This window comes from Paenibacillus sp. JT22N7 (assembly GCF_059383875.1).
In genome coordinates, this window is record NZ_JBXENY010000003.1 from 401,938 (window position 1) to 459,608 (window position 57,671).

Consider the following 57,671-nt stretch of genomic DNA (forward strand, 5'->3'; position numbering starts at 1 on the left):
GATGTTACGGACAGGTTGACAGCTGGCGACAATGAGCTGCGTATTTTGTTCCGCTCGCCGATTAAAGAAGATTTGCCGAAGCTGGCTCAGCTTGGTTATGCGCTGCCGGCACCAAATGATCAATCCGAAGTAGGCGGACTTGACGATAAGAAGATTAGCGTATTTGCCCGTAAAGCCCCCTACCACTACGGCTGGGACTGGGGCCCGCGTTTCGTAACGAGCGGTATTTGGCGTCCCGTATATTTGGAGGGCTGGTCCTATGTCCGGATTACCGATGTATACATCCGTCAGGATGAGGTGCGGGCAGAGCTAGCGAAGCTTACAGCCGTCATTGAACTGGAGGCTGAGCGCGAATGCGATGTCCTGCTGAAGCTGGCAGCATCCGATAATGGCATGTTCAGCGGGCATTCTGCTTCTTTAGCCGCAGGCAAACAGACGATTGAAATTCCGTTTGAAGTTGAAAATCCGCGCCTATGGTGGTGCAGAGGTCTGGGCGAGCCGGAACTGTACACGTTCCAGATCGAATGCTGGCATAGCAATAACGAAGTTCGATATGATTCGCAAAAGGTAACGACGGGACTTCGCACAATCCGGCTCGTTAGGCAGCAGGGCGATGTCGGCACTTCCTTTTATATGGAGCTGAATGGGGTTCAGGTTTTCGCCAAAGGCGCGAATCATATTCCAAATGACAGCTTTACGACGAGAGTCGGCTACGACCGTTATAAACATGAAATCGTAAGCGCCGTACAATCAAATATGAACATGCTTCGTGTCTGGGGCGGGGGCTTTTACGAGGAAAAAGCCTTCTATGAGTTGTGTGATCAATATGGCCTCCTCGTGTGGCAGGATTTCATGTTTGCATGCAGCATGTATCCGGGTGACGAAGCGTTTCTGCGCAGCGTGCAGCTGGAAGCTGAAGATAACATTAGGCGTCTGCGCAATCATCCGTCGATCGCCCTATGGTGCGGCAATAATGAAATCGATACCGCATGGTCGCATTATATTCCAGATGGCGGCTGGGGCTGGAAAAAATCGTACACGCAGGAGCAGCAAACGAAACTATGGGCAGACTATGAGGCGATTTTCCATCGCATTTTGCCAGAAGCTGTAGCGTCCTTGACGGTAGGAATCGATTATTGGCCTTCCTCGCCAATGGTTGATTTGACCGGCGACCTTACGCAGCACTCGGATTCTTCCTCGATTAGCGGAGATATTCATTATTGGGGCGTCTGGCATAATGTAGAGCCATTCGAAAACTATAATCGCTACGTCGGGCGCTTCATGAGCGAATATGGCTTCCAGTCGTTCCCGGAATACAAATCGGTGCGCAGCTATGCGGAAGAGGCGGATATGGAGCTGGAATCCACAGTCATGCTCGCCCATCAGAAAAATGGCGCCGGCAACCGACTCATTAAGCAATATATGGAGATGTATATGTCCGAGCCGAAGGATTTCCCTTCGTTTTTGTATATGAGCCAAATATTGCAGGCAGAGGCGATGAAAACGGCTATTGAAGCACATCGCCGCCGCAAGCCGTATTGCATGGGCTCCTTGTATTGGCAGATGAATGATTGCTGGCCTGTAGCCTCCTGGGCGGGCATGGATTATTACGGTCGCTGGAAGGCGCTGCAATATTATGCAGCACGAAGCTTCGCAGACTGCCTGCTGTCGGTAGACGATCGCAAGGAAGCAGGGGAAATCAGCTTCCACATCGTATCAGATCAGCTTGTTCCCGTACGAGGCCAGCTGCGCCTGCGCCTGTACAGCTTTAGCGGTGAGCTGCTGGGCGAGCAAAGTACTCCTGTCCGCGTAACAGCAAATACTGCGGCTAATGTGCTGACGCTTCAGCGCTCCGAGCTGCTTGGAGCTGCCGACACCGCGGCAAGCGTATTGCTGGCAGAGCTGCTGGATGAAGCAGATGGCCACACTCTGGCAAGCGAGCTGCATTATTTTGAGGCAATGAAGGACATTACGCTGGCACAGGCCGAGCTCAAAATAACAGAGTCCGAGCACAACGGCGTTGCACAGTGGACGCTGGAGACGAATACGCTGGCCAAAGGCGTCTGGCTGACATGTGAGCGTGAAGGCCGCTTCAGTGATAATTTCTTTGATTTGCTGCCAGGCACGGTGAAAACGGTCACGTTTATACCGCATGAACTGGGCGATTTCAACGCAGGTGCAAGCACGGGCGGAACAGAGCAGGATAGCCGCGTGACGGCCCGTTCAATGGTCGATTTTATTGTTCAAGCGAATGAATAAATAGCCTGAGCAAAAAATAGCGGCGTTTTTTTTAAAAAAAGAGATGACAGAATGAAGCGCTTTCAGCTATAATGGCTGCATAAGGTTTAAATTTCAATACCGCGTCATGTAAATTGCCCGTTCATTGGCGATTGCAAGCGCGGTTCATTTTCACCAAGTTAAGCGCTATACCTAATCGCTTTTTCATAAAATAGATTAACGGATAGCAAGCTACGCCATGGAAAGGATTTGTGATCATTCGATGTCGATTTATTTTCAAGCAGAGGAAAGTGCACAGCATCGTTTTGGCGACAAAGATACCGCTATTTTGAAGCTGCTGGCCGACCGTTATGTGGGTGCGAATCCGCAGGCAGGATTTATTTTCCGCGCTTTCAACAAAAATGGCGTTTTGCAAAATGCAGAGGGACTGTATGAGCTGGATCTTGCTTCACGGTTTCCTGAGGCAAAACCTGGGCAGCTGAGCTATGGAGCAGGGCTCGTATGGAGCGATGAGGAGCGCAGCTTGGATATTAATGTACGCTGCCTTGGTCCTGTGAGACTGTATTTCAATGGCGAGCTAGTTTTTCGTTCGAATGTAATAGAGGAAATTAGCCCGGATGCAACGGTTAAGCTGAGTCTAGTATTTGCAAAGGGCTGGAACAGCTTATGGCTGTCGATGACTTGCACGCCAGCGGGCTTCGGCTGTCAAATCGGCTCCGACGAGGCCAAAGTAAGGATCATGAATGTTCGTGCACCATTCGAGGAGCGTTATGGGCAGTCGGGATGGATTTTCTCGCAGCCGGTTGATTCAGCCCTTGAGGCCGGCAAGCGGGTAGAAGTGGCGCAGCCGGATTTAATGGGATCACAGCAGCAGGAGCCGGGTCTGGACTGGCTGCCGGTTATCGATTGGACAGAGGAGGAGCGCAGCCTTGGCCAGCTGGAGCGGATTTTCGGAGAGCAGCATGGCAAAGCTGCCTATGCGTGGACGACATTGTATCAGCCGCAGCCTGGGAAACAAGCAGTCGTGCTTGAAGGCGAGTCCTCTGGCGAGCTTACCTTGTGGCTTGAAGGAAAACAGGTAGGTGAAAGCACAGCGGCAGGATCGTTTCGCATTGAGCTTTTGCTGGAAGCTGGCAAGCATCATTTCGTAGCTCGCAGCGTGTGCGGCCAGCAGTCTTGGGGCTTTGAGCTGACGGCGGCTAACGCCAATGATGGCAGCGCTGTCACAATGAGCCTGCCGCAGCAAGTGCATGGTTCGGGAGCAGGACAATGGCTATATGTCGGGCCGTTTGAAGCTGGGGCGGCTAACCCTACATGGGAGCAGCTTGTTCGCACGGATTGCCTATATGCTCTAAACAAGGCATCGCAGCCTGTTCAGCAGGGACAGATGTTGCACACCTACTGGCAGCTCGACCAACCGAACACTTGGGTACGTCCTTATTACGAAAATGCCATGCTAAGCAATAAATGGACAGTCGGTACGGTATCCAATTATGCGCGGTGGGATTATCCGCTTGGCGTCACGATATACGGCTTGCTGCAAACCGGTCGTTTTCTGGATCGTCCAGATATCGTCAGCTATGCGACTCAGCATGTTGAGGCATGTACGGAAATGTACGACTATTCCTTCTGGGATCGTGAGCAATATGGGTTCCCAGCCATTAATCAGCAGCTCGTCATGATGAAAATGCTCGATAATTGCGGCTCATTCGGCTCGGCTATGCTGGAGTCTAGACAAGGGCTCGCTACTGCAAGCGTAGAGCCAATTGCCGAGCGCATCGCTGATTTTATGCTAAATAAGCTGGAGCGCAAGCCCGATGGCGCATTTTATCGCACCTGCGAGGGCGAGTATGCTGCCAATACGATGTGGGCCGATGATTTGTACATGAGTACGCCATTTCTGTGCCGCTATGCTCGCTTAACGGGCAATCGGGAGGCGCTGGATGAAGCGGCGAAGCAATTTTTGCGCTTCAAAAACTATTTGTTTATGCCCGGTGAGAAGCTAATGTCCCATGTGTATGATTTTAAATATGACAGGGCGACAGGCATCCCTTGGGGGCGGGGCAATGGCTGGACGATTTTTTCACTGACAGAAGTGCTGGAAGCTTTGCCTGCGGCTCATGAGCTGCGCGATGAACTGCTGGACTTCTTTAATGAGCTATGCGAAGGCTATGCCGCTCGTCAATCAGATCGCGGCTTATGGCATCAGGTAGTCAATCGTCCAGATACTTATTTGGAGGCGTCCTGCACGGCAATGTTTGCTTATGGCTTCGCTCGGGGCGTTCGCTTCGGCTGGGTGAAGCAGCCAGCCGCTATCACGAATGCTGCGTTCCGTGCATGGGATGGCTTGACGCGTTACGCCATTGACCGGCAGGGCAATGTGCATGGCGTATGCAGCGGCTCGCGCTACGCTTTCACAGCGGATTATTATGATCAGGATTTGCGGACGGTTGTCAACGACAATCACGGCATTGGCATTATGATGCTTGCCGGCACAGAAGTCGCTAAGCTAAAGCGGCATTTGCAAACGCAAACAAACGACGATAACGCAAAATAAGATGTGGTAAAAGCAAGGTCAAAAGAAAAAACTTGTCAGCGGCTCTATGTTGTAGTAGCCTATGGGTGAAGCGCTTAATTTAAAACATTAGGCGCCATTCTTCTGGTGAGTTAAGCGCTTAATCCAAAGCATAAAACGAGCAGAAGGCAACTTATTATAACTGTGGTGAAAAGGATAAAATCATACATTTGCGATAGGAGGAAATGGGCATGACGACGATTCGACTGACGATGGCGCAAGCGCTGCTGCGGTTTCTGGATCAGCAATACATTTCGGTAGATGGCGAGGAAACGAAGTTCGTTGAAGGGGTATTCGGCATCTTCGGTCATGGCAATGTGACCGGCATGGGAGAGGCATTGGAAAGAAGCGCAGGCAGCCTGACCTTTATTCAAGGCAAAAACGAGCAGGGCATGGTGCATACAGCAGCAGCCTTCGCCAAACAGCGTAACCGCAAGCAGATTTATGCCTGCACGACCTCGATTGGCCCAGGTGCCCTGAACATGGTAACGGCTGCGGCAACAGCGACCGTTAATCGCATTCCGGTGCTGCTGCTGCCCGGCGATAACTTCGCTTCGCGCCAGCCGGACCCGGTGCTGCAACAGCTTGAGGTAAGCAGCGACTATACCCTTTCGGCTACGGATTCCTTCAAGGCTGTCAGCCGCTACTGGGACCGCATCGTTCGTCCAGAGCAGCTGATTACGGCAGCGCTGCAAGCGATGCGCGTGCTCACAGATCCGGCAGAGACTGGAGCGGTCACGCTCGCGCTGCCGCAGGATGTGCAGGCGGAAGCTTATGACTATCCAGAAAGCTTCTTTGCAAAACGCGTGCATTATGTTGACCGCCGCGAACCGACGAAAGATGCGGTAGCCCGTGCAGCAGAGCGCATTGCAGCGAGCAAGCATCCGCTTATCGTAGCAGGAGGCGGCGTCTTGTATGCGTCTGCGACCTCCGAGCTGCAAGCCTTCGCCGAAGCTTTCGGCATTCCGGTTACGGAAACGCAGGCCGGAAAAAGCGCATTCGATTGGCGCCATCCGCTGTATGCAGGAGCCATTGGCGTCACCGGCGCGCTGGCAGCGAATGAATGGGCCAAACAGGCTGATCTGGTTATTGGCGTCGGCACGCGCTACTCGGATTTTACAACCGCCTCCAAGTCCGCATACGCGAACCCGGATGTGCAGTTTATCAACATTAACTTAAATGGCGCTGACGCAGCGAAGCTGGGCGGTGAAGCGGTAATTGCCGATGCCCGCACTGGTTTGCAAGCGCTGCAAAGAGCGCTGCAAGCAGCGAATTACAAGAGCAGCTACACCGATGCGGAAGTGGCGCAGCGCAAAGCAGCTTGGGATGCAGAGGTTGATCGTCTTTACAAGCAAGAGCTTGAAGGCGGCTTCTCCCAAACCCGGGCACTCGGCGTTATTAATGAAACGATTGATTCTTCTTCCGTCGTTGTTGGCGCTGCCGGAAGCCTGCCTGGCGATTTGCACCGCTTATGGCGTTCGACCGAGCCGAAAACGTATCATATGGAATATGGTTTTTCCTGCATGGGCTACGAAGTTAGCGGCGCTTTCGGAGCAGCACTCGCCGAGCCGCAGCGCGAGGTGTATGCGATGGTCGGCGATGGCAGCTATTTGATGCTGCATTCCGAGCTGGTGACGAGCTTGCAGGAACAGCGCAAGTTTACGATATTGCTTTTTGACAATCATGGGTTCCAGTGTATTCATAACTTGCAGCGCGAGCATGGCAGTGATGGCTTCGGCAATGAGTTCCGCTACCGCGAAGCGAGCACAGGTAGATATACCGGACAGCCGCTGCCGATTGATTTTGCTGCCCATGCCCGCAGTCTTGGGGCCAGTGCATACAAAGCAACCAATACGGAGGAGCTGCGTGAGGCTTTGCTTCAGGCGAAACAGGAAGAGCGCACGACGCTGATCGAAATTAGCGTATTGCCGGGCACGAACTCCGGCGGCTATGAATCCTGGTGGCATGTTGGCGTTCCTGCTGTATCAGAGAGCGACAAAGTTCTCAAGGCGCATGAAGCGATGCAGGCAAAGCTCAGCAAGGCAAAGCAGCTGTAACAGGTTGATCCTATTTTTGAATAAGGAGCTGGGGTAAGCGATGAAGCCATTTACATTTTCACTCGGCATTCACCCGATTAACTGGGTTGGCGAGGATGTACGGGAGCATGGGGCGGATACGACCTATGAGCAGATTTTGGATGATATTCAGCGGCTGGGGCTGACCGGAACGGAAATGGGGCGCAAATATCCGGCCGACACTGCCGTATTGCGCGAGGAATTGGGCAAGCGAGGCATTCAGCTCGTGTCCCAGTGGAAATCGGTGCTGTTCTCTGATCCCGCTTACCGCGAGGCTGAGCTTGAGGGCTACCGAAAGCATGCCGAGTTTTTGCAAAGCATGGGGAGCAAGGTCATTAGCACGGCTGAGGTTGGCGGCTCGCTGCATTTTGATCCGCGGCGTACGCCGAATGAGACGGAAGTGCTGCGGCTGGATGAAGCGGGCTGGCAGTCGCTGGCGACAGGCCTTAACGCTGCCGGAAAAATAGCTGCTGAATACGGCTTAAAGCTGGCTTACCATCATCATGGCGGAACCGTAGTTGAGCAGCCGGAGGAAATCGACAAGCTGATGGAGCTGACGGACCCGGCCTATGTGCACCTGTTGTTTGATACAGGTCATGCTTATTATGGCGGAGCGAAGCCGCTGGATGTGCTGAATAAACATTATGACCGCATCGCATATATTCATTTGAAAGATATTCGCCAGTCAGTACTCGATGAAGCCCGCTCAGAGCAGGCCGATTTCGTCACTTGTATTCGCAAAGGCGTATTTACGGTGCCGGGTGACGGCTGCCTTGATTTTGCGCCAGTTATTCAGGAGCTCACGGCTCGCGGCTATAACGGCTGGGCGATGCTTGAAGGCGAACAGGACCCTGCGACTCATAATCCATATGAATATGCGAAGAAAGCGATTGGTTACTTAACTTCGTTAAGGTGAAACGGCTGTCACCGTCCTTTGGCGGCTAAGCTACCGTTTCGAAGGTGAAATATAAGCAGATGATACGTGTGAAACTTATACATGCTTATATTTTAAATAAATCTAATTAAGTATTTCATAACATTAAATAACTTTAGGAGGTGGGCCCTCGAATGGCTTATATCACTTATGACGCAGCGAAGCCGCTGGATTTTACGGCCATTGGCCGCTTGTGCATCGATCTGAACGCGAATGAAATTAATCGCCCGATGGAAGAGACCATGACGTTTACCAAATACGTTGGAGGCTCTCCGGCGAATATTGCGATTGGCATGTCCCGTCTCGGGATGAAAACATCGTTTATCGGCAAGGTTGCCGATGACCAAATGGGCCGTTTTATTACGACGTATTTGGAAAATAATCAAATTGCCACCTCGGGCGTCGTTACGGATGACAGCGGTGCAGTGACAGGGCTTGCTTTTACCGAAATTAAAAGCCCGTCGGAATGCAGCATCTTAATGTACCGCGACAACGTCGCTGACCTGTTGCTTAAGCCGCAGGAGGTTAGCGAAGAGCTGATTGCCCAGTCTAAAATGCTCCTTATCTCGGGGACGGCGCTGGCGCAAAACCCTTCACGCGAAGCGGTGTTCCTGGCCATCGATTATGCCCGCAAGCATGGCGTCGTTATTGCCTTTGATCTTGACTACCGTCCATATACGTGGAACTCGCCGGAGGAAACGGCGATCTATTACAACCTGGCTGCTGAAAAATGCGATATTATTATGGGTACTAGAGAAGAATTTGACAATATGGAAACATTCGAGCCTAATCCGGAGCGTGATGACCATGTGACCGCAGCGAAATGGTTTAATTATGCCGCACAAATTGTCATTATCAAGCATGGCAAGGACGGCTCCATTGCTTACACGAAGGATGGCGCTTCGCACCGGGCCAAAAGCTTCCCTGCCAAAGTCATTAAAACGTTCGGAGCAGGCGATTCGTATGCGGCAGGCTTTTTGTACGGCAGCATGCAGGGCTGGTCGATTGAGAAAAGCATGGAGTTCGGCAGCGCCGCTGCTTGTATCGTCATTTCCAGCCACAGCTGCTCTGACGCTATGCCGTCCGCCGAGCAGGTTCAAGACTATATTGACCGCTGCAACCGCGGCGAAATCATCATTTAATTTTAAAACAGAGAGGATTGAGTGGATATGACAGCAACATTAAGCAATTGGATTGGTGGAAAATGGGTAGCCTCCGTATCACAGCAGACAGAAGCCGTTTACAATCCGGCAACGGAAGAGGTGCTGGCTTATGTGCCGCTATCTTCGAAGGAAGATGTGGAGCAGGCTGTAGCCAATTCGAAGGAAGCATTCACTTCATGGAGCCGCACACCTGTACCGAAACGGGCACGCGTATTGTTCAAATACCAGCAGCTGCTCGTTGATCACTGGGAAGAGCTGGCACAGCTTGTAACGAAAGAAAACGGCAAAAGCTACGCCGAAGCTTATGGCGAAGTGCTGCGCGGCATTGAATGCGTCGAATTTGCGGCGGGTGCGCCTAATTTGATGATGGGCAAGCAGCTTTCTGACATTGCGACTGGACTAGAATCTGGCATGTACCGCTATCCGATTGGCGTAATCGGCGGTATTACACCGTTTAACTTCCCTATGATGGTGCCATGCTGGATGTTCCCGCTTGCGATCGCCTGCGGCAATACGTTCGTGCTCAAGCCATCGGAGCGGACGCCGCTGCTTGCGAATCGTCTTGCTGAGCTTTTTCAGGAAGCGGGTCTTCCGGCTGGCGTGCTGAACATCGTTCATGGTGCGCATGATGTCGTTAACGGCTTGCTGAAGCATCCCGATGTAAAAGGCATTTCCTTCGTTGGCTCGCAGCCGGTAGCGGAGTATGTCTATCGCACAGGAACGGCGGAAGGCAAACGCGTTCAAGCGCTCGCTGGCGCGAAAAACCATTCCATCGTTATGCCGGATGCCGACCTTGATCTGACGGTTAAAGAAATTACGAACGCTGCCTTCGGCTCGGCAGGCGAGCGCTGCATGGCTTGTGCGGTTGTCGTCGCTGTCGGTGACGTGGCTGACAAACTCGTAGCCAAGCTTCTGCAAACAGCGGATTCGCTAACGATTGGCAACGGTTTGGAGGAAGGTATTTTCCTCGGTCCGGTCATTCGTGGACCACATAAAGAGCGGACGCTTCGCTATATTGAAATCGGCGAGCAGGAAGGCGCACAGCTGCTGCGCGACGGACGCAAAGATGCTGCGGCTGCGGCAGATGCGAAGGGCTATTTTGTCGGCCCGACCTTGTTTGACGGCGTACAGAAGGAAATGACGATCTGGAAAGATGAGATTTTCGCTCCGGTACTGGCGATTGCACGGGTTGCGACGCTGGAAGAAGCGATTGAGCTTGCCAATGCGTCGGAGTTTGCAAATGGCGCCTGCCTATTCACGAAGGATGGCAGCAACGTCCGTACATTCCGCGAAACGATTGAAGCGGGCATGCTCGGCGTCAACCTTGGCGTACCAGCGCCAATGGCGTTCTTCCCTTTCTCTGGCTGGAAAAAATCATTCTACGGCGATCTGCATGCCAACGGCACAGATGGCGTCGAATTTTATACGCGCAAAAAAATGGTGACCGCTCGTTGGTAGCCTGATAGGTAGCTTATTGAAAAACGGATAATCGCATAAAGGAGACCAATCAAAATGGTACAAAAAATTAAAATCGGCATTATCGGTGCAGGCCGCATCGGAAAAATCCATGCCGACAACTTGCTGCGGCTCCCGCAGGTGGAAATTGCCGCAATCAGCGATTTGTTCGCAAACGTGGAGCTGGAAGCATGGGCTGCTGAACGCGGCATCGCTACCGTTACGAAAGACAGCGCTGCGCTTATCGCAGACCCAGCAATTGACGCCATTTTCATTTGCTCTTCAACAGATACACATGTGCCGCTTATTAAACAAGCTGCGGAAGCAGGCAAGCATATTTTTTGCGAGAAACCGGTCAGCATGACGCTTTCACAAACAGAGGAAGCAGTCGAAGCGGTACAGAAAGCGGGCGTAAAGCTGCAAATCGGCTTTAACCGCCGCTTTGACCACAACTTTAAACGGATTCGCGAGCATGTGGAACAGGGAACGATTGGCGAGACGCATATTATAAAAATTACGTCGCGCGATCCGAACCCGCCTCATAAAGATTACATCAAGGTGTCCGGCGGTATTTTCATGGATATGATGATTCATGATTTCGATATGGCCAGATTTTTGGCAGGCAGCGAGGTTGAGGAAGTTTTTGCGCAAGGCAATATTCTCATTGATCCTGTATTCGCGGAATGCGATGATCTCGATACTGCGATTGTGACGCTGCGCTTTCAAAACGGGGCGCTTGGCGTAATCGACAACAGCCGTCAAGCCGTATATGGCTACGATCAGCGTGTCGAGGTATTCGGCTCCAAGGGCAGTGCCGCCGCAACGAATGATCACCCGAATACAGCGGAAATTAGCACAGCCGAGGGCATTGTGCGGGATAAGCCGCTGCACTTCTTCCTTGAACGTTACAATGCTGCTTATGTAGAGGAAACCCAGTTGTTTATCGAAGCGCTGCTGCTGGATAAGAAGGTAAAGGTCGATGGTCACGATGCGCTGCAAGCCGAGCGGATTGCAAGAGCGGCGAAGCTGTCAGTAAAGCTTAGACGGCCAGTGAAGCTAAGCGAGCTGCACGAGCTTACGTAAGTAGACGGATACAAGAAAGGTTGTGTGCGCAAGTGTCTGATTTAATCGTAAAACCAAGCGCTGCTCCGGGCGAGCAGGGCGAGCTCATGAACATAACGCCGCAAAGCGCAGGATGGGAGTATGTTGGTTTTCGCATCGTCCATCTGGAGCCGGGCGAGCAGCTTAAGCAGAATACGGCTGAAAATGAAGTATGCCTCGTGCTGCTGAGCGGACGCGCGGATGTGCGCACTCAGAAAGAAGAGTGGAGCAATATCGGCCAGCGGATGAGCGTATTTGAGAAAATTCCGCCATATTCGGTTTACGTGCCCAATGATGATTTTTATCAAATTGAAGCCGTAACTGCGCTGGATATCGCCATTTGCTCTGCTCCTGGCCAAGGCCAGCATCAAGCGAGACTGATTGCCCCGGATGCTGTAGGTGTAGAGCAGCGCGGATATGGCAATTTGGAGCGGCAAATCCATAATATTTTGCCAGAAACAGCGCCGGCGGACAGCCTGCTCGTCGTTGAAGTGTTTACGCCAAGCGGACACTGGTCCAGCTACCCGCCGCATAAGCATGACCGGAATGCGCTGCCGGAAGAATCGCTGCTGGAGGAAACGTATTATTTTCGCGTAGAGCCTGAGCAGGGCTTCGCCATTCAACGTGTGTATACGGACGACCGCTCGCTTGACGAGACGCTTGTCATTCGCAATGGGGAAGCGGTTCTCGTGCCGCGCGGCTACCACCCTGTAAGTGCGCCTCCTGGCTATGAGGTGTATTATTTAAACGTGATGGCTGGACCTACCCGCATTTGGAAATTTCATAATGATCCGGACCATGCCTGGATTATGACGAAGCCTGCTGAAGATACGGCTAAAGCCTAGAAAGCAGCGCCGTTTTACAAGGGCAACAACTAATAGTAGAAACCAGCTTTCGTTTTGCGGAGGCTGGTTTCTATCATTTTAAGCCAATTACACCAATTTCATTGCAAGATAACATGCTGTGATACATAATAAGTCTACCAGTTCAAAAGTAACGGAGGTCGTTTATGAAAGCTACTATTTATGATATCGCCAGAGAAGCGGGCGTCTCCATTGCGACGGTCTCCCAAGTCATTAACGGCAAAGGGAAAATCAGCGAAGAGCGGCGAAATGAAGTGATGCGCATTATGGAGCGGCTTAACTACCAGCCTAGTGTAATCGCTTCCGCGCTGACCGGGAAGCGGACGTATACACTTGGCCTGCTCGTTCCAGACATATCCAACCCCTTTTTCGCTGAAATTGCCCGCGCCGTTGAGGATCAGAGCCGCCGATTAGGCTACAGCCTCGTCATATGCAGCACGGACAATAAAGACGAGCGGGTAGAGCGTTATTTGTCGCTGCTGCGGCAAAAAAGCGTGGACGGCATCATTATCGGTACCGGAATCGATAACGAAGATATTATTAAGCCGCTGCTGACACAGTCCATCGCTGTAGCGCTCATTGCGCGGGACATGCCTGCCCTGGCCGTGCATACGGTCATCGTGGAGGATTATAAAGGCGGAGCGCTTGGCGCTAAGCATTTGCTGAAGGAAGGGCATCACCGGGTCGCGGTGCTTGCCGAGCATATGAAGGTCAGCAGCAGCCGCGAGCGGGTTAGCGGATTTAGAAGCATCGTCGAAGCAGCGGGTCTGCCCTGGTCCGATGCTTCCGTCAAGTTTTGCGACTATACGCTGGAGGACGGCAAGCGCAAAGCGCTGGAACTGCTGAAGCTCACGGAGCGGCCAACCGCATTGTTCTGTTGTAATGAGCTGCTCGCCATCGGCGCGCTGCAAGCAGCGAAGGAGCTTAAGCTTCGTATTCCACGTGATGTATCGGTTATCGGCTTTGATAATACGATTTTAGCCTCGGTCAGTGACCCGCCGCTAACGACGATTGCCCAGCCTATTGAAGCGATGGGGAAAAAGGTTGTTGATTTGCTGGTAGAAACGTTGCAGGACAAATCAGCTGCCGCAAAAGCAGAGCGCATTGTTTTGGAGCCCGAGCTGATCATTAGGCACTCTACAAGCTCCATTCATGTATAACATTGGATCATGTTTGACTTAAGGGTGAATCGCTCAAGAAGAGGAGCGGCTCGCCCTATTTTTAATCATAGCCCAAATAAAAATGAACGTCATTAAGCCTCCTTCAATAATGAGCGATACGAGCGGAAACCAATAGCTTAAATAACGATCAACCATGCTGCCTTCATTGCTGTACGGAAACATAGGGCTCAACACAAGTACGGCACCGAATACATATACCCATGGTTTATGTGACTTCAACCCAAGCCACTGCGCAGTTCCTTCCGTAATCGCGTAATACAAGGTTGAGATGGTAATGAACGATCCGGAAATGAAGATGAGCAGCAGCAGCACCTCGATCCTCTCGAAAATAATAAACTGAGTAATTCTCGACAGGATATAGATTGGATTTTCAAAATGCGCTGCCATCACGGGTCCCATCACCACTATGCTGTACAATAAATAAATTGTCATGATCGAAGTGCCAAGCACAACGGCGTAAACCTTCATTTTTAAAATGCTCTTTTGTTGTTTGATATGCGGCATCAGCATCCCCATCATTATGCAAATGCCAAACCAGCTGCCGGGATAGATGGCACCTTTTATGGCGGGAAAAATGCCGTACTCAAAGGGCGGGAGCAGATAGTGCAGCTGGATATAAGGAATGGAGCTGGTAAATAAAACAATGGAGGTTAACAAAATAATGACGCCAATAATTTGGCTCAGTCTTGCAATCGCCTCCACACCTTTTATGGCAGCCAGCCCGGCACATATCGTCATCGAGATCGAGAAGACCAGGCGAGGCGTCTCAGGCATAAGCGTCCGAGACAAAAAATCACAATAAATCCACATCGCCGTAACCATCACTCCGAGAAAAAACAGCAGGAAAATGAGGCCGACAACCTTGCCCGCTTTTCCTAAAATGGAGCGTGTATATTGAATTAACGATTGGCCAGCGTACAATCTACCCAGCCGATAAAGCAGAATAGCAACATAAATATCGATTAAAGCGCCCAAAGCCATCGACAGCCACAAATCCTGCTTAACCTTAGCGATCAGCAGGCTCGGAACCGAGAAAAATGTGAGCGAGGTAATCGATACAAAAATGATGAAAAAGAATTCACCCGATGAAATTAGACTCTTTTTCACTGTGCATCATCCTTTTTTATATTGCTGTCAATTAGCAAGCCGGATTTTACAATCTCAATCGAAATGCTGCTCTGTACCTTAATATTAGCAAGCTCCTCGTTCCAGCCATCTTTCAGCGTTTCCCAGCTTTTTGGGGCTTTGCGATGGATCGTTTCTCCAAAACCGACAGCGTCGCTCTTGTAGGAGCGAAAGAGCTTATACAGGGTTTTCTCTATGGATGCCGTAATCGCGTTGCTCAGCTCTGATTTGATTAAGTCTGTCGTCTTCTTATCCGTCAAATCCAGCGTATCGGTGGACGTCTTAATGGAAGCATTGGACTTCATACGTACGTTCATTTGCAACTGTCCGTTTTCAAATGTTGGCTTCATAGCAATATGGATGTTCTTCAAATCAAAAATGATTGATTTCTTATCCTCGGTAGTCATTTGGAATAAGCCCTGCGCGGATAGCTGGGTCAACCAGCTTACAACCTGCGTTTCCTCGCTGTTCAGCCAGCCTACCATCAGATTATTGCGAAAGACAGCAAGGTCCGTAATTTCCATCACGATATCCTTAGAGCCTGAATTGTCAACCTGAAGCAATCCAGGCACTGCTACTTGAAAGCTTGACTGCTCCAGTCTAGGCAAAAATTGATAAAGCTGGATGCCGCCGCTTGTCGGCTTGTAGGTTTTATTTTTAAAATAAGCTTTCCATTCGTCGGCGGCTACAGCTTGCAGCTCTTTGGAATCAGTCAGCACTTCCTTGACAGGACGCCGTGAAACCATCACCCAGCAGTTGAAATTCTGATTCGGCTCCCGCCAGAAGAAATCCATCTTATGATCCAGGCCTTGTCTGGCTAAACGTTCTCCAATGAGAAGAACCTTCGTCTGGGAGAAAAAGAGGCTTTTCTTCGCCTGCTTGCGAATCGTCTCAAGTGCATCTTCAACTGTTAACCCGCTTGCCGAATATGTGGCAATCGCTCTGCGCTGCTGTCCGCCTCCACCAGCGGCAACGGGAAGTGTCGGATTCACGAGCTGGACGGTAACCTGGAGCTGCCCCTGTTTATTTACATCCAAACCAATGGCTGAAACAACGGTCAATTGATCAAAATTGATTTGGCTCCAGCAGCCGCTAAGCAGCAGCAGCATACTAAGGAAACAGGCATATTTACTAAGGTGGAGAAACACATAGTAGTCCCCCTTTTTTAAAATATAAGAAAGGATATGATTTTTCCATCCTTTCTCTCTATTTCTCGGATTGAAACGCGCGGCGCCGCCAAAGGACGGAGGGCAGCCGTTTCACCTTGGACTTCAATTTTAACGTTTATTGCGAAGTGTAAACCAAGGAACACGAAATATAGCTTTCTCGGCTTCTTTTTTCTTAAACGGAGCGAATGGCGATAAATAGGGCAAACCCACCGATTGAATGGAGGCAAGCTGAACTCCCAGCATAAATAGCCCAATAATAATGCCGTAAAGCCCTAATAGCGAAGCGAGCAGCAGCATGAAAAACCGCAGCATGCGAATCGTTCCCGACAGAGAAATCGAAGGTATCGTGAACGAGGCAATCGCTGTGCCGGCAACAATCATGACCGATGGGGAAGAGATTATACCTGCTTGTACTGCGGATTCGCCAATAACGAGCGCTCCAACAATACTGATGGCAGATCCGATAGACCGCGGCATTCGAATGCTGGCCTCGCGCAGCCCCTCAAAAATGACTTCCATAATCAGCGCCTCCATCAAGACGGGGAAAGGAACACCATCTCGTGCAGACAATATGCTGCTTAGCAGCTGTGGGGGAACCATTTCCGGGTGGTAAGTCAAAATGCCGACATAGGTAGAGGGCAGCAGCAGCGTAATGAAAAAACCGGCATAACGAATCCACCGAATGAAAGTAGCCACAGGGTAAGCCAAATATAAATCCTCGGTCGTCTTGAGCAAATGAAACAGCGTACAAGGCAGGGCGAGCACAAATGGAGTGCCGTCGACCACAATAGCTACACGCCCATCCAATATAATGCCAGCCACATCATCAGGCCGCTCGGTACTGTATACCGTCGGGAAAAAGGAGGTCGGGCTGTCTTTAATAATTTCTTCAATATAGTGGGACTCCAATACCGCATCGATATCGATCGACTGCAGCCGTTTGCGTATTTCGTCAACGGTTTCCTTGTCTGCCCGGTCATGGATATAGACCATTGCTATTTTGGTATGCGACAGATTGCCAACCGTCAGCGTCTCCACACGAAAAGCCTTGTCGCGAATACGCCTGCGAATGAGCGAAATGTTAACGCTTAAAGATTCCACGAAGCCATCTCGCGGCCCGCGGATGACACTGGACGAAGCTGGTTCATCAATGCTGCGGGTTTCAAGGCCTTGCGTATTGACAGCAATGGCTCCTTCGCTGTCCTCTACTAAAATAATCGTCCAGCCGCTAACAAGCAAAGGCACGCATTCATCAGAGGTATTGACCATTTTCACATGATTTGCTGTCAGTATATAGCTGCAAAGGAGCTCATGAGGAGGCTCGCTTTGATGAAGAAGCTTAAGCTGCTGGGTTCCTGAAATAAGTGGCGAAATGACATCGGCATTTAAATTTTGCTTGCTAACGAGTCCATCAATCCAAATGACGGAGGCAGAAATACGCTCCTCGCCGATTAAGCAGTTTCTCGTTGATAAATCTGAGCTGTTGCCAAGCTCGGTCACTAGCTCATTATAAAGGTCGCGCGTCGTGTTTACCTTGCTCTTGGGCATTTTTCTGCAGCTCCTTTTGCTAAAGCTTGTCATTTTCGTACGGATCACATAGTTATTGTGGCTAAAATTGGCTATATTATTCGATGAACGCAGAGCGTAATTTGAATGGAAAGCTAGTCAATATTTTGGAAAGCAAGTAAAATGGTATTTAAGTTAAAGATCGAATCAAGTGTTGCGGAGAAAGGGGCTAATTAAAATGACAAAAACAATTGGACTAATCGTAGGAAGCTTGCGAAAAAATTCATATAATCGAATGGTGGCGCAGACGCTGAGCGAACTGGATGCTTCTATTGCATTTAAGTGGATTGAGCTACAGGAGCTTCCTTTGTTTAATGAAGATTTGGAGGCGGGAGACGGACCAGAGGCGGTACAGGCGTTTAAGGCGGCTATTCAAGCAGTGGATGGCGTTATAATTGTATCGCCAGAGTACAATTCCGGCATTCCGGGCGTGCTCAAAAATGCAATTGACTGGGCGTCCAGGCCATCTCGCGGCTCCGTGCTGCGCAGAAAACCATTTGGCCTCATTGGCGCAACGCCGGGCGGCATGGGTACCGTTCATGCCCAGCTACAAACCCGGCATATCCTAGAGTCCGTCCAGGCGCAGGTGCTTCCTTTTCAGAAGCTGCTTATTTCACAAGTTCACACGAAAGTAGATGCGGAGCAGCATCGCCTAACGGATGAGAAGACGAAGGAATATTTGCAGGCTTATTTGCAAAAGTTTGTGCATTGGATCGATCATATCCCTGCTTTAGATTAAAGAACAACTATAAAATTTCGACACCAGCCGTGGGAGAGGGGCCCAATGAATGGAATCAGCAGCAGAAAGATGGTATGAAATTGCCAATACGGTAAATCGAAACTGCACTTTAGCGGATAATTTGAATCAGCTGTATCGTTCCAGCTCCTCAGAACAGAGGATACATATGCCGGAACAGCTTGGACGCGGTTATTGGCAGCTCAATCAGATCCATTCGTCCATGGAGCTTGTCATATGTGACGCTTCATTCCATAAGGCTACTTCCTTGCAAAGCCTGGAGCGGAACAACAGCTTAAAACTAAGCTTTTGTCTTGGGGAAAGGCTTCAATGGAATGTAGAAGAGCTTGGAAAAGAATATCAGCTGGAGCACGGGGAGGTTTCAGCCTTCGGACATCTTCCCACAAGCAGCAGCTGCCAGTTTAACGTCAATCAGCATATTCGTGGGGTAACTCTCAAGCTGGATCGCCTAACGGAGATTGGCGCTTTACAGCAGCTGCCGCTGCATAAAATTTCATCCATATTGACAGAAAATCGCGAGCCTTTTCATCATTCCTCGATGACGCCGGAGATGAAGCGAATTACGCAACATATTTTTCACTGCAATTATCAGGGAGCGATTAAACAGCTTTATTTAAGCGGGAAGGTGCTTGAGCTGCTTGCCGTTTATTTCAATGAAGCGATTTTGCAAGAGCAACCACAGCCACGCTTGTCAGGATTATCCCGCACTGATATTGACAGCCTGCACCGTGCCAAACAAATCGTCGATGCGCAATTAGTAACGCCTCCTAGCTTGGAAGCATTGAGCAAGCTCGTTTGCTTGAATGAATTTAAGCTCAAAAAAGGTTTCAAGCTGCTGTTCGGCCTGCCTGTTCATGCTTATATTATTAATCGAAGATTAGACGAAGCCTATCGCTTGCTTGAGGAAGGAAAGCTGAATATTACCGCGGCGGCGGCAGCCGTCGGCTTTAGCAAAGCAAGTCATTTTTCAGAACAATTCAAACGAAAATACGGGATCAACCCCTCTGAATATTTCAAATTCTATCCGCTAAAAGGAAACCGCCGCTAAAAATCCGCTTATGGAACCTTTTACTCCCGATTTGGGTATCAGCCCAAACCCAATATATGCGATATTAGCTTATACATCGCGCTTTATGTATGAGAATGATTTTTAATATCAATTATGTTGGGACGGAGTGAAATGAAGACGAAATCAGAATTATCCGGTTTAGTTCAAATTGCCGGCGAGCGGAAAGGGCTGTTAGTAACAGCCAGCATATTCTTGACCCTTTCGAGCCTGCTGCAAATTATACCGTTTATAGCGGTATATAAAATCGTCCAGGAGCTGCTCATTCATGCGCAGCAGCCGGCCAATATGAACAAAGAGCTGCTCATCCATTGGGGAATCGTCGCTTTTGTCTCCTTGCTTGCCATGCTTGCAGCAATGTATGTAGGGGGAATGTGCTCGCATATTGCCGCTTTCAACATTCTTTATGAGCTTCGGGTGCGGCTTGCAGAGCATGTGGCGAAAGTGCCGATGGGATACCATACGAAAACGGCAACGGGAGAGCTCAAGAAGATTATTGAGGTTAGCGTGGAAAAGATTGAAAAGTTTATTGCCCATCAGCTGCCCGATCTCATTAGCGCAATCGTCATTCCAATCGTGTTAATCGGTTATTTGTTTTGGCTGGATTACCGAATGGCACTCGTATTACTGCTCCCAATTGCCGCAGGCGTGTGGCTGCAAACCAGATTGTTCGGCATCACCGCAAATTCATTTCTGACGTTCAAGCAAGCCGTTATGAAATACCGCGATGTTTCTTTGAAAATTACAGATATCTGCAAGACGTCGTACAGCCTCTTTTTTGTCATCATTATTTCGCTGTTTACTTTCGTCGTGCCGATCGGCCTATTGCTGTTCAGCGGTCAAGCAGGCAGCCAGTCCTTCGCCATTACGTTTATTTTGTTCCTCATCGTTACGCCAAGCCTATCGGCACCGCTGCTGAAGCTAATGCATCTAGGAAGCGGGCTGCGTGAAATTGTCGAGGGACATAAGCGGATTGAGGCTGTATTTGCCGAGAAGCTCGCTCTAGAGCCGGCGTCGCCCCAAGTGCCTCATCATTACGACATTGCCTTTCAAGACGTGTCCTTCGCTTATGAGCAGACGGAAAGCAAAGATTTTAAGCCAGTCCTGCAAAATGTAAATTTTGTAGCGCATGCTGGCGAGCTCACTGCCCTAGTGGGTCCATCAGGCGGAGGGAAATCAACCATTGCGAGCTTGCTGCTGCGATTTTGGGAGGTGCAGGAGGGCACCATTTCGATTGGCGGTATTCCCATTCGCGATATTGGAACAGACAAGCTGATGGAGCTCGTATCCTTCGTTTTTCAGGATGTACACCTCTTTTACGATACGATTGAGGAAAATATTCGGATGGGCAACAAGGCGGCCACCAGGGATGAAGTGCAAGCAGCTGCAAAAACGGCCTGCTGCCATGAATTTATCGAGAAGCTGGATCAAGGCTACGCTACCAAAATTGGACAAGGCGGTACGTATTTATCCGGCGGTGAGGCTCAGCGCATTGCGATTGCCCGAGCCTTGCTTAAGCGCGCCCCGATACTCGTACTCGATGAAGCAACAGCCTATGCCGATGCTGAAAATGAATACAACATTCAGCAGGGCATCGCCCAGCTGGTGAAAGGCAAAACGGTCATCATTATCGCCCATCGCCTCTCCACCATCCGTTCGGCTCAGCAGATTCTAGTCGTCCAGCAAGGCAAAATTGTCGAACAAGGCACCCATGAACAGCTGCTCAAGAAACAGGGGCTGTATGAGCAAATGTGGCTGGCCCATCAAAGCGCGGCTTCATGGAAACTGGGCGTTAGAGGAGGGGAGCCTCAGCTGTGAGAAACTACTTTTATAACATTTCCGGCGGTTCGCCTAAAAGCTTATGGCCGTCTGCTATTGCTGCTATTTTGGATGGCATCGCGAAAATCATTCCTGCCGCGCTGCTTGTAGATCTTTTTAATACGATTTACATGTCGTTTGCGCAGCCAGAGCTTGGCCTGAATACGAACCGCATGTGGGTCGTGTGCATAGTACTGTTCGCTTGGCTGCTTGTGGAATATGCAGCTTACGCTTCCCTTTACGATAAAACGTACCGGGCGGCCTACAGCCTCGCTGCATCAGGGCGATTAAAGCTGGCTGAGCATATTCGCCATCTATCGCTCGGTTTTTTCGGCAAACGAGATCCTGGGGACTTGACGAATCTTATTTTGAGTGATTATGGACAGGTGGAGCATACGATTTCTCACAATGTGCCGCAGCTCATCAGCGCTGTCGTGCTGCCCATTATGGCGCTAACCGGTCTTATATGGCTGGACTATCGAATGGCGCTGGCGATGTTTATCGCCGTTCCGCTTGGCGTGCTGTTATTGTGGCTGACGGATAGGCTTCAAGCACGGCTGAGCGAAAACCACGTGCAAGCTAAAAATGAGGCGGCCAGCCGTCTTCAGGAATATTTGACGGGCATTCGTGAAATTAAAGCTCATCATTTGGGCGGCGAACGCTTTGAGCGGCTGCGCCTTTCGTTTGACCGACTAAAACAAGCATCAATCCGGCTGGAAGCGATTATGGGACCGATGATTATGGGGGCGATGCTGCTTGCCCGATCGGGAATGACGCTAATGATTTGGACCGGCAGCTATTTGCTTGTCGGCGGCAGCTTGTCTTTGCCTGTCTTTCTGCTGTTTCTGCTCGTCGGAACGAAAATCTTTGAGCCCTTGACGATTGTGCTGATGAATTACGGAGAAATGCGTTATTCCGCCTACAGTGCCCAGCGCATTATGGATGTGCAGCAGGAGCAGACGCTGGAGGGGAGCGCAAATATTGCGGAGGCTCATCCCAGCATTATTTTTGACCAGGTGACCTTCGGGTATGAGGCGAAGACGCCTGTGCTCAGCGGCGTATCCTTTACGATTAAGCCAAAGACGATTACGGCGCTTGTTGGGGCATCGGGGAGCGGGAAAAGCACCATTACTCGTCTAATCGCGAGATTTTGGGACATTCAGGCGGGGACGATTCGCATCGGCGAGCAATCAATCCGCTCGATTGCTCCTGAAAAACTGCTGCAGCACATTTCTATCGTCTTTCAGGATGTTTATTTGTTTCAAGATACGATCGGAAACAATATTCGGATTGGAAAAATGAATGCCAGTCAAGCGGAAATTGAAGCAGCGGCGAAGCGTGCATGCTGTCATGATTTTATTTCCAGACTGCCGCAAGGCTACAACACGCCAGTTGGGGAAGGCGGATCAACGCTGTCAGGCGGTGAAAAACAGCGGATATCGATTGCACGCGCGCTGCTGAAGAACGCTTCTATTATTTTACTCGATGAGGCTACCGCTTCTCTTGATCCTGAAAATGAGGCGGCTGTCCAGCTAGCGATTAATGCGCTGGTAGCGGATAAAACGGTGATATTGATCGCCCATCGCTTAAAGACGATTCAAAACGCAGATAACATTATCGTGCTCGATCAAGGGCGTTTGGTCGAGGAAGGAACACATGACCAACTGCTGGGCGGACAGGGTATTTACTCCCGTTTATGGCATTTGCAGCAGCAGGTCGAGGGCTGGCAGGTTAAAACCTGAGCTAAGACAGCTGGCTAAAAATCTAGCTTATACATTTTGAGAGGAGAAACAACGATGAAAAAGGCAGTTGTGATGTTGGTGTTAAGTTGTATGATCATATTGGCGGGCTGTGGCAGCCAGCCAGCGAATGGGACGGGGGCGACTAGCCAGCCTGAAACGACGGCAAGCAACGAAGCGGCAAAAACAACGAAAACGGTGAAAAACCCGAATGGAGAAGAGGTTGTTATTCCGCTCAAGCCTCAGCGCATTGCTGATCTTTCTGGAGCAACCGAGGAGCTGCTGCTGCTCGGCAATGAACCTATTGCTACTGCAAATGCAGATTATGGAAATCAAAGCGAGCTGTCGCCGACCATTAAAGACCGGATGAGCAAGGATACGATTAATCTGGACTGGTATGCAGAGCCTATCAATATTGAGCTGGTCACAGCCGCAGATCCGGATTTGATTATTTTGGGAGCCACGTTTAATACGGAAATGTATGAGCAGCTTAGCCAGATTGCTCCTACCATTATTATTCCGCATGCCTATTATGAATGGAGAGAGCGGTTCAGCTTCTTGGCCGAGCTATTTAATGAAGAGGAAAAAATGAAGCAATGGATAGCCGGTTATGATGCAGCAGCAACGGAATGGAAAGAAAAGCTAGCGCCGGTCATCAAGGATGAATCCTTCGGGATGGTTGAAACGTATCCGAACAACATCGTTGTTTACTCTACTACGGGATCGGCGGAGCTTATCTACAAAGATCTAGGCTTGAAACGTACGAAGGGCATACCTGATCCCGAGGATTGGGGCGGCAAGCAAATCAGCTTGGAGGGCTTGTCCGCGATCAATCCAGATCATATGCTTTTAATGGAAAATGATGAAAATAAAATGGAGGACAGCAACGTATGGAACAATATAACAGCGGTCCAAAAAGGCAACATCTATAAAATTTCGAATGTCGATAACTATAACTATTCCTATACGGCCATAGGCCGACTGGAGCTGCTGAACCGGGTTGGCCAGCTTATTTTGGACCATCATAAGGATTCATAATTTCAGGCATAAAACAAAATGCGAAGAAGCAAAATACTCCTATAAGCAGAAATATGCACAGGAGGAGATTGCTGAAAATGAAGGCCGATGCTGTTTTTGAAGGCGGTGGTGTGAAGGGCATCGCTTTTGTAGGCGCAATTGAAGCTATGGAGGCTAAGGGCTATACGTGGAACAAGCTGGCGGGAACTTCAGCTGGAGCGATAGTCGCGGCTTTATTAGCCTGTGATTACACGAGTTCCGAAATTAAACAACTGATGCAGTCTCTAGATTACGTAAAATTACTCGGGCGCACAGGAATGAACAACTTGCCCATTTTGAACAAGACGATTCCTTTGATGGTGAAGTCCGGTATTTATAGCAACCATATTTTGGAGCAGATTATGACGGAGTGGTTAAAGAGAAAGGGAATTGAAACGTTCGGAGATCTTCCCGAAGGGAAGCTGTCCATCCTTGCATCAAACATAAGCAATGGAAAAATCGTTGTGTTTCCTAATGATTTGCCCCACTATGGTTTATCAGCTGCTGCTTTTCCGATAGCGGCGGCTGTAAGAATGAGTACTACGCTTCCTTTCTTTTTTCAGCCTTACTTGTGGCAAACCGCAATTAATAAGAAGCCCTATTACATGCTTGATGGCGGCATGCTCAGTAACTATCCAATTTGGCTGTTTGATGTGCAAGGAATTCCGCGGTGGCCAACTTTTGGTTTTCGTTTATCGGAAAAACGCACTTATGCGCAATCCCAGAACATTAATGGTCCAGTGTCGATGCTCAAAGCTATATTTAAAACGATGCTGCAGGCTCATGATCAGCGGCATGTGGATGAACATTCGGAAGAGCGATCGATTTTTATACCAACCGGAACGGTAACGACGACAAAGTTTGATTTAACGCAAAACGATAGGCAATCGTTATTATTGTCAGGCCAAGTGGCGGCGGAGAAGTTTTTAGAAAAATGGGATTTTGAACAGTATAAACATAAGTTTAGAGACAAAGAAAATGCTGCTGCTATGTCGCTGCAGCCAGATGACAGTCAGCGACATGGGGAAACAACGGTGTATCACTAAACAGTAAATGTAGGTAAACAGGCTGTGGCCGCTGCAGAGCATGATTCTGCGGCGGCCACAGCTTATTTTTTGAAGAAGAATAGCTAGTTGGATCGTATGGCAGGTTAGCAGAATAAACAATTAAGCTGGAATTAAGATAGAGTTTTCTCTTACATAAGATTGAACCGCTATAATGTGACTATGATAAGGGGAGTGGGACAGACGAGAAAATGGGTTAGACGGTTAGGGAAGACAGTAGCTTTTGGTTTGCTTGCTATCGTTGTGCTATTGGGAGCAGGAGCCGTATATGAACAAGCAAGCATCCGAAATGATTTGAAATCTTACACACCTAGCGGTAAGCTTTACAAGGTGCATGGGGAAAATATGCATGTATATACGGGCGGCCAAGGGGATGTAACCGTTGTGTTTGCCTCCGGTTGGGGCACCGCCAATCCCTATGTGGATTTTTCTCCGCTATATGAGAGGCTCGCACCTCATGTGAAATTCGCCGTTTACGACAGATTTGGCTATGGCTATAGTGATACAACAGATAAGAAGCGTGATATCGATACGATAACGGATGAAATTCACGAATTGCTGGAGACATCTGGTCAAAAGCCGCCTTATCTGCTTGTGGCACATTCGTTGGGATCGCTGGAAACCATTCGATATGCACAGAAATACCCAGACGAAGTTCAAGGAATTGTGATGCTGGATGGCGGAAGTCCGGAATATTATTACAACGATTCTGAAAAGCCAGTAAGTAGCACCCTCAGTAAGCTCCTGATCAAAACGGGTGTGATTCGATTACTATTTCAATCCGACAGCGTTATCGAAAGCTCGCTTGCTGCTCGCAACGGATTGAAGTTTGTGTCCGATGACTTAAAGAAAATTGATCATACAGCATCGTTGCTTAAGCTTGAAAATGCCAATATAGAGGACGAGCTGCTGCGTTCACAGGCTAATGCAAAGGTCGTATTGGATGCGAAACAGCCGTTTCCTTTTCCGCTTACAATATTGACGGCTGATTATTTAGGGGCGAGCGAAGAGCTGTGGACCAAAACCCAAGCAGCGTTTACATCCTGGTCCTTGCAGCCGAAGCAAATCGTTGTTAAAGACACCGAGCACTACATTCATCAATACCAGCCGGAGCTTGTTGCAGAAGAAATATTGGCTTTGGCTAAGCGCTAGACAAATAAAGGAGATCGCCCTGGTTCGGGCCATCTTCTTTTTGGCATTTGTACTGTATCGCGAGCCTTCTTGTTACTCAAGCTATGCCTCAAAAATATCGTCAATTTCCTAGCATCATGATGCAGGAAGAATAGGACAATCCCCATTTAGTTGTAGTATAATGGTTACTTCAATAAGAGATGGAAAATAGGAAAAGAGGGACCGAATGCTTACAATACTGGTTGCTGACGACGATGCGAACATTCGCGAACTTGTCTGTTTATTTTTACGCAACGACGGATTCGCAACAGTTGAAGCTGCGGACGGCAAGGAAGCTCTGGACGTCTACGCTTCGACGCATGTCGATCTTGTTGTACTCGATATTATGATGCCGATTATGGATGGCTGGACGTTATGCAAGGAGCTCAGAAGAGCCAATCCTGATCTGCCGCTGCTTATGCTGACCGCACGAGGCGAAACATGGGAGAAAGTGAAGGGGTTCGAGCTTGGGACGGACGATTATTTGACGAAACCATTCGATCCGTTGGAGTTGACGGCTCGGGTTAGGGCATTACTGAAACGATACCGGATTGGCTCCACGCAGACGATCCAGTTCGGCAACGTCATTCTTGATCGGCAGTCCTATAAGGTGATGAGAGGGAGCGAGTCGCTCACTTTGCCGCTCAAGGAGTTCGAATTGCTGTACAAGCTTGCTGGAACTCCCGGGCAAGTGTATACGCGCGAGCAGTTGATCGATCAAATTTGGGGGATCAATTACGCTGGGGATGATCGAACAATAGACGTACATATTAAACGACTGCGCGAACGGTTCGGGACTACACCGGAATTTCGCATCGAGACGGTGCGCGGACTTGGCTACCGGCTTGAGGTTTATGAATGATCAGCTCAAGTCTTACCATCTTCAAATTTATGATGAAGCAGACTAATTCCAGTCTTACGGAATGTTAAATGGGCACAATCCTGCCACTGTAACGATGGAACAAGTAAATAAAGTGCTCAGCGGAGAAGTGATTTAAGTAAATCCGAGGGGTCATCGTCGCACTACACATAATTCGGATTGTCCAAGCCGCAGTTGCAGGAGAATTCACTCAATGTCTTAAGCTCTTGTCCCTAGCTGGGGCAAGGGCTTTTTTTAAAAGCAGGACTCTCATTTGGAAAGCATCGGTATCAATAACTCGATTTAGCCGACAAAAAATCAAAATTTTGTTGTCTAACATAAAATGAATAAAAAATATCTAAGGAAACAAAATAAGGTGGCAAAGATTTTAGGAAAGGGGACTAGCAAATTGTATATTTTGTTAGCGATTTTAGGAATAGTGGCTTGTGTTTACGGGGTGTTCGGATCAATCATGGTTTCCCGAAAGCTGCAAGTGAAAAATACGACCCTTGACAAGGATGTAAGTTTAACAACGGTCAAGCATCCGATCATCGCGAATCCAATCTTCATGATATATGTAATCGCCCCTGTGATAACGATCGTGCTTGCAATGATATGGATATTCCTGAAGGAGTCATAAGAGGAGGGCACGCGCATGGAGAAGCAAAAATATTATGTTTCAGTTCAATCCAAAACTATAATGACTAGGCAAGGAGATGCCTCATACGAATTCGAAATCGAAGCAACGTCGGAGGAATTGCAACAGTTGTTGTATTTGTTTGAAGAAATGGAAAATTTCGATAACGAAAGTTTGTTAAGAAACTCCATTCCAGGAATTCCATATCATCACGATCTCGAGAATGACGGATATGATTACTATCTCAAAGAAATATACAATACAATAGGGCATCTAGGAACGGCAGAGACAAAAGAGCATATCCAGTCAATGAATCTATAATGCCGACTTTGCTTTTTGTAAAAAAACTGTAGAACAAAGGTCGAGTATTCGAGATGGATGGCGCTTTAGTAAAGTCAGAATCAAACAAGATGTCAAAAATGTAATCGCTCGCATATCCGACGTGTGCATTGGCATTTCTCTACAGGATCAGAAGCGTATATTCGAACGTTTTTTTAAATCCGATCGTTCTCACAGTTTCAAATGGCAGGATTGGAACTTTCCTAACTGGAGCAGGGGGTGAGATACGTTCCTTGAATAAGACAAGCTGTTGTCCCAATAAAGGACAAGAGCTTGTCTTGTATTTACACTGGCTTCTCAAAGGAAAAGCTTCAGTGATTACATGATAGATTTTATGTTAAATCGACAACCACTTTAACCGTACCTTTAGCTTCAATGGCTTTAGTAAAGGCTTCCTGAATATCATCAAGCTTATAAACCTGCGTAATAAGGGTGGACAGCTCATTTTTAAAGCTTGAAAGATGCTGGACCACCTTGGAAAAATCCTCATGTGTATACCCGCTGGAGCCTTTAAGCTGTACTTCTTTGGACATGACCTGCTGCAAGCTAATCGGCACATCGGTTTTATAAACTGCAATAATTGAAATTCTGGCTTTAGGCTTCACGATTTTTATGATGGCTTCAAACAAAACGGGAGCACCCGCCGCATCTATAAATACGTCTACATCTGGTACTTCAACACCATAAACGTTCACGGTGCCAAAATGTCCAGCCAATCCCTCCGCAAGTGTCGTTTCTGCCGTATTGACGGTCAATGCGCCTAATCCGGCAGCTTTGGACAGTCGCCATTCGTCAATGTCGACCACACAGACGTGCTTCATGCCTTCAGCAATCAAGCTGGCTGCAGCGAGAAGACCGATAGGACCTCCACCCATAACGACAATCCGATCTTCAGACTGCGGGTTTGCGCTGAAAGCGCCGTGTCGTCCGACGCTCATCGGTTCGATCAGTGAAGCTACCTCTACGGGAACACTTTTATCTATTTCATATAAGTTATAGTTAAGTTCAGCTTCTTCTATTAAGACATACTGTGAAAATCCGGAACACTCCAGCGATTTGCGCCTCCCGACTTTTTTGGCTGTAATCGGATTAATGCCTACACGCATTCCCATTTCAATCTGGGAAGAAACTTCGGACCCTATTTCCACAACATCGCCGACCATTTCATGTCCAAATTCCGAACCAAGAGTAATCCCCATATTGCCTGCACCGACTTTGACAATATTAATATCTGTACCGCATATGCCGCCACGCAGATTTCTTACGAGAACATCCTTTGGGCCTACAACAGGAATCGCTTTTTCTTCAACTCGAATGTCATTTTTGCCAGAATAGATCGCTGCCTTCATCATGTAACTTCACTCCTCATGAATGTTAATCGCTCAACCGCTTTTTCGCATCTGTTAAGTCGTAATCGGATAGACTAAATACTTACAACAGATTCCAATGATCGATTGGATGTCCTAATCATGCAATAATAATGTTTCAAAGTTGTTAAAATAATGTTTATGAGATATTAATCGTGAAAATAAGAACGATTCAGGCCTCATGTTACTTGATATCGCGGCTTAGCTTAAACAATTTTTTAACAACTATCTATTATGATGATACTAATGCGTCAGAAAGGATGTTTTTATGATCAATATACTTGTAGTGGAGGACGATACAAAGCTTAACCAAATTTTTTGCGCCTATTTGTCCAAAAATGGTTACAACGCTAAAGGTTGTCTGAACCCACGTGAAGCTTATGATTTAATGTATAACCATATCTATGATCTTCTCATTTCCGATGTTATGATGCCGGAGATCGACGGTTTTGAATTTGCAGAGACAATAAGGGGGATCAATAAGACCATTCCCATTCTTTTTGTTACTGCCCGTGATGATATATCCTCCAAACAAAAAGGTTTTTTTGCCGGCATTGACGATTACATGGTTAAACCGATTGATTTGGATGAACTGGTTCTGCGGGTGGGTGCCCTGCTTCGAAGAGCGAATATTGCCCATGAAAAAAAACTGAGGGTAGGAAGCCTGCTGATGGACGCAGACGATATGACCGCTACAGTAGATGGCAAGGAAGTACCCGTGACGGTTCGAGAATTCAACATCCTGTACAAAATGCTTTCCTATCCCAAACATACCTTTTCGCGTGCCCAGCTTATGGACGAGTTCTGGGGCATTGAAAGTCAAACCAGCCTGCGCGCTGTGGACGTATATATTGTCAAGCTTCGGGACAAGTTTTCCTGCTGTGAAGGTTTCAAAATTATGACCGTGCATGGGCTAGGCTACAAGGCAGTGCTGCAATGAATAAGAAACAGAAACCAGATGCGAGAATGAAGTCACCTCTTTTTTCATGGAAAGAATTTGTGGTCACTTATTTAGTGTTGTCTACGTTGACTGCGGGACAAGCGCTAATCTATGATGCTTATCGGCCAATAGAACACGTGCCGTGGCCATACATTTTCGGAATCTCGGGCTATTGGATTATCGTTAGCCTTATTTTTTGCCTGGTTACCGCAAGGCAGAAGTACAAATCCTTTGACAAGCCCATGCGAAAACTCAGCGAGGCGGCCAAGCAGGTATCAGAAGGAGACTTTTCGGTCTATCTCGAGCCTATACACAGAGCGGATAAGAAGAACTATGTGGATGTGATGTTCGAGGATTTCAACAAGATGGTGGAGGAACTGAACAGCATTGAAACGCTGAAAAACGACTTTATTTCCAATGTATCCCATGAAATCAAGACACCGTTGTCCGTCATTCACGGTTACGCTACGGCACTACAGCAGGATGATTTGCTGCCGGAGCTGCGAAAGGATTATACCGCTACCATTATTTCTTCTACCAATAAGCTAGCAACACTCGTCGTCAACATCCTTAAGCTGAACAAATTGGAAAATCAGGAGATTGTGCCTGTTGCCGAGCCCTACGATCTGTGCAGGCAGCTATGCGATTGCGCGCTATATTTTGAAAATGCATGGGAAGAAAAAAGGATCGCATTTATGGTGGATATAGAGGACCGTGCCATCATTCGCGCTGAAGAGAGTATGCTGGAGATCGTGTGGCATAATCTTTTCTCCAATGCTTTAAAATTCACTTCTCCCGGAGGAACGATCACCCTAAAGCAAATTTCGGATGAACATGCGATCACTGTCATGGTATCAGACACGGGCTGCGGGATGGACGAGGAGACGATGAAGCATATTTTTGATAAATTTTATCAAGGCGATCCTTCCCATCATGCGGAGGGGAATGGCCTCGGTCTTGCTCTTTCGCTCCGCGTAATTGAATTGGTAGGCGGTGTCATTTCGGTTAAGAGCGAACCTGGAGAGGGCACAACCTTTACAGTCCAATTAAAAGTTGAAAAGTAATCAGTGCGCAGCAGGGCAGCCTGGATTCGAACAATCGAATTCAGGCTGCTTATTTTGTTTAGCCGTATGGGAGCAGCAAGGGGTAGGGGGAAAACGCTTGTATTTGGTTAAAGTTGACAAGAGGAGAGTTCTCCGTTTAATCTTAAGAAGAGATTATGTGGAAAACTATCCACTTAATCTCAATAAAAGGAGGGGAGCAGGATAACGTAAGTCTCCATTTATATAACCCATTTTCATTAAAATAAAAGGCAGTAGCGAAAGGATGGTTTAAGATGAATTATTCCGATAATAGTGTATGTGAAAAAGCAGCGCTTAGCCTGTTTAGTAGTGACAGTCCTGAAAACCCATTTCCGATTTTCGCGCAGCTGCGTGAAACGGGAGCTGTTATTCCTATTACTGTGCCTATGGGTGGCACAGATCGCCAGCAATGGTTGGTCACGCGAATGGAAGAAGTGTCTCAGGTACTTAAGGATCATGCCCACTTCACTGTAGACCCAGAAACGATCGGTGGCAGCAACGAATTTAAAAAAGCCTTTATGGAAAACGCAGATGCATCCGCTCCAGATACCTTTTTCACCGGAAAATCCATGCTATCTGTCGATGATCCTGATCATCGGCGGTTACGCAGGCTGGTCTCCAAAGCCTTCACGCCCAAATACATGGAAAGCCTTCGACCGCGTGTGCAGAAGATTGCGGATGAATTGCTGGATAAGGTGCAAGCTCGCGGTGAGATGGACCTTGTCAAAGATTATGCCTATCCTTTACCCATTCACGTAATATCCGATATGCTTGGGGTACCTGAAGCAGACCGCTCGCAGATCCATGACTGGTCTAAAGCGATTTCACATGGTTTGGGTCTTGGTGTGCGCGCACCGGGAGTAGAGGAACATTTGCGTGCTTTCGGTGAATACACGGCGGAGCTTGTTGCTGACAAACGCAAGCATCCAGCTGATGACTTGATCAGCCAGTTAATCGCCATCGAAGAAGAGGGGGACAAGCTGAGTCAGCCAGAGTTGATCTCCATGATTACCCTATTGATCTTTGCAGGCCATGAGACGACCTCAAATCTCATTGCCACAGGAACATTGATGCTGTTAGATCATCCGGAGCAGCTGGAGAAGCTCAAAGCTGATCTTAGTCTGGCTCCGTCCGCCTTCGAAGAGCTGCTTCGTTTCAATGGACCAGCTACCATGTCGGGACCTCGCTTTGCAACGCAAGATATTGTACTTGCTGGTCAGCTGATTAAAAAGGGAGATATGCTGATCCCTTTATTGAAATCTGCAAACCGGGATGAATGCCCGTTCGCACAAGCAGAAGAACTGGATATAACTCGTACGATTAATCGCCATCTTGCTTTCGGTCATGGCATCCATTCCTGCTTGGGCGCGCCACTAGCTCGTGTAGAGGGAGACATTGCATTTCAAACGCTGCTGAGACGGATGCCCAACCTGCGGCTCAGCATTCCTCGGGAAGACATCTCCTGGCATTTCGCGCTGAGCTCACAGAGTTTAGCTGCCCTGCCAGTCGTTTTTTAGGGAAAAGACTACAAAACATGCTTCATTCAAAACAAGCCTAATTCAAGCGGCAGATTGCCGTCGATGAATTAGGCTTGTTCTCATGAATGTGATGTATTAAAGAAATGTCTGGCATAGCTGCTCCAAAATCCGGTCGGGCGAGTTGCCGCGCACATTTTTTTGAAACAGATACGAATCGCTGCTGAGGGCGTTCATAAGCATATCTGTTTTGAATAAGCTGAGGGGCTGTGGTTGGTTGGTTTCTGCTATCCATTCTTCAATCAGCCCAAGAAGCAGCTTATGAAATTTGTCATAGATGGGACTTTTCGTTCTGGGGTCCGGCACATTATTAGCTGAATTCTCGACACCGGCAAGCAGCTGCGCATTTTTCTCTCTGAACTGAATAAACACAGCAAGCAGCCCACGCAATCGGTCATAAGGCGGGCGGTAGGCATTCTCCTGCAAGTATTCCTCAATATCCTCAAACAACACCGTCACGTTGTCTTTGATTAAATGCATGCACAGATCACTTTTGTTGCGGTAACGCCGGTACAGGGTTCCCGCTCCGATTTGCGCTTCGACGGCGATCTGGTTCATGCTGACCTGCTCGACGCCGTGGAGCTGAAATAACTTGTTAGCCGCATCCAGAATACGCTGGCGGTTCTCGGCGGCATCACGGCGCTCTGAACGGTAGATTGCATTTGTTTCATTCACTGTTTATCACTTCCCATCCTTCATCTGAGCCCCTATTACAAGTGGAGAATTATCCGCTTAATCCTAGTAAAAAAGAGAGGAATGTGCTGACTGAGGAAGTCTGCATTGAAACAGTAGCAGTATTTTTTCTATGAGTCAACATCTAATGCAAGGTGGAGTAAATATTTATTTGTACAAATAAGATCGAAAAAAATAAAAAGAAAATAAGAATAAAGTGAAGGGATACCTAATAGATATAAAACGGCTGCTTGATATGAAACTTTTTTCTTCTTTAACTTAAAGCAATAAGAATAAGAACACAACAAGCCGACGGATGACCTCTTGAATCTGGAGTTCATCTGTTTTTGTGAGGATGTGGAATGACTGAACTGTAAAATAGATGCAATATTTACAAATAAAACAAACCCTCTAAAGCCTTCCCATCCACGGAGGCTTCTTGTTGTGTGGCTGCAATTTGCTAATGTTTGAGAGATTGCCGGAAAGGGTCATTTTAGCGTTAAAGTAGTGTTAAAGAAGTCATCCCAGCATTAGCGCTTTCTACCATATTCAAGTAGGATATTCTATGCACATGTTTTAGCATTATCGTGATGGTCACTACATATGAGGAGTGATTGAATGCAAGCAAAAAGCTTGGTTCACCAGTTATTCGAGCAGCAGTCGGAACGTACGCCTAGTCGTGAAGCTGTTAGATTTGAGGAGAAGTCAGTAACGTACGCCGAGTTGAACCGCCGCGCGAATCGGCTAGCGTATCGCTTGCGTGCGATCGGTATCGGTCCTGACGTGCTGGCAGGCATCTGCATGGAGCGTTCGATTGAACTGGTCGTCGCGCTGTACGGCGTCCTAAAGGCAGGGGGCGCTTACGTGCCGCTGGATCCGGATTATCCGAAGGATCGGCTAGCCTACATGATTCAGGACAGCAAGGTAAGACGAATCATTACGCAGCGTCAATTTGCGGAACAGTTCGCTGGGTTCGACGGTGATGTATTGATTTTAGACGAGTCAGAGCCATTGGATGGATATGGAGATGAGGAGGGAAACCCGAATATTGCCTTGCATGAGAGCCATCTGGCTTACATGTTCTATACCTCCGGATCGACGGGAAGGCCGAAGGGGGCAATGAATACGCACGCTGCCATTCGCAATCGGGTTCTTTGGCTGCAGCACACTTTCGAAATGGAGGAAAATGATAAGCTTCTTCAGAAATCTCCATACAGCTTCGACGTATCGGTATGGGAATTTTTCTGGCCGCATATATGCGGAGCATGCCTTGTCATGGCCAAGCCCAAAGGCCACCTTGACAACGAATATATGTGGGAGGTCATCAAGCGCGAATGTATTACGTTCGTGCAATTCGTTCCGACGATGCTCCAGACGTTCTTGAGTGCGGAGCAGGCTCAGGACCTCCCCTTTCTGAAACATGTTTTCTTATGCGGGGAGCCGTTGTCTGCCGCGCTGAACGAACGGTTCTGCCGTACGATGTCCGCGCAGCTTCACAACTTGTATGGTCCGACCGAGGCAGCGGTATTCATTACCAATTGGACCAGCGATCGCAGCTTGAACCGTTCGGTCATTCCAATTGGCAAGGCTATCCCTGAGAATGCTATGTACGTATTAAACGACCGCTATGAACCGGTCGCACCTGGTGAGATTGGCGAGCTCTTCATCAGTGGCATCGGGCTCGCGCGCGGTTATTACGGCAGACCGGACCTGACGGCCGAGCGATTCGTGCCCGATCCATACAGCAAGGAACCGGGGGCACGGATGTACCATACCGGAGATCTCGGGCGCTGGCTTACGGACGGAAACCTGGAATGTCTGGGCCGCAACGACGATCAGGTGAAGGTACGGGGCTTCCGTATCGAGCTGGGCGAAATTAGCACGGTGCTTGAACAGCATCCAGGAGTCAATCAAGCTGTGACGGTTGTCTGCGAGGATCAGCCCGGAGACCAGCGCATTACCGCCTATTTCATTCCAAATGCTGAGTTCGCTCCCTCGATCAGCGAGCTGAGGAGCCATCTACAGCAGCATTTGCCAGACTATATGGTCCCTTCTTATTTCGTTGAGATGGAGGCCTTCCCACTTACCCCTAGCGGCAAGACGGACCGCAAGCTCCTGCCGAGTCCGACGCTGTCACGCCTGATGATTGGCCAGGCGTATGTTCCGCCGGAAACCTATATCCAGAAGGAGCTTGCCGTGATTTGGTCAGGTTTTTTCAGTTTCGATCAGCTCGGGCTTGACGACGATTTCATCGACTTGGGCGGCCATTCGCTCGTCGCAACTCAAATTCTTGTCCGGTGTGGACATGTTTTCGGCGTGAAGGTATCGCTGAAGGATATGCTCACACAAGGAACGACGATTCGCGCCCTCGCGTCAATTATTGAAGCCAATCTGCTTGCGGAGACTGACGATGCCGAGATCGAAGCGCTGTTGAGCGAGATGGAGCACCTGTCGGAAGAGGAAATTGAGGCGCTGCTGAAGTAACAGTCAGTAGATGATCAGGAGGAGACGATTCGTGGCAAATTTCGTTCTTAGCACGCATATGACGAACGGAGATGTACTGCCGTTTCTGCGGTTAGCGTCTGCACTTCGCCGGCGCGGTCACCAGGCAACCCTGGTGACTCACGGCGTATTTGCGCCGCTGGCCGAGAAGTCCGGCATCGCTTTTCGCGGCATCGATAAACCAGAGGAATACACCGAAATCATGAAGGATCTATACATGATGGAGGATCCGCTGAACAAGCCCGACCTCTATGAAGCTTACCAACGCAAGTATTATTCGAAAGAGAAATTCCAGCAGGAGTATGACATCCTGACGGAGCTGTGCCAAGCGGAGGACTCCGTGCTGATCTGCAAGGAGCGTGACGGCTTCGTTGCAATGATCGTATCTGAGATGATGCATGTGCCAATCGTCACGGGCGTACTCGCGCCCAGCTATGTGACGCAGCTGCATATTTGGGAAGAGCTTGGACTGGACTTTGCGATATCACTTATTAACACTTTTCGCAGCGATCTTGGACTTACGCCAGTCTCAAGCTGGACATCATGGATGGGCGCCGTGAAAAAAAACATCGGTTTCTGGCATGAGAGCTTTGATGCTGCTGTGGAAGCACCAGAATGGGCGCTGAAGGTGGATACCGTCGGATTTCCGCTGGCCGATGCGATCGAATATGAGCCTTTGCCAAACGACCTGCTAGATTTTATCCGCGCCGGCGAACCGCCTCTCTTGATTACGGGCGGGACAGGGAAAATGATTAAGCCGAATTTCTACCAAGCGGCAATCGAGGGCGTCAAGCTGCTGGGGCAGCGAACCATACTTGTTACGAGGCATGAAGAATTCATTCAAGGCGAGCTGCCGGATCATATTCGCTGGTACAAGATTTTGCCGCTCGCCAGTGTATATCCGCTAATCAGCAGCGTCATCCATCACGGCGGAATCGGTACGATTACGGGAGCCATGACCGCCGCTGTGCCGCAGCTGGCGCTCGCAGCCGATACGGATCGTCCAGATAACGGAATGCGGATCAAGCATCTGGGCATAGGTGATTATTTGCCGCCGCTTCAGTGGGAGCCCGCGCTGATCGCAAATGCCATAAAGGGCATTCAGACAAGCACAGTGAAAGAGCGCTGCCGCCAGTTGGCAAGGGTTATTGCGGAGCATGATACGATGGCAGCGGCCTGCACGGCCATGGAATCGGTAATCGGCAAGCCCGACTGCGCCATTGCCTCGGATCAGCTTATTGCTGATTACGTTGCAGCGCAGCGCCAGCAGCCCTTGCCGAGCGCAGTGACCGCGCCTGATCATCGCCTGGATGAGATCAATCAGTCACTATCAGCAGGCAAGCGTTCACTGTTATCGCAGTGGCTGGTGCAGCGCCAGCTCGGAAGTCATCCCCTGCCTTTGAAGGAGGCGCACTATGAGTAAAACGATTGATCGCATCGAGCAGCTTTCGCCCGAACGACGGGCGCTCCTTGCCCTGAAAGCCAAACAGAATAAGGCAAAGGCTGCCGCAGCTTCGTCGGTAATCCCAAAGCAGCCTAGGCAAGCAGGGGCTAACAAGTTTCCTCTATCATTTCCGCAACAGCGAATTATGTTTTTCGAAGAATATATGCCGGGGACGGAGCGGTACAATTTTGCCAACGGCTACAAGCTCATCGGCAAGCTGAATGTCTCTGCCCTGCATCGCACGCTGAACGAGATGATCAAGCGTCATGAAATCATGCGCGCTGTTGTTGCTTATGAGAACGACGATTACGTGCAGATCATTCGCCCCGAGCTGAAGATCGACCTCCCAATTATCGAGTTGGCTGATGAAAACAAGGTCTATGAGCTTATGGAGAAGGAAGCCACGGCACCGTATGATTTCCTGAACGGGCCGCTTGTGAAGGCAATGCTCTTCCGCTTGGATCCCGAAAAGCATGTTCTCGTCTGGATGACGCATCACTTAATCTATGATGGCTGGTCAGCCGACGTGTTCGACGAAGAGCTCGCCGCGATTTATCGTTCCTTTGCCCTGGAAGAGCCGCTTTCCCTTCCGGAGCTGCCGATTCAATACCCGGACTTTGCCGTCTGGCAGAGGCAGTGGATGACAGGATCGGAATACGAAGAACAGCTGCGCTACTGGAAAAATAAACTGATGCCAGCACCGGCGACGCTGGATCTGCCGACGGATTACCCGCGCCCCTCGATTCAAGTTGAGCGCAAAGTCGGTTTCTTCAGCCTGACGCTCGATCCATCATTCTCGCAGCGTATCCGCGAAGCGAGCAAGCAGCTCGGCTGCACGTCTTTTGTCCTGCTGCTAGCCGCTTACAAGGTACTACTCGCAAGCTACAACGGCAAGCAAGAAATCGTTGTCGGCACGCCCATGGCGAATCGAGGCAAGCAGGAAATCGAGAAGCTTGCTGGCTTCTTCGCGAATACGGTCGCGCTTCGCTCCGCGATTGATATGGGCAGCAGCTTCAGCGACTTTATCTCGGCAGTCCGCGAGACGGTGCTGGAGGCGAATGATCATCAGGATTTGCCATTTGACAGAATCGTCGAAGAGATGAATCCAGATCGTGTTATAGGCCATGCGCTATTTTTTGATACCATGTTTCTGTTCGAACGGCATGGGCAGGCGCTGAGAGAACTGCCTGACCTTGAGATTGTACCGTTCGTGGGTGATCGTACGCGAGGCGGGATGCTGGATCTGACGATGACGGTATTCGAAAATCAAAAGTTAGGCATGGAAGTTACATTGACGTATCGCCTAGATCTATTCCGCGAGTCGACAATCCAGCAAATGGCGGAGCATTACTGCATGATTTTGGAACGCGTAATAGACAATTCCGCGATGCCGATATATGCAGTTGCAGCTCTCTCGGGCGAACAGCTGCAGAAGGTTCTGGTCGACTGGAATGCTGGCGAGTCTACCGGTACAGAGCTCCAATTGCCGCATCTTCTCGTGGAGCGTCAATCGGCTCTTACACCTATGGCCGCAGCTGTATGCTCAGAGGGGCGTACACTTACCTATCTTGAGCTGAATGAACGGGCTAACCGCTTGGCGCACCATCTGCGTGGTATGCAGGTCGGACCTAATACAACCGTCGGCCTTTACATGGAGCGCACTGTCGATATCATCGTCGGCTTGGTCGGCATCTTGAAGGCAGGTGGTGCCTATGTGCCGCTTGATCCTAAGCTGCCGGTGGAGCGCTTGCGAATGATTGCGCAGGAGGCTGAGGTATCGGTCATCGTGACCGAGGAAGCCTTCGCCGATCTGCTGCCGCAAAACGAGGAGGCAGCGTCGGCGCCCATACGCATGGTTTCGCTCGACCGGGATTGGGATAAGATAGCGCAAGAAGATGCGAATAATCCCGAAGTAATCTCAAAGCTGGACGATCTTATGTATGTGCTGTTCACGTCCGGATCAACGGGGAAACCGAAGGGCGTGGCGGTGGAGCACCGAAGTTATGCCAACTATTTGGAAGGCATTATGCAGCGTTTGGCGCTGCGGGAAGGCCTCCATTTCGCCATCGTCAGCACGCTTGCTGCCGATCTTGGAACGCCGATGATCTGGGGGGCATTCGGAACAGGAGGCACCCTGCATGTCATACCGTATGAGCGTGCTGCTGATCCCGATGCTTTCGCCGCTTATTGCGAAGCGCATCCGATCGATGTTATGAAGATCGTTCCAAGCCATATGGAGGTGCTGCTCGGCGTAGCAAATCCCAGCGTCATCATACCGCGTGAATGCTTGATTCTTGCTGGCGAAGCCTCGCATTGGGGGTCAATTGCAGACATTCGGCGCCTTCGTCCGGGCTGTCGGATTCAAAATCATTATGGTCCTACGGAGACAACCGTTTCCGTACTCACCTATGAGGTGCCAGTAGGTGGAAGCGAGCAAGATCATCTTGCAGTGCTTCCGCTTGGACGTCCGATACCGAACGCGCCGGTCTATGTGCTTAACGCTAATTTGCAGCCGGTTCCAGCTGGCGTCATCGGCGAGTTGTACATCGGCGGTAGCGCCGTGACGCGCGGCTACTACGGCAGGCCAGATCTGACGGCCGAGCGATTCGTGCCGAATCCGTTCACAGATCGACCGGGAGAACGGATGTATCGCACGGGCGACCTGGTTCGCCATTTGCCTAACGGCATGATTCAGTTTATTGGACGAATGGACCAACAGGTCAAAATCCGCGGCTATCGGATCGAGACTGGCGAGATCGAGCATGTTCTGCTGCAAATGGGAGGATTACGCGATGCGGTCGTGACTATTCGCGAAGATGAACCGGGAGACAAACGGCTGGTTGCCTATTTGGTACCGGAGCAGCGCTTGTTACCAGACGCTCAGGAGCAGGCTGTACGTGGAGCGCAGCTTGATGTAAGCGCGATTCGAAAACACATAAAAAGCATTTTGCCCGACTATATGCTGCCTTCGGCCTTTGTCGAGATCGAGCGGCTGCCGCTTAACGCGAACGGCAAGCTGGACCGTGCAATGCTGCCTGCGCCAAGCGCTGCAAATCGAGCGGGAGACAATGGCTTTGCTGCGCCGGAGACCAAGGAAGAGCATGAAATCGCCGCTGTTTGGCAGGAAGTATTGGGGCTCGAACAGATCGGCATCAACGATGAATTTTTCGACCTTGGCGGTGATTCATTCAAGGCGATTAAGGTCGTACGCAAGATGGGCAATTCCTTTAGCGTAATGGACCTCTTCCAGTATCCGACGGTGCGTGAGCTGGCCGAGCATCTCGCATCCGGCGCTACACGGAGCGACGATCTTCTGATCGAATTCAAAAAGGCATCGAATATCGGGGGCAAAGCGATTACGCTAGTCTGCGTGCCGTATGGCGGCGGCAGCGCAATTACGTTCCAGCCAATGGCGAAGGGATTGCCTCCCAACTACGCCCTGTATGCGGTCGAACTGCCCGGGCATGATTACAGTCGACCTAGCCAGTTGCTGGCCTCGCATGAGGAAACGGCGGCTCGGATTGCTCAAGAAATCAAAAGCAAGGTCAAGGGTGAGGTTTATCTCTACGGCCATTGCTTAGGTGGGGCAATGGTGCTCCGCACCGGGTTGCTGCTGCAGGAAGCAAATGTAGAGGTAAGCGGGATTTTTATGGCGGGCACCTTCCCGGGAGCAAGATTGCCATTCAAGCTGACGGAATGGTGGCATCGCTTGTTTCCGCGGGAGAAGTGGACGTCTGATAAGTTCGCACGCGACATGCTCCGCGCCTTTGGCGGCTTCGATGACGAGATCTCTCCGGAGGAGCAGAAGTTCGTTCTGCGCAACCTGCGGCATGATGCACGGGAGGCGGAGGATTATTACACGGCGCTCTACGCATTGCCGAATAAGCCGAAGCTGAAGGCACCTGTAGCTTGCATCGTGGGTGGCGCTGATCGAATGACCGAGTTCTACGAGGAGCGTTATATGGAGTGGTATGATTTCAGCGAGGATGTGCGATTGCATGTTGTTGAGCATGCCGGGCATTATTTTCACAAGCATCAATCGGACCATGCCGCGAAAATCATGTCGCAGCAGATTCGTGCATGGGAGGAAGAGCGTGACAACGGGGAAAGCCGAACGACAATGAGCCCTATTTCTCAGACTGCTTCTGCTCCTCAGCAAGTACCAAAACTTGCGATGGAGCACAAGCAAAAGCAGAAGGATATTCAGCCGAGCGTGAAATCTTTTCTCACGGTGACGCTGTGCTTAATCATCGCTACAATTGGCACGTCACTGACCGGATTTGCGCTTGGCATCTGGGTATTTCAGCATACCGGGTCGATTTCGGATTATGCGACGATCTCGCTTTATGCGATTTTGCCCACGCTGCTGCTGCTTCCGGTGGCCGGTGCGGTTGTGGACCGCTATGATAGACGAAAGGTAATGCTGGCGGGACAAATGTTAGCGTTAGGCTCGGTAATTTTCCTCGCGACTATGCTCTATCTGGATGCGTTGTCACTATGGGCGATCTATGTGGCTGCAGGCATCGGATCAATTTCAGGCGCTTTCACGATGCCAGCTTATCAGGCAGCAACAGCGCAACTCGTGCCGAAAAGGTACTTAGGACATGCAAACGGATTAGGACAGCTTGTCATGTCCTTGAACGGGATTATGGCACCAGCGCTAGGAGGAGCTTTGGTTGTATTGATCGGTCTGCAAACCATTGTTGTTATCGATCTAGTGCTGCTGAGTTTATCTATAGTCATCCTTTCACTGATCCGATTCCCTAACCTGATGTTCAAGAAACGTGAGGAACCGATGAGCAGGGAAATCGTCGGAGGGTGGAAGTACATTATTCAAAGGAAGAGCATGGTCGCGATGGTCGTGTTTTTTATCGTTGTCAATTTTTTCATGAGCTTATATAACGTGCTGACAACGCCGTTTCTGCTGCAGTTCATGACTGCTGACAAAGTAGGCATCGTTATCGCGTTTGAGGGTGCAGGGTTATTTATCGGCTCGATCCTTATGACGATATGGGGCGGGTTCGACCGCCGGGCGGACGGAATGGTCGGTTTCGTTATGCTGACCGGTTTATCGATAGCGGTTGCCGGGATCTATCCTTCGCTTGTAACGGCAGCCATCGGCTTGTTCGGCTTTGGCTTTGCGCTGGCGCTTATCAATACGCACTGGCTGGCACTCATACAGACGAAGGTAGGGCTTGAGCTGCAAGGCCGCGTATTGGCAACGAACCAAGTTATGGCCTTCAGCATGCGTCCGCTTAGCTTCCTCCTTGCAGGACCGCTTGTTGCATCTGTTTTCGTTCCGCTTGCATCGGCGCTGCCAGCTGGTACAGAAGCTGCCGGGCTGTTTGGATCGGGAGGCGGAATGGGTATTGGGCTGTTGATCACTTCGATTGGCGCCATCTTGTTCATCTGGGGATTGCTTGGCATGCGTTATCGGCAGCTGCGTCATATGGAGACAATTTTGCCGGATGCCGTGCCGGATGCCGTTATTATACGAGATAAGGATCAGTTGCAGCAAATAGCAGACCGCCAGATGGGCGTCGGAATTTAATTGTGGAATAGGGGAGGTTACTTTTGATGGAGAACGAAATACTAGAATTCAGCTACAAAGTAGTCGTCAATGTCGAAGAGCAATATGCGATATGGCCATTGCATCTGAGCAATCCAGAAGGCTGGAGCAATGCCGGCAAGAGTGGGACGAAGGAAGAATGCCTGGCTTATGTGAAGGAAGTATGGAGCGACCTGACGCCCTTAAGCCTGCGTCAAGCATGAAGTTGTTCCAGCCATCTGTGCGTTGCGCATGGATCGGCGTTCGGTCCAAGAAGAGCTTGAGCGTATTGCCCGCCTGCTATTGAAGTAGTAGAGCGAAGGGTTCCCAATTACACAGCTTTGCCGGGCGTTGTTCGTAAACAGGGAGCATCATGCATTGTACAGCGAGCCTGTTAATGAGCTCGCTCGGATGTTCTATTTGATTGGGATGGGCAAAAAGGTTAGGGTTAGCCATTTCGAATGGTTAACCCTTTTTAATGCAATTGTCGACTATGGATTTGGGTAACTATGATTCAATAACAATTATTATGTTAACAAAGGGATGCTAATCAGATAAATGATAGAGAACCATCTCCTAGGTTACCTATGAGATGTACGATTGATGGTGGTCATTACATGCGAATGGTCGTATATTATTAGTATGTGGATTATGAGAGAGAACATGGACCACATTATGCAATGATAAACGATTCTACATAGAAGGAAGGGGAAAAAAATGGATTTTCAACCGCTTGTTTCATTTGTTGACCGTATCACTTCCTGGCGAGTTCCATGGGCAGAGGTACTGGTGATGTATCAAAATGATACCGTTTTCCGTTACCGTAGCGGCTATGCTAACCTGGAGGAACAGACGCCTATCAGTGATAAAGCGATCTTCAATCTCTACTCCTTGACGAAAATAATGACCTGCGTGGCGGCGCTTCAACTGGTGGAGAGAGGCGATATGCTGCTAAGTGATCCGGTTTCCGACTATCTGCCGGAGTATGCCGAGATGACGGTGAGGAAAACTTTGCCGAACGGGGAAATTAGGCTTGAAAAAGCAACCCGTCTCATTACGGTACGCGATTTGTTTACGATGACTGCGGGGTTCTCCTATGATATAGGTTCTCCATCTTTTAAGGAAGCTGTGCATAACACCAACGGAACACTACCAACACGTGCTTTCGCGAAAGCGCTTGCCAAGGAACCCCTTTTGTTTGAGCCAGGCACGCATTGGAACTACAGCATGTGCCACGATGTGCTCGGGGCATTGGTGGAGGTTGTCAGCGGAAGACGCTTCGGTACGTATCTGCGAGAAGAAATCACCGGACCACTTGGCATGAACGATACAGCGTTCGATCTGAACGATGAACAGCGGACCCGACTAATTCCGCAGTATATGTACAATGACGAGCTTGAAAAAGCCGTACGTATGGATGGAAACGGGTACCGGATTGGTAGCGAATTTGAGAGTGGTGGCGCCGGATTGTTGTCCACAGTTAGTGATTACTCACTGTTCCTGAACGCACTGACTGGGTACGGCACGAGTCCCGAAGGCGTGCGGATTCTGTCACAAGCTTCGGTAGAACTGATGCGCAAGGACCATCTGAACGAGCAGACCCGCGACGATTATTCATGGGATCACATGAGTGGATACGGGTATGGCCTTGGTGTCCGTACTCATGTCTCCCAGTCATTAAGCGGCTCACTGAGCCCGCTCGGCGAATTCGGATGGAGCGGCGCTGCCGGGTGCATGGCTATCATTGACCCGGATTCCAAGCTTACCGTTATGTATGCGCAGCACCTTCTGAACAATCAGGAGCCTTACGTTCAGCGACGCTTGCGAAATGTCGTGTACTCCTGCTTGTAATGTGGAAGCTGGAGTCTTAGCGCGGCATATCGTTTGATTCGTATCGCGGGACAAGAGTTTGGTTACCGACCATTGTCATTCAAGACAAGACGTTCGATGTTTTCTCTGAAAACTTGAACGAGATAAGAAAGCCCCTGCAGGGTTATGCCAATTTATTTGATGCGCATCCTCCGTTCCAGATTGATGGAAACTTCGGTGTGACATATGACAAAGCACTTCTAAGCCAGGTTTAATGACCTGTTTAGAAGTGCTTTTTGATTAGTAGCAGCCTTTCTTCAGAATTTCTTTAGAAAAATTCTTATAGGTTCCTTAGTTTTGACTGGTATTCTTCATCTATGGAATTTGAGATGAGGAGGGTCAACATGATCAGCGAGACATTCATGCATTTAATTGATCAATATGGGTATTTTATTTTCTTAGTTGCCTTTTCTCTAGGGCCTTTCGGAATCCCAATACCAAACGAAATATCAATATTAACTGGCGCTTTTCTGAGTAGTAAAGGTACCTTAAATCCTTGGGTAACCTATTTAGTTATATTGCTTGGACTGTTAATAGCTGTAACCGTGTCTTATTTCATGGGAAAAGTCTTTGGGAAACATTTTAAAGAAAAAATAGAAAAAAACCGTTACTTTCAAAAAGCTCAAACCATCTTGCAGCGACACGGAAATTGGGCAATGGTCATTGGTTTTTTCCTTCCTGTGGTCAGGTATATTATGCCTATGCTTGTTGGGTTAGGTAATGTCAAATTCAGAACATTCATTCTCATTTCCTATTCGAGTGCTTTATTGTGGACAGCGACGTTTTTTGTTATCGGAAGATTTTTCATCATCCCATTATTATAAATTTGAGTCAGTTGAAAAATCGTTTATCCGAGAAGTTCAGTTTAGGCAGTATCGATTTTGTCCTCCTTAATTTCCCGCGTGCTTTCGTTTATACTTGTCGTAAAGAGCAAAAAGATAACCATGAGAAAGGGAGCAATATATAATGAACACGGTCCTTATTGTAGATGATGATTCAGAAATTCGAGATATCATACATGTTTATCTCCGCAATGAAGGGTATTTTGTTCTTGAAGCGGAAAACGGTTTAGAAGCGCTACATGTCATCCAAACAAACTTAGTCCAGTTGGTCATTTTGGATGTTATGATGCCTAAACTAGATGGCATTCACACTTGTCTCAAAATAAGGGAGTCTTATGACGTTCCCATCATTATGCTTTCGGCTAAGCAGGAAGATATTGATAAGATTACAGGGCTTACAACAGGGGCAGACGATTATATGATTAAGCCTTTTAACCCCTTGGAATTACTTGCAAGGGTCAAGGCGCAATTTCGGCGAAGTTCAATGAAAAATAAAGAAGAAATCCAAGCTGTCACTCACCTCAAGGATCTCGTCATTGATAAAGTCAAACATTCCGTATTGTTAAGAGGAAAAGAACTTTCGTTAACTCCGTTGGAGTTTGGCATTCTAGAATTGCTCGCAAGTTACCCTGGACAAGTATTCAGCTCGGAAAAAATTTACGAAAGTGTGTGGAAAGAACCGTATGGTTATTCAGATAATACTGTGATGGTCCATATTCGCAACTTGCGGGAGAAAATAGAAATAGTTCCAAGAGCACCTCAATATATTAAGACGGTATGGGGAGTTGGCTATAAAATTGACAAATAAAGTACATAAAAGAAAAAGTAAAATTCAGATCAATATTTTATTGAATTCCGTTTTTAGTTTTTTTATTTCCATTATCCTAACATCGGTTCTGCAGTACTGTGCTTATCTTGCTAGTGTAACTGTAAGCGAAATATTAGCATACCTTACTGTTCCAATGTTTACAGGAATTTTCGTTTCTACTTTTTTTATTTTGACACGGCGAATTGTCTCAGATCTTATTACATTGGAGAAAGGGCTTCAAATTATTTCGGAAGGAGATTTAGATTACCGGGTACCTGTCGTTCGAAAAGACGAGCTCGGAAGGGTTGCGCTAAATATCAATTTAATGGCTGAACGTTTACAACAGCAGATCGCTAAAGAGAGGGAGGTTGAAAGATCTAAAATGGAATTAATCTCCGGCATTTCTCATGATTTGCGAACGCCTCTTACTAGTATTATTGGCTATATTGAATTGTTACGAAACGATTTATTTCAATCAAAAGATGAATATCGGCGATTTATTCAAAATACGTTTAATAAAGCCATTCATTTAAAGAGCATGCTCGACGATTTGTTTGAATACACTAGGCTTACTTCGAGTGAAACGCGTTTGGATCTTAAAAGAATTAATGTGTGTAAACTTCTGGAACAATTGCTTTTTGAGTTTGAACCGATCGCTCAAGAAAATGGAATAACGGTTGCAAAAAAAATCGGGAATCCTCCTATTTTCACTCTTCTTGATAGTGAGAAAATCGCCAGAGCCATTGATAATTTGCTTATGAATGCCCTTAAATACTCTTTAAAACCTGGAACTGTTAGCATTAACATAGAATCAGACGCTTCAAACGCTTTTATCGCGATAGAAAATAAAGGGAATCCACTTACACCAGAACAAGAAAACAATTTGTTTGAACGTTTTTATAAAGTTGACGAAGCTCGTAGTACAGAAGGTATTCAGACTGGAGCTGGATTAGGTCTTTCCATTGCCAGAAACATTATTGAATTGCATGGGGGAACCTTAAAACTCAATCATAAAGATGGCAACTTCAAGTTTATCTTAGGACTGCCTATAAATAATTATTCCGATAATGAACAATAAGATTTCTGAATAATTACCTCCCGACTAGAATGATAATGTTCTATGTCCCGTAAGACTCATTGTTCAAAATAGCCTAAATCTAGGAGTCAATAACAGGTAAACCTCACTTTCGAGTAAAGTGGGGCTGTTTAACGTTTTCTGAATAAACATCGCATCAATTCATCTGATGCCATGGAATCTTTACTGGGGTAATACTTTGAGGAATTACGTATGTAAAGGTCAATGCTCACGTATATGCGTTTAATGATGGTTCTGCAGCATTACATGAGCATCTAGGCTTCGTTCATGAGGGAATCCAAGGCTTACCGCTATTTTTATTATTAGGAAAGTCAATATTAGGTAGTTTCATTTTACAAGCCGCCAACTAGCGGCTTTTTTTGTTAGGGAAAGTATGTTGAATTTGCGTTTAGCTGACTTCTTATTTCTTTCGAAAAATATAAACAAATGATGGAGGGAAATTCCAGCGAACAAACTCACTTTTTTCGAGGATCAGTTGCTCGGCAAATTTCTTTTTCATTCGACGAGAGCAATGATAGGCAACTAAATATCCGCCTGGCCTGAGTGCTTTAATAATCTGATGTAGTATATTTTCCTTGATTCCATTTGAAAAATTAGAAAATGGTAATCCAGAAATAATACAGTCAAGCTGATGAACGCTTTCTTGATTCATTTTTTTTATTAAATAGGATGCATTAGAATGGAACATGGAGCCCGGGTATTTTACTTTTAGGTTCTCCCTCATTTTTTTGTCTCTTTCAAACAAAAACAACTTTGCGGAATCAGTTAGATGTGTATTAATGTGCGTTGTTATGGCACCAGTGCCTGATCCAAGCTCTGCGATTGCCTTAACTTCATTCCAAGGTATGGACTGTACAGTTTTAGCTGCAAGAAATCTTGAACTGGGAAAAATACCTCCTACTCGCTTTGGATTTTTAAGAAATCCTTGAGTGAAGTGCACTCCTTAGAATAGACCTTGGAATAAACCCTTGGTTTATCCGATTAAATTCTAAAGGGGTGCACTTTTATGTAAGCAAAAAAAGGACAGAAGTTAAACATTTTCCTAAGTTACTGAAACAGAATGCCATTCTGGTGCTATCGAAAACCGTAGAACATTTAGGCGTACAAGATAAAGGTCAAATTAAGATTTGGATGAGGAAATGTAGTGAAGGCGGTCACGAAGCATTTGAAGACAAGCGAGGAGAAACTCATTAGCTGATTACTGGGCTACGTTCTTTCGGGATTCTGTAATATACATAAAGTCGGAATCATGCTAGTCAAGTCGGAATTTTAGCATTGTTTCCATAGCTCGGAGTAAGCTATAATCAAAAATTAAAATAAGCGCAAGGGGGCTAATTATGAGACCGTCTCATCGACAATGGCAGTTTTCCATCTATAAGCGGTTAATTATAGCCTTTATCGTTGCCACCATTCCGATTTATATTTTGGCAGGCATCTTGTACAGCTGGGCGACGGGCATGCTTAGACAGGATATTGTCAATTCGGCTGAAACGCAGTCCGAAAATTACATTAGGGAGTTAAATGGCACGTTCAAGCGGTTTAATTCCCTGCAATACGATATGATGAACGACATGTATTTGGTTCAGCTCGTTAATGCGTACGATATTTTAGAATCGTATCGAAAAATCGAATTGATTAACTTTCTCCGCGCAAAGCTTGTCTCCATTCGGAACAGCAGTGACTTGATCTTTGACGTCCGGTTGTATTTATCATCGATACATGTGGAAATATCGGCGGTAGACGGGTATGGTGAGCTCAAGAAAAACGCGGTTCCGGCAGAAAAACTGAAAAATCCTTATAATGTGATCTCGTACAAAAACAAGCTGCTTATCGTCGCTTTTCCGCTTGATAGCTCACTCAGCGGGACACCGGAGCTTGTCGTGGAAATCGAATTGCGGGCTACTGAGTTGAAACGGAGTCTAAAGGCTGCAGCAGAACGCGACTTTACGGGAGCAATGGTGCTTGGCCTCAGCAGCAGTTCAGACAGGATCATATCTGTCAAAAAATCAGAGCTTTCTCGATTAATGGAACAGAGTTATGCTTCTAACGTGGATGCGGAGAAACTGACGGAGGGTTCATTTTCCGACAAGGCTGAAGATTATATTTATGTGCGCTCAGTTGACAAGGAAAGCGGCATTTTTTTGGATCATTTTCTGTACAAGCCAACCATGTTTCGATCTGTCATTCCGTATATTCAATGGTTTTGGTTGTTTTTTGCTGCCACCATTATTATGGTAGGGCTCTATCTCTTCTATATTAACCGGGTCATAAACAAACCATTGGTTAAAATCGTGCGCGCATTTAAACGAGTAGAGGAAGGGAATTTTGATCTCAATATCAGGCATCACAAGGATGACGAATTTGGTTTTTTATATGAACGCTTTAATGAAATGCTGGTTAATCTCCAAATTTCGATCGATGAGGTGTACAACCAGCAAATCCATCGGAAAAATGCGGAGCTAAAGCAGCTGCAATCGCAAATCAATCCTCATTTTCTCTATAATTGCCTGTTCAGCATTATCCGGTTAATCAAGATGCAAAAAGAGGATGAGGCCGTGCAGTTTACAAATCAGCTCGCGAAATATTTTCAGTTCATTACACGCAATACAAGGGATACGGTCCCTTTAGAGAATGAAGCTGCACATGCTCGAAACTATGTCATGTTACAGCTAGCACGTTTCTCTGACCGGGTGACCATCGATTTTGGAGACATTCCGGAGAGGCTGAAGCCCATATCCGTACCGCGCCTGATCATACAGCCGCTTGTCGAAAATGCATTTGTACACGGACTTGAAAATGTGACAGAGGGCGGTCTTCTGCGGGTTTCTTTTGTTGAGCAGGCTGGTAAAGCGATCATTGTGGTTGAAGACAACGGGGAAGCTAGCGAGGAAGGGCTGGAGAAGCTGCAGGCATTACTATCAGAGGAGCAGGAGGCTGCGGAGGTTACGGGAACATTAAATGTGCATAGAAGATTGAGATATAGCTTTGGGCTCGGAAGTGGTTTGCAGGTAGAAAGAAGTGAGCTTGGCGGCCTAAAGGTTAAAATGATCATTGAGTGGGACGGAGAGATGGCGTATGTACCGAATGCTGATCGTAGATGATGAAAAGCTGCTGCTCGATGGCTTGTATGAATTGTTTTTGGAGTCTGAAGGGCATCGCCTTGAGCTTTATAAAGCCTCTAGCGCCATTGATGCATTGACTGTGATGTCGCAGCAAAGAATCGATATTTTGATGTCGGACATCAAAATGCCGAAAATGACTGGTTTGGAGCTGGGAGACCGAGTAAAGCAAAGTTGGCCGGAATGCAAGCTGATTTTCCTAACGGGCTTTGACGAATTTGACTATGTGCACCACGCCATCAACAATGGAGCCCAAAATTATATATTGAAATCCGAGGGAGACGAAGCGATCGTAGAGGCAGTTCGCAATACGGTGGCGGAGCTTGATGAGCAAATGGCTGTTGAAACCCTGCTCAAGCAGGCCGTGGAAACGCAGCGACAGCAGGTCGTTCATCATCGCTCCTTGATGCTTTCTGATGTGCTTGATGGACTTCAGCCTTTAGAAGAGCTATCTCAAACAACGATTGATCTGTTCGGAATCAGGCTAATGGCGAATAAGCCGCTTATTATGGTGGCTGCGCGGCTGGATCTGGCGTCGAGTGCCTTGCGGTTTTCTGAGAAAGAGCTGATGTTGACCGCGCTGCATTCAGTCTGTGTTCGTTATTTATCAGGCTACGTAAATATGATGGATGTCGTTTATAATCGGGAATATTATGTATTGTTCCTGCAGGCGCAAGAAAATACGCCCCCTCATCCCGATGGATTGAGGACATTTTTGCAAGGCTCGCTGGAGACCATTCAAAAAACGGTGGAAAAATCAACCGGGCGTACCTTTTCTTTTGCGTACACAGATAACGCAGTCGATTGGGAAGGAGTGGCAAGGCAATTCACCACTCTGAAAGCGCTGCTCTCCCAATATTACGCGGAGAAGCAGATTATCGTGACGGACAAAAATCTGCCGTATGATGCACAATCGAATGATGAGGAAGTACGCGGTTTCATCGATGTTTTTCACAAGAAAGCAAATGCGCTTGATCTCTATTTAGAAACAGGCAAGAAAGAGGAAGTACAGGCAATCGTTGCTGAGCTGAGCATGTATTCAGGCTGGCCTGCCATTGATGAAATCAGATATATGGAGCTGTATTCTGCAGTCGCGCTGCGTTTTTTGTCGGCTGCCAACAAATACGGCCTGGATCGCGACCCGCTAGCAGGGCCGCATGTCGCCAAGTTGCTTCATGCAGCAGCACTTCCTGTGCGAAGCGACGGCATTATTTTGCTTGAACATATGATTAATGTTTTTGAGAGCTATCATAATGCGCAATCCTCCCGCTTGCGCGGCGATGTGCTCGGAGTGGTTCTTACGTACATCGAGATGCATTTGGATGGCGATCTGTCCATGACGAACTTGGCGGAGCTGGTTTATTTGAATCCGGATTATTTATCTCGTTTATTTAAGCAAGCCAAAGGCATAACGATTAGTGAATACATTGCCGTTCTGAAAATTCAAAGAGCGAAAGAGCTGCTTTCTGAGCCGCAATTGCTTATACAGGACATAGCCAAGTCGCTGGGCTTTACGTCGGCTGGCTATTTCAGCCGCTTCTTCAAGAAGGAAACAGGTCAGACGCCGCAGGAGTTTCGGACAAGCGGGTAAAACAGACATCAAACGGCGCAGACGAATGGTGAAGGGAATTGGTTTATTTGAATAACAGATTAGCCCGTACGGTTCTCGTTCCACTCATTATGTTGATTGGTTTATCGGCTTGTAGCGGAAGCACAGTGACCATGGACAAAAGTGAGGGCCCAAGCGAGAAAGGTCATGAAGCTGCTCCGCTCATAGCTCTGACGACTGGCGTCGGAATAAGCGATGTGATTGCGCCGGAGTTTTCGGAAGCGAAGTGGGAGAACAGTGTTTGGTTGCAAGCGTACCAACAGGAGCTGGGAATTGATGTGAAAGCGGCATGGTATACCAAAGGTGCGGAAGCCGCCAGACAAAAAGTGAGCGTTGCTATAGCTTCAGGCAAAATACCCGATGTGATCGCCGTTAATCAAGAACAGCTGTCTGCCTTATCCAAAACAAGCTTGTTTACGGATTTAACGGATATATTCGAGCAATACGCATCGCCGCTAACGAAATCGATTATAAGCGCAGATGATCTACGGGGCTTGGAGTCAGCGACCTTTGATGGAAAGCTTATTGCGATTCCCGGGCTAAACTCAGCCATTGACGGTGCTTCTTTCCTATGGATTCGCAAAGATTGGCTGGACCGGCTCGGGTTGCAGGTGCCTAGTACGACAGAGGAGCTCTATGATGTGATTCGTGCTTTTACACTGCGGGACCCGGATGGCAATGGCAAGCAGGACACGGTGGGTCTAGCGCTCAGCAACTCTTTTTTAAATACGGGTTTGGCTGAGGCGATTGGCCTATTTAATGCGTTTGATGCGTATCCTAAAATATGGGTTGAAGGGGAGAAGGGGAAACTTGTTTATGGGAGTGTACAGGCGGAAGTAAAGCCTGCGCTTGCCTTTCTAAACAAGCTGTTCGAAGAAGGGCTGATGGAGACGGATTTTGCCGCAAAGGATTCCGGAAGAGCAGGCGAGCTTGTAGCCAGCGGGAAAGTTGGCGTTATGTTTGGCTCCATGTGGAACGGGATGTATCCGATGCAGTTGACTAAAGACAATGATGCGGATTCCGACTGGCGGGCATATCCGATCGTTTCATTGGATGAGCAGCCTGCCAATCCGCAGGTCAAGCTCAATGTAGAGAACTATTATGTCGTACGCAGCGGCTATGCTCATCCGGAAGCGCTATTGAAATTGATCAATTTCTGGACGGAGCTTAATTACGGTGATACAACCCAAGAAAGATTTGACCATTTCCTTGGACCTTTACCTGCTCCAGGGCATCATTATGCGGTGGCAAAGGTATGGAAAGTAGAGAAAAACCTCCAAGCCCATTTGAAAATTATGGAGGCATTCCAGACAGGAAATCATACCATTTTGAACGCTGAAGAAAAAGGTTATTACGATAATATTCTCAAGTACCAGGCAGGGGATAATTCCAAAGCCCAATATGAGAAAGTATTTGGCAGCACAGGCTCTTACGCGGTCATGAATGATTACAAGCAGCGAAATCTATTTAAGATGGATGAATTTTATGGAGCTTCAACAGATGCCATGAATACCCGACTTCTAACGGTGGATCAGTTGGTAGAAGAATATTACACAAAGGCAATAATGGGAGTAGAGTCCCTCGATGGGTTTCAAGCCTTCATCGCCAAGCTGAACAAAATTGGTTTGGATGACGCAACAAGAGAAGTGAATAAGTGGAAATCTGGTAAGCTATAACATGTGAGTAAGGAAGAAGCTGGAAGCGTTCTCGAGATAAGAGGCTCAGCTTCTTTTTTTTGCGTTCACAGCGATTAGGAAGTCGGTAGAGTGCAAGAAATCTCGGAATTTTGAAATCGTTTTCTTTTTGTGCGAAGTGTAAGATGAACTTGTAAGCATTTCGCGATAAACAGAGGGGGAGCAAGCATGATGAAGAAAAATAGGAATGTGTATTCTACAGCAGCAGTCGTACTTTTAAGTGTATCTCTTCTAGCAGGGTGCACGGGTAATGGCAGCAATACGGCTAATAACGGACAGGCAACAAACGGGGGCAGTAATGGGGCGGCAGTAGACAATACGCCCGTAGATCCGACAGCAAAGTTCGATCCTCCTGTTGAACTTACGGTTGGCGTGATGATTGGTGATCCAATTGCCGACGGTTTTACAGAGGAGAAATGGGAAAACAGCGAGTGGATCAAAGCCTATCGAGATGAGCTTGGCATAGAGATCAAGCCGCTATGGTATACCAAAGGTGCTGATGCCGGTAAACAGAAAATAAGCGTAGCGATTGCTTCTGGCGATATTCCGGATTTACTGGCCGTAAGCCAAGAGCAGCTGGCAACGCTTTCCAAGACCCATATGTATGAGGATTTAACGAATATTTATGATCAATATGCTACACCGCTTACTAAGGAGATTATTACGGAGGAAGGCAATTCCGCATTGGAATCCGCAACCTTTGGCGGCAAGTTGATTACAATTCCCGGAACAAACTCGGCCATCGACGGCGCTTCCTTCTTGTGGGCCCGTCAAGACTGGTTGGATAAGCTAGGCTTGCAGGTTCCGAAAACGACAGATGAGCTTTATAAAGTAATGAAAGCGTTTGTTGAGCAGGACCCGGACGGCAATGGCAAGAAGGACACAGTGGGCATGATGCTGAACAGAGATTTCTTGATGCCAGGCGTAGCTGAAGCACTTGGTATCTTCAACTCATTTGATGCTTATCCAAAAGCTTGGGTTCGTGGAGCTGATGGCAAGCTTGTATACGGAAGCGCACAGCCGGAAGTGAAGGACGCACTCGTTTATTTGAACAAGCTGTATAAGGAAGGATTGATTGAAAAGGATTTTGGAGCGAAGGATTCAAGCAAAGCTGCTGAACTTGCCGCTTCTGGCCGTGTTGGCATTAATATTGGGGCGATGTGGAATGGGATGTTCCCACTGCAGCAAACAATCGATAATTTTCCGAGTGCCAACTGGCTTGCACATCCGATTGTTTCCAAGGATGACCAACCTGCTAATCCGCAAATTAAGCTGAACGTGGAAAACTATTTTGTTGTACGCAAAGGGTATGAGCATCCGGAAGCTATTATGAAGCTGTTGAATTTCTGGACGGACTTGAATTACGGCGATACGACACAAGCGGAGTTCGATAAATTTATGGGACCTGAGCCTGCTCCCGGCCACCACTATGCGGTTGCAAAAGCATGGAAAGCGCAGAAGAACTTGCAGGCGCATCTTAAAATTGTTGAAGCGTTCAAAACAGGCGATGCCTCTAAGCTGAATGCAGAAGAAAAAGGCTACTATGATAATATCGAGAAGTTTAAAGCGGGTGACAATGCGAATGCTCAATTTGAAAAGGTGTTTGGCGAGACAGGCTCCTTCAAATCGATGAATGAGTACGTAGAAAACAACTTATTTAAAATGGATGAATTTTACGGCGCTTCTACAGATGCGATGAAAAACCGATTGAAAACCATTGAACAAGCAGTAGTAGAGTACTATACGAAAGTGATTATGGGCTCGGATTCGGTAGACAATTTCGAAAAATTTGTTGAGCAGCTAAATAAGCTGGGGTTGGAAGATGTGACGAAGGAAGTTAACGATTGGAACGCAGCTAAGAAATAAATGAAGGCGGAGGGGCAACTCTAGTCCCTCCTTATTTTTATTCAGATGGATGGAGTGTATGCAATTATGGAAATGAAAGGAATCCGCAAACGCCGGTTTTCCACTGGTGCTTATCATATGATGCTTTTGCCAGCGGTCATCCTTGTGCTTATTTACAGCTATGGACCAATCATGGGTATTGCCATCGCGTTTCAGGATTTTGTTCCTTCTCGCGGCTGGTTTGGTTCAGAGTGGATTGGACTCGAAAATTTCAAATATGTGTTTGGGATGCCTGACACGATGAAGGTAATCGGTAATACTTTACTGATTTCGTTTATGAAAATTATCGTAGGCATTATTTTTCCGCTGACGCTTGCCATATTGTTAAATGAAGTGAAAAATGTCTTATTCAAAAGATCGGTTCAAACGATTGTCTATATGCCTTATTTTCTATCTTGGATTATTTTATCAGGCATCCTCATTGATATTCTTTCGCCGTCAGGTGGCATTATAAATAACTTCCTTCAATTTCTGGGTATGGAGCCTATCTATTTTCTCGGTGAAGGGGGCTGGTTCCGTTTCATTATTGTAGCCTCTCATATATGGAAGGAATTAGGTTTTGATACGATTGTTTATCTTGCTGCTATATTGAGCATCGACAAGTCGTTGTATGAAGCAGCAGCCCTTGACGGGGCAGGTCATATGAAGCAAGCCTGGCATATTACACTGCCGGGCATGAGGCCAATTATCGTGCTGCTAAGCGTGCTTAGTCTCGGAAATGTTTTGAATGCCGGCTTCGATCAGGTATTTAATTTATATAGTCCGCAAGTGTATTCCAGCGGGGACATTCTGGATACTTACGTGTTTCGGATCGGGATGGAGCAAATGCAATATGGCGTAGCGACCGCTGTTGGATTATTTAAATCGGTCGTGTCGCTCATCTTTATATGTGTTTCTTATTTGCTGGCCTACAGAATTGCCAACTATCGCATCTTTTAAAGAAAGGGAGGTACTCTCACGATGATCGAACGGCGCACGCCTTCTAGAGTTTTATTTTTGTACGCGAATTATGCTTTTTTGACGCTATTTTCACTAACTTGCCTCTTCCCTATCCTTCATATGGCGGCGATGTCGCTGAGCAGCAACTCAGCAGTCACGGCTGGTTGGGTGACGATTTGGCCAGTTGGCTTTAACCTCGATTCATACAAATATATATTTGGTAATCATATCTTTCTACAGACGGTGATTGTCTCTTTTGAGCGTTTGTTTCTAGGCGTATCGATTAGCCTCATTCTCACCGTACTGGCTGCTTATCCATTATCTAAGTCAAACTTGAAATTCCGTTCGAGAACGATTTATTCCTGGTATTTTGTTATCACGATGATCTTCAATGGCGGATTAATCCCGACCTTTATGGTTGTCAAAGAGACAGGTCTTATGGATTCCATTTGGGCACTTGTTATTCCTTCAGCAGTAAATGTATTCAATATCGTGCTCATGCTCAATTTCTTCCGTACGCAGCCGATTGAGCTGGAAGAATCTGCTCAAATGGACGGAGCTGGTGTATGGCGGACGCTTTGGAGCATCTATTTGCCGATCTCGAAGCCTTCCTTGGCTACGATCGCATTGTTTACAATCATTTTTCATTGGAATTCTTGGTTTGATGGCATGATTTATATGAATTCACCTTCTAATTACCCGTTGCAAACGTATTTAAGAACGGTCATCGTCGCTAGAGATTTAACGAAT

43 protein-coding genes (2 of these 43 only partly in view) are annotated in these 57,671 nt (G+C 47.9%); 37 read left to right on the forward strand and 6 right to left on the reverse strand.

The annotated features are described in order from the left end of the window. The 9 genes from AC50Y5_RS10265 to AC50Y5_RS10305 form a co-directional block, all read left to right on the forward strand. Window positions 1-2,259, forward strand: the 3' portion of a protein-coding gene (locus tag AC50Y5_RS10265) for a beta-mannosidase (RefSeq protein WP_494860295.1). It extends 327 nt beyond the left edge of the window; 2,259 of the gene's 2,586 nt are visible here — the last part of the coding sequence; its start codon lies beyond the left edge, outside the window; its stop codon occupies window positions 2,257-2,259. Window positions 2,260-2,476: 217 nt separating this feature from the next. After that, window positions 2,477-4,795, forward strand: coding sequence for a glycoside hydrolase family 88/105 protein (locus tag AC50Y5_RS10270; RefSeq protein WP_494860297.1), 2,319 nt, complete (start codon window positions 2,477-2,479; stop codon window positions 4,793-4,795). 209 nt (window positions 4,796-5,004) lie between these two features. Beyond that, window positions 5,005-6,870 carry a 3D-(3,5/4)-trihydroxycyclohexane-1,2-dione acylhydrolase (decyclizing) gene (iolD, locus tag AC50Y5_RS10275; protein WP_494860299.1) on the forward strand — a complete coding sequence of 622 codons (1,866 nt, stop codon included), beginning with the start codon at window positions 5,005-5,007 and terminating at the stop codon, window positions 6,868-6,870. Between the two features lie 40 nt (window positions 6,871-6,910). Beyond that, window positions 6,911-7,804 (forward strand): myo-inosose-2 dehydratase, encoded by an 894-nt coding sequence (gene iolE, locus AC50Y5_RS10280; RefSeq protein ID WP_056040437.1) that lies wholly within the window; start codon window positions 6,911-6,913, stop codon window positions 7,802-7,804. Between the two features lie 152 nt (window positions 7,805-7,956). Beyond that, a complete protein-coding gene (gene iolC, locus AC50Y5_RS10285) occupies window positions 7,957-8,964 on the forward strand; it encodes a 5-dehydro-2-deoxygluconokinase (protein ID WP_494860301.1) in 1,008 nt (335 codons plus the stop codon). 27 nt (window positions 8,965-8,991) lie between these two features. After that, window positions 8,992-10,443, forward strand: coding sequence for a CoA-acylating methylmalonate-semialdehyde dehydrogenase (locus tag AC50Y5_RS10290; RefSeq protein ID WP_494860303.1), 1,452 nt, complete (start codon window positions 8,992-8,994; stop codon window positions 10,441-10,443). A gap of 54 nt (window positions 10,444-10,497) precedes the next feature. Next, the gene (gene iolG / locus AC50Y5_RS10295) at window positions 10,498-11,523 is read left to right on the forward strand and encodes an inositol 2-dehydrogenase (protein ID WP_494860305.1); all 1,026 of its coding nucleotides are present in this window, start codon (window positions 10,498-10,500) and stop codon (window positions 11,521-11,523) included. Between the two features lie 32 nt (window positions 11,524-11,555). Then, entirely contained in the window at window positions 11,556-12,386 is an 831-nt protein-coding gene (iolB, locus tag AC50Y5_RS10300) for a 5-deoxy-glucuronate isomerase (protein ID WP_494860307.1), read from the forward strand. Between the two features lie 164 nt (window positions 12,387-12,550). Then, on the forward strand, window positions 12,551-13,564 hold the full coding sequence (locus AC50Y5_RS10305; protein WP_494860309.1) for a LacI family DNA-binding transcriptional regulator: 1,014 nt from the start codon (window positions 12,551-12,553) through the stop codon (window positions 13,562-13,564). Window positions 13,565-13,597: 33 nt separating this feature from the next. On the opposite strand, the gene AC50Y5_RS10310 is transcribed toward AC50Y5_RS10305, so the two are convergent. The 3 genes from AC50Y5_RS10310 to AC50Y5_RS10320 form a co-directional block, all read right to left on the reverse strand. After that, window positions 13,598-14,692, reverse strand: coding sequence for a GerAB/ArcD/ProY family transporter (locus tag AC50Y5_RS10310; protein ID WP_056040425.1), 1,095 nt, complete (start codon window positions 14,690-14,692; stop codon window positions 13,598-13,600). Then, window positions 14,689-15,858, reverse strand: coding sequence for a Ger(x)C family spore germination protein (locus AC50Y5_RS10315; protein ID WP_494860311.1), 1,170 nt, complete (start codon window positions 15,856-15,858; stop codon window positions 14,689-14,691). Before AC50Y5_RS10315 ends, AC50Y5_RS10310 begins: the two co-directional genes overlap by 4 nt. Window positions 15,859-15,987: 129 nt before the next feature. After that, window positions 15,988-17,427, reverse strand: a complete 1,440-nt coding sequence (locus AC50Y5_RS10320) for a spore germination protein (protein ID WP_494860313.1) — start codon at window positions 17,425-17,427, stop codon at window positions 15,988-15,990. Between the two features lie 196 nt (window positions 17,428-17,623). Between AC50Y5_RS10320 and AC50Y5_RS10325 the strand changes: the two genes are divergently transcribed. From AC50Y5_RS10325 to AC50Y5_RS10370, 10 genes are all read left to right on the forward strand, one after another. Then, window positions 17,624-18,184: an NADPH-dependent FMN reductase gene (locus AC50Y5_RS10325; RefSeq protein WP_494860315.1), complete on the forward strand. Its 561-nt coding sequence runs from the start codon at window positions 17,624-17,626 to the stop codon at window positions 18,182-18,184. Between the two features lie 49 nt (window positions 18,185-18,233). Next, window positions 18,234-19,250, forward strand: a complete 1,017-nt coding sequence (locus AC50Y5_RS10330; RefSeq protein ID WP_494860317.1) for a helix-turn-helix domain-containing protein — start codon at window positions 18,234-18,236, stop codon at window positions 19,248-19,250. A gap of 132 nt (window positions 19,251-19,382) precedes the next feature. Further along, window positions 19,383-21,086 carry an ABC transporter ATP-binding protein gene (locus AC50Y5_RS10335; RefSeq protein ID WP_494860319.1) on the forward strand — a complete coding sequence of 568 codons (1,704 nt, stop codon included), beginning with the start codon at window positions 19,383-19,385 and terminating at the stop codon, window positions 21,084-21,086. Beyond that, the gene (locus tag AC50Y5_RS10340) at window positions 21,083-22,828 is read left to right on the forward strand and encodes an ABC transporter ATP-binding protein (protein ID WP_494860321.1); all 1,746 of its coding nucleotides are present in this window, start codon (window positions 21,083-21,085) and stop codon (window positions 22,826-22,828) included. Before AC50Y5_RS10335 ends, AC50Y5_RS10340 begins: the two co-directional genes overlap by 4 nt. A gap of 54 nt (window positions 22,829-22,882) precedes the next feature. Beyond that, complete coding sequence (locus tag AC50Y5_RS10345; protein ID WP_494860323.1) at window positions 22,883-23,863, forward strand: ABC transporter substrate-binding protein; 981 nt, start codon at window positions 22,883-22,885, stop codon at window positions 23,861-23,863. 77 nt (window positions 23,864-23,940) lie between these two features. After that, window positions 23,941-24,927: a patatin-like phospholipase family protein gene (locus AC50Y5_RS10350; protein WP_494860325.1), complete on the forward strand. Its 987-nt coding sequence runs from the start codon at window positions 23,941-23,943 to the stop codon at window positions 24,925-24,927. A 192-nt stretch (window positions 24,928-25,119) separates the two neighbouring features. Next, window positions 25,120-26,097 (forward strand): alpha/beta fold hydrolase, encoded by a 978-nt coding sequence (locus AC50Y5_RS10355; RefSeq protein WP_494860327.1) that lies wholly within the window; start codon window positions 25,120-25,122, stop codon window positions 26,095-26,097. A gap of 205 nt (window positions 26,098-26,302) precedes the next feature. After that, window positions 26,303-26,977 (forward strand): response regulator transcription factor, encoded by a 675-nt coding sequence (locus AC50Y5_RS10360; protein WP_056040410.1) that lies wholly within the window; start codon window positions 26,303-26,305, stop codon window positions 26,975-26,977. Between the two features lie 406 nt (window positions 26,978-27,383). Then, window positions 27,384-27,614, forward strand: a complete 231-nt coding sequence (locus AC50Y5_RS10365) for a hypothetical protein (protein WP_155973424.1) — start codon at window positions 27,384-27,386, stop codon at window positions 27,612-27,614. Between the two features lie 15 nt (window positions 27,615-27,629). Further along, complete coding sequence (locus AC50Y5_RS10370) at window positions 27,630-27,932, forward strand: hypothetical protein (RefSeq protein ID WP_056040405.1); 303 nt, start codon at window positions 27,630-27,632, stop codon at window positions 27,930-27,932. A 350-nt stretch (window positions 27,933-28,282) separates the two neighbouring features. Here the strand turns inward: AC50Y5_RS10370 and AC50Y5_RS10375 are convergent, their stop codons facing one another. Beyond that, window positions 28,283-29,302, reverse strand: a complete 1,020-nt coding sequence (locus AC50Y5_RS10375; protein WP_494860330.1) for a zinc-dependent alcohol dehydrogenase — start codon at window positions 29,300-29,302, stop codon at window positions 28,283-28,285. A gap of 283 nt (window positions 29,303-29,585) precedes the next feature. Here AC50Y5_RS10375 and AC50Y5_RS10380 point away from each other — a divergent pair, with 283 nt between their 5' ends. The 3 genes from AC50Y5_RS10380 (at window position 29,586) to AC50Y5_RS10390 (ending at window position 32,856) form a co-directional block, all read left to right on the forward strand. Next, complete coding sequence (locus AC50Y5_RS10380; protein WP_056040404.1) at window positions 29,586-30,257, forward strand: response regulator transcription factor; 672 nt, start codon at window positions 29,586-29,588, stop codon at window positions 30,255-30,257. Further along, on the forward strand, window positions 30,254-31,321 hold the full coding sequence (locus tag AC50Y5_RS10385; protein WP_494860333.1) for a HAMP domain-containing sensor histidine kinase: 1,068 nt from the start codon (window positions 30,254-30,256) through the stop codon (window positions 31,319-31,321). The genes AC50Y5_RS10380 and AC50Y5_RS10385 overlap by 4 nt, the downstream gene beginning before the upstream one ends. A 272-nt stretch (window positions 31,322-31,593) precedes the next feature. After that, window positions 31,594-32,856 carry a cytochrome P450 family protein gene (locus AC50Y5_RS10390; protein WP_494860334.1) on the forward strand — a complete coding sequence of 421 codons (1,263 nt, stop codon included), beginning with the start codon at window positions 31,594-31,596 and terminating at the stop codon, window positions 32,854-32,856. Window positions 32,857-32,952: 96 nt separating this feature from the next. Here AC50Y5_RS10390 and AC50Y5_RS10395 read toward each other — a convergent pair whose 3' ends face one another. Further along, on the reverse strand, window positions 32,953-33,549 hold the full coding sequence (locus tag AC50Y5_RS10395) for a TetR/AcrR family transcriptional regulator (RefSeq protein WP_056040398.1): 597 nt from the start codon (window positions 33,547-33,549) through the stop codon (window positions 32,953-32,955). Between the two features lie 615 nt (window positions 33,550-34,164). Between AC50Y5_RS10395 and AC50Y5_RS10400 the strand changes: the two genes are divergently transcribed. From AC50Y5_RS10400 to AC50Y5_RS10440, 9 genes are all read left to right on the forward strand, one after another. After that, entirely contained in the window at window positions 34,165-36,030 is a 1,866-nt protein-coding gene (locus tag AC50Y5_RS10400) for a non-ribosomal peptide synthetase (protein WP_056040396.1), read from the forward strand. 31 nt (window positions 36,031-36,061) lie between these two features. Further along, window positions 36,062-37,471, forward strand: a complete 1,410-nt coding sequence (locus AC50Y5_RS10405) for a glycosyltransferase (RefSeq protein ID WP_494860337.1) — start codon at window positions 36,062-36,064, stop codon at window positions 37,469-37,471. Next, entirely contained in the window at window positions 37,464-43,043 is a 5,580-nt protein-coding gene (locus tag AC50Y5_RS10410) for an amino acid adenylation domain-containing protein (RefSeq protein ID WP_494860339.1), read from the forward strand. Before AC50Y5_RS10405 ends, AC50Y5_RS10410 begins: the two co-directional genes overlap by 8 nt. Window positions 43,044-43,069: 26 nt before the next feature. Beyond that, a complete protein-coding gene (locus AC50Y5_RS10415) occupies window positions 43,070-43,264 on the forward strand; it encodes an MbtH family protein (protein WP_494860341.1) in 195 nt (64 codons plus the stop codon). 493 nt (window positions 43,265-43,757) lie between these two features. Further along, window positions 43,758-44,891, forward strand: a complete 1,134-nt coding sequence (locus AC50Y5_RS10420; protein ID WP_494860343.1) for a serine hydrolase domain-containing protein — start codon at window positions 43,758-43,760, stop codon at window positions 44,889-44,891. Window positions 44,892-44,968: 77 nt separating this feature from the next. Next, entirely contained in the window at window positions 44,969-45,124 is a 156-nt protein-coding gene (locus AC50Y5_RS10425; RefSeq protein ID WP_494860720.1) for a glycosyl hydrolase family 95 catalytic domain-containing protein, read from the forward strand. Between the two features lie 129 nt (window positions 45,125-45,253). Then, window positions 45,254-45,733: a DedA family protein gene (locus tag AC50Y5_RS10430; RefSeq protein WP_494860345.1), complete on the forward strand. Its 480-nt coding sequence runs from the start codon at window positions 45,254-45,256 to the stop codon at window positions 45,731-45,733. 142 nt (window positions 45,734-45,875) lie between these two features. After that, window positions 45,876-46,559, forward strand: coding sequence for a response regulator transcription factor (locus AC50Y5_RS10435; RefSeq protein WP_056040384.1), 684 nt, complete (start codon window positions 45,876-45,878; stop codon window positions 46,557-46,559). Further along, window positions 46,549-47,637, forward strand: a complete 1,089-nt coding sequence (locus AC50Y5_RS10440; RefSeq protein ID WP_494860347.1) for a sensor histidine kinase — start codon at window positions 46,549-46,551, stop codon at window positions 47,635-47,637. The genes AC50Y5_RS10435 and AC50Y5_RS10440 overlap by 11 nt, the downstream gene beginning before the upstream one ends. Before the next feature lie 418 nt (window positions 47,638-48,055). Here AC50Y5_RS10440 and AC50Y5_RS10445 read toward each other — a convergent pair whose 3' ends face one another. Next, complete coding sequence (locus AC50Y5_RS10445; protein WP_056040382.1) at window positions 48,056-48,595, reverse strand: class I SAM-dependent methyltransferase; 540 nt, start codon at window positions 48,593-48,595, stop codon at window positions 48,056-48,058. A 397-nt stretch (window positions 48,596-48,992) separates the two neighbouring features. Here AC50Y5_RS10445 and AC50Y5_RS10450 point away from each other — a divergent pair, with 397 nt between their 5' ends. The 6 genes from AC50Y5_RS10450 to AC50Y5_RS10475 form a co-directional block, all read left to right on the forward strand. After that, entirely contained in the window at window positions 48,993-50,756 is a 1,764-nt protein-coding gene (locus AC50Y5_RS10450; protein ID WP_494860350.1) for a sensor histidine kinase, read from the forward strand. Beyond that, window positions 50,731-52,365, forward strand: coding sequence for a response regulator (locus AC50Y5_RS10455; RefSeq protein WP_494860352.1), 1,635 nt, complete (start codon window positions 50,731-50,733; stop codon window positions 52,363-52,365). The genes AC50Y5_RS10450 and AC50Y5_RS10455 overlap by 26 nt, the downstream gene beginning before the upstream one ends. A gap of 131 nt (window positions 52,366-52,496) precedes the next feature. Continuing rightward, complete coding sequence (locus AC50Y5_RS10460; protein ID WP_494860354.1) at window positions 52,497-54,059, forward strand: extracellular solute-binding protein; 1,563 nt, start codon at window positions 52,497-52,499, stop codon at window positions 54,057-54,059. 186 nt (window positions 54,060-54,245) lie between these two features. Continuing rightward, entirely contained in the window at window positions 54,246-55,943 is a 1,698-nt protein-coding gene (locus tag AC50Y5_RS10465) for an extracellular solute-binding protein (RefSeq protein WP_494860356.1), read from the forward strand. A gap of 72 nt (window positions 55,944-56,015) precedes the next feature. Then, window positions 56,016-56,921, forward strand: coding sequence for an ABC transporter permease (locus tag AC50Y5_RS10470; RefSeq protein ID WP_494860724.1), 906 nt, complete (start codon window positions 56,016-56,018; stop codon window positions 56,919-56,921). Between the two features lie 21 nt (window positions 56,922-56,942). Beyond that, window positions 56,943-57,671, forward strand: the 5' portion of a protein-coding gene (locus AC50Y5_RS10475) for a carbohydrate ABC transporter permease (RefSeq protein ID WP_056040371.1). 156 nt of this gene lie beyond the right edge of the window; 729 of the gene's 885 nt are visible here — the first part of the coding sequence; its start codon is at window positions 56,943-56,945; its stop codon lies off the right edge, out of view.

Coding starts and splice junctions, on each gene's coding strand:
- AC50Y5_RS10325 (WP_494860315.1), top strand. CDS start 17,624: ATGACAAAAACAATTGGACTAATCGTAGGAAGCTTGCGAAAAAATTCA.
- AC50Y5_RS10360 (WP_056040410.1), top strand. CDS start 26,303: ATGCTTACAATACTGGTTGCTGACGACGATGCGAACATTCGCGAACTT.
- AC50Y5_RS10430 (WP_494860345.1), top strand. CDS start 45,254: ATGATCAGCGAGACATTCATGCATTTAATTGATCAATATGGGTATTTT.
- AC50Y5_RS10470 (WP_494860724.1), top strand. CDS start 56,016: ATGAAAGGAATCCGCAAACGCCGGTTTTCCACTGGTGCTTATCATATG.
- iolE (WP_056040437.1), top strand. CDS start 6,911: ATGAAGCCATTTACATTTTCACTCGGCATTCACCCGATTAACTGGGTT.
- AC50Y5_RS10455 (WP_494860352.1), top strand. CDS start 50,731: ATGTACCGAATGCTGATCGTAGATGATGAAAAGCTGCTGCTCGATGGC.
- AC50Y5_RS10400 (WP_056040396.1), top strand. CDS start 34,165: ATGCAAGCAAAAAGCTTGGTTCACCAGTTATTCGAGCAGCAGTCGGAA.
- AC50Y5_RS10370 (WP_056040405.1), top strand. CDS start 27,630: ATGGAGAAGCAAAAATATTATGTTTCAGTTCAATCCAAAACTATAATG.
- AC50Y5_RS10450 (WP_494860350.1), top strand. CDS start 48,993: ATGAGACCGTCTCATCGACAATGGCAGTTTTCCATCTATAAGCGGTTA.
- AC50Y5_RS10415 (WP_494860341.1), top strand. CDS start 43,070: ATGGAGAACGAAATACTAGAATTCAGCTACAAAGTAGTCGTCAATGTC.
- iolD (WP_494860299.1), top strand. CDS start 5,005: ATGACGACGATTCGACTGACGATGGCGCAAGCGCTGCTGCGGTTTCTG.
- AC50Y5_RS10320 (WP_494860313.1), bottom strand. CDS start 17,427: ATGCCCAAGAGCAAGGTAAACACGACGCGCGACCTTTATAATGAGCTA.
- AC50Y5_RS10335 (WP_494860319.1), top strand. CDS start 19,383: ATGAAGACGAAATCAGAATTATCCGGTTTAGTTCAAATTGCCGGCGAG.
- AC50Y5_RS10420 (WP_494860343.1), top strand. CDS start 43,758: ATGGATTTTCAACCGCTTGTTTCATTTGTTGACCGTATCACTTCCTGG.
- iolC (WP_494860301.1), top strand. CDS start 7,957: ATGGCTTATATCACTTATGACGCAGCGAAGCCGCTGGATTTTACGGCC.
- AC50Y5_RS10465 (WP_494860356.1), top strand. CDS start 54,246: ATGATGAAGAAAAATAGGAATGTGTATTCTACAGCAGCAGTCGTACTT.
- AC50Y5_RS10460 (WP_494860354.1), top strand. CDS start 52,497: ATGGACAAAAGTGAGGGCCCAAGCGAGAAAGGTCATGAAGCTGCTCCG.
- AC50Y5_RS10330 (WP_494860317.1), top strand. CDS start 18,234: ATGGAATCAGCAGCAGAAAGATGGTATGAAATTGCCAATACGGTAAAT.
- AC50Y5_RS10270 (WP_494860297.1), top strand. CDS start 2,477: ATGGAAAGGATTTGTGATCATTCGATGTCGATTTATTTTCAAGCAGAG.
- AC50Y5_RS10290 (WP_494860303.1), top strand. CDS start 8,992: ATGACAGCAACATTAAGCAATTGGATTGGTGGAAAATGGGTAGCCTCC.
- AC50Y5_RS10375 (WP_494860330.1), bottom strand. CDS start 29,302: ATGATGAAGGCAGCGATCTATTCTGGCAAAAATGACATTCGAGTTGAA.
- AC50Y5_RS10435 (WP_056040384.1), top strand. CDS start 45,876: ATGAACACGGTCCTTATTGTAGATGATGATTCAGAAATTCGAGATATC.
- AC50Y5_RS10390 (WP_494860334.1), top strand. CDS start 31,594: ATGAATTATTCCGATAATAGTGTATGTGAAAAAGCAGCGCTTAGCCTG.
- AC50Y5_RS10380 (WP_056040404.1), top strand. CDS start 29,586: ATGATCAATATACTTGTAGTGGAGGACGATACAAAGCTTAACCAAATT.
- iolG (WP_494860305.1), top strand. CDS start 10,498: ATGGTACAAAAAATTAAAATCGGCATTATCGGTGCAGGCCGCATCGGA.
- AC50Y5_RS10305 (WP_494860309.1), top strand. CDS start 12,551: ATGAAAGCTACTATTTATGATATCGCCAGAGAAGCGGGCGTCTCCATT.
- AC50Y5_RS10345 (WP_494860323.1), top strand. CDS start 22,883: ATGAAAAAGGCAGTTGTGATGTTGGTGTTAAGTTGTATGATCATATTG.
- AC50Y5_RS10385 (WP_494860333.1), top strand. CDS start 30,254: ATGAATAAGAAACAGAAACCAGATGCGAGAATGAAGTCACCTCTTTTT.
- AC50Y5_RS10350 (WP_494860325.1), top strand. CDS start 23,941: ATGAAGGCCGATGCTGTTTTTGAAGGCGGTGGTGTGAAGGGCATCGCT.
- AC50Y5_RS10410 (WP_494860339.1), top strand. CDS start 37,464: ATGAGTAAAACGATTGATCGCATCGAGCAGCTTTCGCCCGAACGACGG.